The sequence below is a fragment of the Geothrix campi genome, assembly GCF_024609265.1.
GTDB classification, from domain to species: Bacteria; Acidobacteriota; Holophagae; order Holophagales; family Holophagaceae; genus Geothrix; species Geothrix campi.
This window is the reverse complement of the sequence record NZ_JANHMP010000001.1, coordinates 55,359-110,972: the sequence shown is the minus strand read 5'-3', so window position 1 is coordinate 110,972 and position 55,614 is coordinate 55,359. Positions and strand designations below refer to the sequence as shown.

Sequence of the window (55,614 nt, the reverse complement as noted above, 5' to 3'; positions counted from 1 at the left end):
CCGGCCCTACCTCGCGAACATGGAGGCCACGGTCCTGCGTGCCACGGAGCTGACCAAGCAGATGCTGGCCTACTCCGGGCGCGGCCACTTCCAGGTGAGGCCCCACGACCTCAATGCCGTGGTGCGGGATCTCACCCACCTGCTGGAGGTGTCCATCTCGAAGAAGATCCGGCTCCAGCTCGACCTGGAGCCGGATCTTCCGGCCATCCAGGCGGACGCGGCCCAGTTCCAGCAGGTGGTCATGAACCTGGTCACCAATGCCTCCGACGCCATCGGCGACCACGAAGGCGCCATCCACCTCACCACCTCGGTCCAGGATCTCGATGCCCCGACCCTCCGGGACGAATACCGGCTGGATCTCCCCAAGCCCGGCCGCCACGTGATCCTTGAGGTCGAGGATACGGGCTGTGGCATGACGGCTGGCGTGATGGAGCGCATCTTCGATCCCTTTTTCACCACCAAGGCCACGGGCCGCGGCCTGGGGCTCTCCGCCATGCTGGGCATCCTGCGAGGGCACGGGGCCGGGCTGAACATCTCCAGCGAGGTGGGCCGGGGCAGCCGTTTCAGGCTCTGTTTCCCCGCCTCCACCGAGGCCACCCTGCCTGAACCACCCGCGGACCAGGTGCCCAGCCCCGCGCCCCTCCAGGGCCTCGTGCTGCTGGTGGACGATGAGGAACAGATCCGGGACGCCACCGGATTGGCGCTCGATGCACTCGGCTTCCGGGTCGTGACCGCACAGAACGGCCTTGAGGCCCTGGACCGCTTCCAGGAGCACCGGAAGGACCTGTGCCTGGTGATCATGGATCTCACCATGCCGCGCATGGACGGCCGGGAAGCCTTCCGGGCCATGCGGGGACTCGACCCGGCCATCCCGGTAGTACTCAGCAGCGGATTCACGGAGCAGGATTCCCTGCAGACCTTCCCGGACGGTGGGCCGGCGGGCTTTCTCCAGAAGCCCTACCAGATCAAGGACCTGAAGACCGCCATTCAGAGAGCCCTGGAAGGCTGAGCCAGATCCCAAGCTAAACTGGTCGGCTGGAGAACCTCATGCCGTCTTCCAAGCGCGCCAGGCTGGCCATCTTTCTCACCGTGTTCGTCGACCTGCTCGGCTTCGGCATCGTCATCCCGATCCTGCCCCTCTACGCCAAGGAGATCGCAGATCACCCAAGTGCCTGGATGGAGAGCGTCAACCACTTCCTGGGCCTCGGCGGAGCGGGCACCACGCCGGGCGCCTTCTGGGCGGGCGTGGGCTTCCTCAGCTTCAGCCTCATGCAGTTCATCGCTTCCCCCATCCTGGGCCGCACCTCTGACAAGATCGGGCGGAAGCCGGTGCTGTGGATGAGCCTGGTGGGCTCGGCCATCGGCTACCTGATGCTGGCCCTCACCAGCCGCTTCGAGTGGATGCTCGCCGCCCGGATCCTGGACGGCATCACCGGCGGCAACATCTCCGTGGCCCAGGCGGCCATGGCGGACAGCTCGGCCCCGGAGGAGCGCTCCAAGGCCATGGGCATGATCGGCGCCGCCTTCGGCCTGGGCTTCGTGCTGGGACCGGCCATGGCCGGCATCCTCAGCGGCAGCGTCTTCGGCCACCACCTGCTGGCGACCCGCGGCTGGCACCTGCCCTTCTTCGTGGCGGCAGGCCTCTCCCTGGCCGCCTCCCTCCTCGTGGCCCTGTGGGTGCCGGAGACCCTCGACAAGGAGGCGCAGGCCCGGTCCCGCGAAACCCGCGGCCACGCTCTGGTGAAGGCCTTCAAGCGCCCGGGCATGCCCCAGCTCCTGGGGGTGTCCATGCTCGCCATGGCGGGCTTCGCGATGATGGAAGGCACCTTCGCCCTGCTGGTCCACCAGGACTTTGATTTCCATCAGCGGGAGGTGGGCTACCTCTTCGCCGGCATCGGCATCCTCCTGGTGATCTACCAGGGCGGCCTCGTCCGGGTGGTGGCCAAGCGCATTCCCGAGCGGACGGCCCTCCTCACCGGCCTGGTACTCATGGGCCTGGCGCTGCCCATGATGCCGATGATGTCGGAGACCTTGCGCTTCTGGCCCTTCCTGCTCCTCCTCATCCCCCTCGCCTGGGGCAGCGGCATGGGCAACACCGCCGGCTCGGCGCTGGCCAGCCGCCTCACCCCACCGGAGGACCAGGGCAGCCTCTTCGGCGTGCTGAACGCCATGACCGGCCTGGGGCGCATCATCGGCCCGGCCGTGGGCACCTTCACCTTCGCCCGCTGGGGCGGGCAGACATCCTACACCGTGGCCGGGCTTACGCTGGCCTTGGCCCTCGGTCTCGCACTCACTCTTTCCCGCAAGGTGCCCGCATGATCCGCCTCGATGGACAGTCCCTCACCGCCCCCCTGCTGGCGCGCATCGCCGCCGGCGAGGGCGTCGCCCTGGACGCGGGCGCCCTGGCCCTGGTGGCCGAGAACCGGGCCGTGGTGGATCGCATCGTGACCGAGGGCCGCACGGTCTACGGCATCAACACGGGCTTCGGCCAGTTCGCCACCGTGGTCATCCCCCCCGACCAGCTCCAGCAGCTCCAGCTCAACTTGATCCGCAGCCATGCCGCCGGCGTGGGTGAGCCGCTGCCGAAGGACCAGACCCGCGCCCTCATGGCCGCCCGCATCAACTGCCTGTTGAAGGGCCACAGCGGCATCCGGCCCGAGCCCATCCATCTGCTGACGGAATGCCTGAACCGCGATGTGGTCCCGGTGGTGCCCAGCCAAGGCAGCGTGGGCGCCAGCGGCGACCTGGCCCCCCTGGCCCACATGGCGCTCCTGCTGGTAGGGGAAGGATTGGCCTGGGGCGGCGATGGGCCGATCCCTGGTGGTGACGCCCTGGCCAAGGCCGGGCTGAAGCCCGTGACTCTCCAGGCCAAGGAGGGTCTCGCCCTCATCAACGGCACGCAACTCATCACCTCCCTCGGCAACCTGGCGGTCGAGAAGTTCACCCGCCTGGCGGCCTTGGCCGACGAGATCTCAGGCCTCAGCCTGGAGGCCCTGCGTGGCACCCGCGCCGCCTTCGACCCGCGCATCCACACCGCGCGGCCCCATCCCGGCCAGATCGCCGTGGCCGAGCGCATGCGAGGAATCCTGGGCGAAGCCAGTGAGATCTCGGAAAGCCACAAGGATTGCCACCGCGTCCAGGACGCCTACAGCCTGCGCTGCATCCCCCAGGTCCACGGCGTGACCCGCGACGCGCTCCAGTTCGCGGGTGCCATCCTCGAGCGAGAACTCAACAGTGCCACGGATAACCCGATGATCTTCACAGACACTCAGGAGTCCCGTTCCGGTGGCAACTTCCATGGTCAGTACCCCGCTTTCGCCTGTGACGTGCTCGCCATTGCGGCGGCCGACCTGGCCAGCATCTCCGAGCGCCGCCAGGAGCGTCTGGTGAACCCGGCCTACAGCGACCTCCCCGCCTTCCTCACCCAGAATGGCGGGTTCGAGTCCGGGTTCATGATGGCCCACGTCACTTCCGCGGCCCTGGTCAGCGAGATGAAGGGTCTGGCGCATCCCGCCTGCGTGGACACCATCCCCACCAGCGCGGGCAAGGAAGACCACGTCAGCATGGGGCCCATCGCCGCCCGCAAGCTGCTGCGCGCCGTGGACGCCCTGGAGCAGGTACTGGCCATCGAGGCCCGCATGGCGCTCGAAGGACTCCGCATCATCGGACTGGCCCCCGCCACGGGTCTGCAGCCTCTGGTCCAGCGGCTGGCGGAGGCCTGCGCGCCCTGGACCGACCGTGCGATGTACGAAGAGCTCAACGCAACCCTCGGCGCCCTCCGGGCCCATCAGGAAGCCTGCCCATGAATCAGCCCACCCCCTGGCGGCCGGCCTGCGAACAAGCCCTGCGGAGTTTTTCGGACGCGGATGCGATCCGGGTCTGGGGCATCGGCCACGAGGTGGATGGCGTCTATCAGCCCATCTTCAACTACCGGTACGAACATACCTACGCCGCGGTGCTCCTGGCCCGCTGGCTGGCGCCCCTCGTGGGCGCGGACCTGGAGGTGGTCGAAGGCGCCGCCTGGCTGCATGACGTGGCCAAGCGTCTGAAGGATCCGCTGGGCAAGGACACCCACGCCCAGGATGCCTCGGCGCGAGTGACCGAAATTCTCGAAGGCACGGATTTCCCGCCCGAAAAAATCCCGGCCGTACGCCACGCCATCGAACATCACGTGGGCCTCAAGCTCACGAAGCGGCTGGAGCCCATCGAGACCGCCTGTCTCTGGGATTGCGACAAGCTCAGCAAGATCGGCGCAGCCAGCCTCATCCACTTCGGCTGCATCAGCGGCGCCTTCCAGCCCATCACCACGGCCGAGATCCTGCGCCGTGGCGAGGCCTGGCTGGAGCTGGCCCGGGGCATCACCGCCAGCTTCAACACTGCCCCCGCCCGGGAGGAGGGTCAGCGGCGCCTGGCCTTCCTGGAGGTCCACTACGCCCAACTGCGCAGGGAATGGTCCGACCCGATGAAGGCGACGCCCCCATGAGCGATGTCCTCCTGCTCGTCCAGAGCCTGGCCGTGGCCTTCCGGTCGCTGCAGATGTACACCACGGCCCACCCCCGCTCCAAGGATGCCGTGGCCGCGGCCTTCACCACCCTGCAGCAGCAGCTGGTGGAGCGTCCCCGAATCCAGTTCGTGGTCTCAGGAACGCGAGCCTTCTTCAACGGGGAGGCCCAGGACGACCGCAGCCCCCACCTCGCCGCCCTCGTCCGGCAGGTCACCGAGCGGGGCGTGAGCGGGTTCATCATCGAGCGCGGGGCCTCCCTGGACGAGTTCGCGGCCTTCCTGGAGGCCCTGGGAACGCGGCCGCCACGGGTCCAGGAGCTGGGTGGCCTGGAGAGCATGCTGCTGGCGGCGGGCGTGAAGCGCATCCAGATCACTCAGGTCCGCTACCAGGTGGTGCTGGAGGACGACGCATCCGAGGATGCCGGCCAGGAACTGAACCGCGCCCCGTCCGTCCAGGCCCCGCCCACGGAGGACCCGCTCGTGAAGGCGATCCGGGAGGCCCTCCTGTTCTCGCTGCCGCTGGGACTGGGCAGCGCGGCCGAGGCGGAAGGACACGGCCCCGGGGCCCCCGCCGACGACGAGTTGGCCTTCCTCCAGGACTTCCACCCCCTTCCCCTGGGGGGGCTCGGGGCCCTGGGAACCGAGCTGGGTTTCGGACCGGGCCAACCCTCCACCGACCAGGTCGACACGCTCAGCCAGGTGCTTTCGGGGCTCGGTCCGGGGACACTCCTCCGCTTGCTGGCCGGCCTCGGAACGCTCCCCCAGGATCCCGCCGGGCTCACCCTCGGCCTCCACGGGCTGGTGGGCGACCTGCTGCAGCGGGCGGTGGCCGGGTTGCTCGGCCAGGGGGCGGACTGGAGCCAGCTCGCAGGCCCCGTCCAGGCCATCCTGGACCTCCTGCCCGACCGGGACCAGGTCCGGGGTGGACTCGGTGACTTCCTGCGGGGCCAGGGGCACGACCCGAGCAAGATCGGCCTCCTCCTGCGGCGCGTCACCTGGGAGGACCTCAGCCTCGAGGCCCGGCTCGTGAAGATCCTCGAGGAGGGCTGCCTCTTCGATCTCACGCTGGAGGAGCGCCTGGCCTTCCTGAGGGAGCTCCTGGACCTCGGGCGGATCGATGACTTTGTCCGAGTGCAGGAGCTGCTCCTGGATGCCCTCCGCCAGGAGCGCCTGCTCCGCCTGTCATCCGCCCAGACGCTGGCGGGGATCGCCCGATGGGCCCACGCGCCAGAGTTCCCCCCGTACATCGAGGGCCCGCTGGCCGAGGGCCTGAAGGCCAACTTCCCTTGGGAGCCCGATCCCCCGGTCCACCACTGGACCACGGAAGCGCTGGAAACCCTCCTCCGCGCCCACGTCAGCCGTGGCGACCTCAACCGGGTCATCTCCGATGTCCGGGAACTGGAGGGTGCCTGCGCCTTCCTCGACCATCCCCAGCCCTGGCGGCAGGAAGCCTACGACCGGCTCCTGCAGGCCCTCCGCCGGCCCGGCCTCCTCGACGAGGTGGTGGCCCACCTCCAAGGCATGGACCGCGCCCACCTTGCCTCGGAGGCCTTCCCGTTCCTCGAGTTCATCGGCGTCCCCATGGTCCACCACCTCATGGCCTGCCTGGGCCGGGAGGAGGACCGGGTGAAGCGGGGTCGGCTGGTGGAAGCCATCCGCCAGATGGGTCCGGCGGCCCTCCCACCCATCCTGCAGGCGCTGGAATCGCCAACCTGGTACCTGGTGCGGAACGCCCTGAACCTGCTCACCGACATCGGCGATGCCGGCCTCCTCAGCACCATCGCACCTCTGCTACGGCACCCGGAACCGCGGGTCCGCCGGGTGGCCATCCGCTCCCTGTGGCGGCTGTGCGGTCCCGCCTCCGAGCCCTACCTCATCCCCCGGATGAAGGAGACCGATCCGGGCGCACTGGAGGAGGTCCTGTTCGCCCTGGGCCAGCTCAAGTCCGTGGCCGGGCTGCCCGCCATCGCCGAGTTCGCGCAGGACCGCCGTGCCCAGGAGAAGCTGCGGATCAAGGCCATCGAAACCCTCGGCGCCATCGGCTCCCCGGAGGCCCAGGCCCCCCTGACGGAACTGGTGCGGCGCAGGGGATTCTTCACCGGCACGGAATCGTCTCCCATCCGGCTGGCAGCCGCTCGGGCTCTCGCGGACCTGGGGACGCCCGCCGCCATGACACTCCTGAGAACCGTCCTCGAAGCGGAACCGCGGGGCGAGTTCCGCGAGGCTCTGATCGGACTGAAGGGCCTGGCCTGAGGGATCCCCCAGGCGCCGCGGGCGTGACGGACATCACAGGACATGCGAAAATCAGGGCCTTCGCGGAGCGCCCATGTCCCTGGTCCACCTTGATCCTGGAAAGCAGGCGCCTGAGATCGTCAACGCCATCGTCGAGATCCCCACGGGATCCCGCATCAAGTACGAGATCGACCACCACACGGGCCTGGTCCACGTGGACCGGGTGCTGTTCTCCCCCTTCCACTACCCGGCCGAGTACGGCTTCATCCCCGGCACCCTGGCCGACGACGGCGATCCCGCCGACATCCTGGTGCTCATCAACGGCTCCACCTACCCCGGCGTGGTGATCCGCGCCCGGCCCATCGCCCTGCTGCGCATGACCGACGACAAGGGCCACGATGCCAAGATCCTCGCCGTGGCCACGGACGATCCCACTTACGCCCACGTGACTTCACGCAGCGACCTGCCCCCGCATTTCCTTCTCGAGGTGGAGCACTTCTTCCTCACCTACAAGGACCTCGAGCGCAAGAGCGTCGCCAGTGACGGTTGGGGGGGCAAGGACGAGGCCCATGCCTTCGTGCGTGCCTCCATCGACGCCTTCAACAAGCAGAAGAAGAAGTAGCGGCCGATGGCTTCGCCAGAGGCTCATGGCCTCGTGTGCTTCGACCTGGATGGCACCCTGGTGGATCCCCTGTTGGGGGTCCAGAACTGCGTGCGGAAGACCTGCAGAACCTTCGATCTGCCCATGCCGGACGAGGCCACGATCCGCGCCTGGATCGGCTTCGGCATGCGCGAAGCCCTGGCCACCCTCAAAGGCCTGGAGGACCCGGGCCGACTGGAGGAGGCCCTGGATTTCTACTGGGAGCGCTACCGGGAGGACGGGGTCTTCGAACATGAACTGTACCCCGGCGTCTTCCATCTGCTGCACCGCCTCAAGCGCCAAGGCCACCGCATCTACATCGTGTCCGCCAAACCCAGCCTCTTCGCCCGGCGCATCGCCTACCAGTTCGACCTCAACCTCATCTTCGACGACATCTTCGGCAGCACGCTGAAGGGTCGGTGGCAGCCGAAGACCGAGGTGGTGGCCGGCCTGGTGCAGCGGGGGACCATCCGGCCCGGTGGGGTGTTCATCGGCGACCGGGGGGTGGACATGGAAGCCGCCCGCGACCACGGCCTGGAGGCCATCGGCGTGGGCTGGGGCTATGGCAGCCACGCGGAACTGCTCGCTGCGGGGGCGGAGCGGATCTTCGACACCGTGCCGGAGCTGGATGGTTGGCTGCGCATCCGCTTCCCCCAGGCCGAAGTGTTCGACGCCTTCAGCCGTTCGGAGTAGGCCCTCAGCCGTTCGGAGTCGCCCAGCGCGTACCCGCGGGCACCTGGGGCTTGAAGGCGCCGGGCCCTGGCGATGGCGGTGTCTTTGGGTCCAGGAGTTCCAGACGCTGGCGCGCGCCCGTGGGATCGGTCCATTCGAGGCTGCGGAGCAGGCCCTTGCGCCCGGTGGCCTTCAGCGCCGGAACGTCCGGCGCCCGGGGTACGAGCTTCACCGCGTCACCCCCCAGTGGCTCGACCCGGTAGAGGGCCTCGATCCGCGCAGGATCCAACAGGATCCCCAGCAGGGGGAAGTCGCGCACGGCCCGCGCCAGCTCCACGCGCTGCGCCGTGCGGGTGTCCGGATCGTACTGCACGAGGTGGCGGCCATCGGAGGTGACGGTGAGCCCCGAATCGTAGGCCACCTTCAACCTTCCGCCCCGGGCCAGCAGCAGGTTCCCCTCTCGTGCCATCTTGCCGAAGACGGCGCTGTCGCTCTCCTGGCGGAAGCGGCTGGCGAGGACGGGCACTCTGGGAAATGCAGTCCACCAGCCCGGCAGGGCTGCGGAGAGAGGCGTCCCCAGCAGAGCCAGGAGACAGATGGCACTGGGGCGAAGGCGCACTTCAGCTCCGTTTCAATTCAACGCTGAGCTTCGCGGTGCTGCCCTTCTGGGGCGCCGGGCGGTGGATCTGCCCTTCAGCCAGCACCTGCCCCTGATGGCGCAACTGGACGAAGACCTCGACCTCCTGGCCGTCCATCTCCGGGGGCACCTCAAGCCTCAGCACCGAGGGCGCCCCTTGGCGGCCCACGTGGGTCAACTCATCCAGCAGCGAGGAGATGGCGTCCTTGGAGTCCGCGCCTTTGGGTCGGGTGACCGGGCGCTTGCCTTCCACTCGCAATGAGGCCAAGGCGGCCAGTGGATCGGCCTTTGGGGCCGGCCTCGGCACTGGCGAAGGTACAGGGGGTCCGGGAGTCCAGGGCTCAGGTGCTTCCGGGCCGGGTGCCGGGGCATCCGCCGGGGCCTCCTCCGCCTGGAACGCCGAGAAGGCCTCAGCATCGAAGGGGCCCGCGCCATCCTCCATCAGGAACGAGAGGGTCCCATCTTCTGATGGCGGTTCGGGCAGGTGGGGCGCCTCGATGAAGATGCCCGTATCGTCGTCCAGGTCGGGCAAGGGGCCACCGCCAGAAGCCTGGATCGAGCCTTCCATGTCGAGCAGATCGGTGACCGAAGGCAGGTCCGACAACGTGAGGGCACCGCCCTCGGAGGGCGCGCGCACACTGGCCGCCGCCGGACTGGGAACGGGGCTCGGTGCGGCCGGCGACTCTCCGAGCACATGGGTCTTGATGTGTGACAGGGCCAGCTTGGTGATGCCGCGCAGGGTCTCGAAGACGCCGGTGCCGTCCGAGGCCACGGACTGGAAGCTGGGCACGCCCCGGGCATTGAAGACCGTCTCGAGTTCGTCGACCGCGACCACGTTCTTCAAGTCCCGCTTGTTCCATTGGAAGACCACAGGGATGTCCTGCAGGTTCAGCCCCAGTTCCCGCATGTTCTCTTCGAGGTTCAGCCAGCTCTCCCGGCAGGCATCCAGCATCGGCACCTGGCTGTCCACCACGAACACGATGCCGTCCACCCCCTTGAGCACGAGCTTCCGGGTGCTGTTGTAGAACACCTGTCCGGGCACGGTGTAGAGCTGGAGTTTGGTCCTGAAACCGCCCACCATCCCCACGTCCATGGGCAGCAGATCGAAGAACAGGGTGCGGTCGGTCTCAGTGTTGAGGCTCACCATCTCGCCCCGGGCCTTCTGGCTGGTCTTGCCGTAGATGGTGTTGAGGTTGGTGGTCTTTCCGCACAGGCCGGGCCCGTAGTAGACGATTTTCGCCGTCATCTGCCGGGTGGCGTGGTTGAAGAACACCATTCCTAGACCTCTTGGGAAGAAAAAGTTTAGCCCGGAAAACCTCCCGGGCTCAATGCAAATGCGGGTTTTCCTGGGCCTGGGTTCGCGCTCAGGTCAGGGCAGGGCCTTGAGCAGAGCCAGCACCTGTTGATCATGATCCTTTGTGCGGACATCCCGCACGATCTTTCGGATGATGCCCTGGCGGTCGATGAGCACCGTGGTCCGCTTGGCGATCCCGAGGAGGGGCATCTTCACCCCGTAGGCCTCGATGATGCGCTTGTCGGGGTCCGCCAGGATGCTGAAGGGCAGGTGGAACTTCTCGGCGAACGCCTTGTGGCTCTGGGTGGTATCCGCGCTCACCCCGAGGATCACCGCACCCGCGGCCTGGATCGCCGCGAACCCATCCCTCAGGCTGCAGGCCTCGGCGGTGCAGCCCGGTGTATCGTCCTTGGGATAGAAATAGAGCACTACCGCAGACTTCCCCTGGAAATCCGCCAGGCGGACCAAGGTGTCGCGCTGATCGCGGGCTTCGAATGCCGGGGCTTTCATGCCTTCCGAGATCTCCCCGGCCGAGGCCGCGCCGAAGATCGCCAGAATGCCCATCGCCAACCTCCAGTTCCTGTTCATGATCGCCTCCTGAGGGGTGCGAGTGTGGCACCATCGGCTTGGAGCAGGGAACAGGAAACGGAGCGGAATATTTTGGACGTCATGACACGCATCGCTCTCATCTCCGGTGACGGGGCTGGACCGGAGGTCATGGCAGAAGCCGAGCCGCTGCTGGATTGGGCCCGGGCCCGGGGGCGCCGCCTGGAGGCCAAGCACTTACCCTACGGAGCGGAGCACTTCCTCGCCACGGCGGAGACCCTGCCAGAGGCGGCCTTCGAAGACCTGCGCGATGAATTCGACGCCATCCTGTTCGGGGCCGTGGGCGACCCGCGGGTGCCAACCGGCCGCCATGCCGAGGAAATCCTGTTGCGCCTGCGCCGGGGCCTGGAGCTGACCGTGAACTTCCGGCCCTGCCGGCCCCTGCCGGGGACCCGCATGGAGGGCCTTCACCTGGAAGTGTTCCGCGAGAACACCGAGGGGGCCTACTGCCTCCAGGGTTCCACCGAACCCGGCCGCGCCGTGGACCTGGCCGTGCACACCGAAGGGGCTGTACGCCGCCTGCTGGAGGCCGCCTTTGCCCGAGCCCGGGCCCGGGGCTGCACCCTGACCCTCGCCCACAAGGCCAACGTACTGAAGCACGGCCACGGGCTCTGGCTGCGGGTGTTCCAGGATCTCCAGGCCGCGCACCCCGAGGTGCCTGCCCGCAGCCTGCACGCGGACGCCCTTCTCTGCGCCCTGGTGCAGGACCCGACGTCCTTCGACATCATCGCCGCCGACAACTACCTGGGCGACCTCATCAGCGATCTCACGGCAGCCTTCGCGGGTGGCATGGGCACGGCCCCCTCCCTGAGCTGGGCCCCGCACCGGCCCTTCCGCTGCACAGCCCTGGCCGAACCGGTGCATGGCTCCGCGCCGGACATCGCCGGGAAAGGCCTGGCCAACCCCGTGGGCATGCTCCTCAGCACCGCCCTGCTCTTCAGCCACCTGGGCTGGGAAGCCGAAGCCCAGGCGGTGGAAGAAGCCGTGGCCGCCACCCTGCGTGATGGAGCCAGAACCCGCGACCTGGGTGGCAATTTGAGCACCAGGGAGATGGGAACGGCTATCCGTGATCGGTTGCCTCGCTGAACACGGCGAAAAACGGCAACTGCGAAAAACGCGAATCGCCCTTCGGGCGCGCGAAAAACAGGAAGGTTCGAAAGCATTTCTTTTGCGCTGTTTAGCGTTTTTGACGGTTCCAGGCTTCCAGCACTTCAGCAGCTGCGCATGACACCGACGAGGACGCCCTGGATGTCGATGTTCTGAGGGGCGTAGCAGCGGGGCTGGAGTTCCGGGTTGTGGGGAATGAGCCACACACCCTTGGCGTCTCGCCGGAATTCCTTGAGGGTGACTTCTTCCTGGTCGATGAGGGCCACCACTCGATCACCGTTCCGGTATTCGCCCTTGCGCTGCAACACCACCAGATCGCCGTCGAGGATGGCGTCGTCCACCATGGAATCGCCCCGGACGCGGAGCACGAAGAGTTCTTCCTTCTGGCGATGGATGCTGTTCGGCACCTCGATGGGGAGGGCGCGGCTCTCGGGCAGAATGGGCGAACCGGCGGCCACATCCCCGCAGAAGGGGAAGATCCGCACGGCACTCGGCGGTTCATTGCGCTCGGTGCGCGGAGCGGCCTCCTCCATCACTGGACCTGCGGCCACCACCAGGTTGTTTCCCTTGCCATGGCTGCGGACGAGGAAGCCCTTGTCCATAAGATGCTGGACGTGTTTGTGGATGGTGGACACGGCGCTCGAGCCCACACCCTTGGCGATTTCAGCCAGGGTGGGGCTTCGCCCTTCGTCCTGCACGAAGGTGCGGATGAACTTGAGGACCGCCTGCTGGCGCTTGGTGAGATCGCTGGCTTTCATGGTCTTCAAGGTAAGAGCTGATCCCCTGGTCGTCAATCCCTTTTTTTTCGCTTTATTTCAGACCTTCAAAGACACCTCTTCCAACACCTTTCCTGGATGCCCTTGGTGGCCTCTGCCATACTGGCGGATGCTATGGCGAACCTAGTATTTACGCCCTCTTCGTCGCCATTGCCCCGATGCGAAAGGAGTCCTATGACTGCCGCCCTTGCCGCCCCCTCGCCGACCGGAGGAGCGAAAACCAGGATCAATGATTTTTCCATCCAGGTGGCCACGGTCAACGGATCGGGTTCCCAGACGGCGAACACGGTTCTCCTGCGCGCCATTTTCCAGATGGGTGTCTTCGTCAGCGGCAAGAACCTCTTCCCCTCGAACATTGCCGGTCTTCCGACCTGGTTCACCATCCGGGCCAGCGCCCAGGGCTATGTGGCCCGCAAGGTCAGCAACGAGATGCTGATCCTCATGAACCCCGAGACCGCCAAGGAGGACATCGCCAAGGCCGATCCCGGCGCGCTCGTGATCTACGATGAGCCGCTGCAGCTCGACAAGCTGCGCAGCGATCTGGCCTACACGCCCGTGCCCTTCCAGAAGCTCGTGACGGCCTCCTGCCCCGAGCCCAAGCTCCACAAGCTGGTCAAAAACATGATCTACGTGGGCGTGGCCGCCCGCCTGCTCGGCATCGACATGGAGGAGGTCAAGAAGGCCATCGCCAAGCAGCTGAAGGGCAAGGCCAAGGCCGTCGAGCTCAACCAGACGGCTTGCATGGCCGGCTATGACTGGGCCATGGAGAACCTCGAGGACCAGGACCACATCAAGGTCGTGCGCGACAACAAGACCCAGGGCCTCATCATCATCGACGGCAACGAGGCCTGCGCCCTGGGGGCCCTCTTCGCCGGCGTGACCGTGGTGGGCTGGTATCCCATCACCCCGGCCTCCAGCCTGGTCGAAACCTTCATCGAATACGCCGAGGAGTACCGGAAGGATCCCAAGACCGGCAAATCCACGGTGGCCATCGTGCAGATGGAGGACGAGCTGGCTTCCGCCGGAGTCGTGCTATCCGCCGGTTGGGCCGGCGCTCGGTCCATGACCTCCACCGCGGGTCCCGGCATCTCGCTGATGAGCGAGTTCATCGGCCTGGGCTACTACGTCGAGGCGCCCGGCGTCTTCTTCAATGTCGCGCGCACGGGCCCCAGCACCGGCCTCCCCACCCGCACCCAGCAGTCCGACGTGGAGCTCTGCGCCAAGTGCAGCCACGGCGATACCCTGCACGTCAACCTCTACCCCGGGACCATGGAGGAGTGCTTCCAGTTCTCCTACGACGCCTTCGACCTGGCCGAGAAGTTCCAGACGCCCATCTTCGTCGTCACCGACCTGGACCTGGGCATGCAGAACTGGGCTTCCAAGCCCTTCGCCTACCCCGCCAAGCCCTATGACCGCGGCAAGGTGCTCAACCAGCAGCAGCTGGCCGACATGAAGGACTGGGGCCGCTACAAGGATGTGGATGGCGATGGCATCTGCTATCGCAGCCTGCCCGGCACGCCCGGCGGCAAGGGCGCCTACCTGACCCGCGGGTCCGGGCACAACGCCTACGCCCAGTATTCCGAGAAACCCGAGGACTACCTCGAGGTGATGGGCCGCCTGAAGCGGAAGTACGAAACCGCCAAGGCCTTCGTGCCCGGCCCCGTGTTCCGCAACCAGGGCTCCGACAAGGGTGTGCTGGCCTTCGGCTCCAGCGATCCCGCCGTCATCGAGGCCCAGGACGTCCTGCTGGCCCAGGGCCTCAAGACCGACTACCTGCGCCTGCGCGCTCTGCCCTTCACCGCCGAGGTCGATGCCTACGTGAAGGAAAAGAAGGTGGTCTACGTGGTCGAGCAGAACCGCGACGGCCAGATGGCCAACCTCTTCCGCGAGACCTATCCCGAGCACGCCACCAAGTTCAAGAGCGTCCTGCACTACGACGGCCACGCCATCGACGCCAAGTCCATCGTCGATCAGATCACCGCCTTCGAGCAGAAGTAGAGGAGCCGACCATGACCACCGCCACCCCTTCCGCTCCTGTTCCCGCCGCCCCCACCAACAAGCTCGGCTTCACCAAGCAGGACTACGTGGGCTCCAAGTCCACCCTCTGCGCCGGCTGCGGCCACGACGCCATCACGGCCCAGATCATCAACGCCGCCTTCGAGTCCAGCATCGAGGGCCACCGCGTCACCAAGTATTCCGGCATCGGCTGCTCCTCGAAGACGCCCGCCTATTTCATGAACCAGGGCTGGGGCTTCAACAGCGTGCATGGCCGCATGCCCTCCATCGCCACCGGCGCCTCGCTCGCCAACCGCACCCTCATCAACATCGGCGTCTCCGGCGACGGCGATTCCATGTCCATCGGCATGGGCCAGTTCGTGCATGCCGTGCGGCGCAACATCCCGATGATCTACATCATCGAGGACAACGGCGTCTACGGCCTCACCAAGGGCCAGTTCTCCGCCACCGCCGACAAGGGCTCCCATCTGAAGTCCGGCGCCGTGAACGATTTCCCTCCCATCGACCCCTGCACCCTGGCCATCGAGCTGGGCTGTGGCTTTGTGGCCCGCTGCTTCTCCGGCAACCCCAAGCAGCTGAACGCGATTCTGAAGGCGGCCTTCGCCTACCAGGGCACGGTGGTGCTCGATGTCATCAGTCCCTGCGTCACCTTCAACAACCACGACGCCTCCACCCGCTCCTACAAGCATGTGAAGGACCATGATTTCCCCCTCCACGACCTGGGTTTCATCCAGTACTCCGAGGTGGAGGATGTGGAGATCCCCGCGGGCCAGACCGAGATCGTCACGTTCCCCGACGGTTCCAAGGTCGCCATCAAGGCCATCCACGAGGGCTACGAGCCCACGGACCGCTTTGGCGCCATGAAGGCCATCCACGAGTCCATGGCCAAGGGCGAGTTCCTCACCGGCCTGCTCTACATCAATCCCACCCAGCCTCCCCTCCCCGAGATGTTGAACCTGGTGGATGAGCCCCTGGCCACCCTCGGCGAGGACCTGCTCAAGCCGAGCCCGGCGGAGCTGGACAAGATCATGCAGGCATTGATGTAGGTCCGCGGGCCCGCTACACTGATCATTCGTGGGCCTGTAGCTCAGCTGGGAGAGCGCTGCGTTCGCAATGCAGAGGTCGTCAGTTCGATCCTGATCAGGTCCACCAGTCCCGTGTGAACGGCGGTCTCCGGGCCGCCGTTCTCTTTCTTGAGACGACCTCGACAGTTCTGATTACAGAGGCCGTCATCGCGCCTATCGCAGGCTCCCCCTGAGCCTGCTCCCATTCGCTGCGCTCGCGGAGGCGGGCCCCTTGATCCTGATCAGGTCCACCAGACAAAAGCCCTTAGAGAAATCTAGGGGCTTTTGTCTGGACGGGGGAAGGTAGCCCGGAGAAATGAGGGCTAAAGGCCGTCCACGTTGGCGATGTTGAGTGAAGTTGGATCCACGCGATGCGAGGCATCCATCCTCTTCGCCTATACCTGCCGCACCCCGAACTCAATCGCATCACTTGCGCCATAAGCGCCATCGAGAATCTCCGCGGAATCCTCTGGGCCTGGAAGTATTAGCGCGAGATTGAGCCGAATCCGCCTTCCTGGAGCAGTCGACCCACCCAGTACCAGCCGCCCCGTCCTTCGAAATGAAGGAGGAGGTGGTTCATTGTGATCGGATATTCAATTTCGACGGACGGACAGACATCAATTAAATGTTTAAATTATTAGTCTTATAAGTATGGAACAGGTAGTGCACTGACGAAGTGTTCGGAGTGCCCCACCTCTGGTGGGCGACGCATCCACACCTTCTTCCCACACCACACCCAAGAGAGAATCCTAATGACGATGGATCTGAAATTGCCTCTTTGGAAACCGGCCTCCGCGTTTCTGCTGCTGTTCTCCTTAGTCGCCTGTGGGAGTTCCAGCAATGGGGGGTCAACTGCCCCGCCAGGCACACCCGCCGGCACGCCGACGGTCCTCTCCCATACTCCCCTCAGCGGCGCCGTCGACGTCCCCATCAACGGAAACGCCAGCGCCACGTTCAGTGAGGCGATGGATGCCGCCACCTTCACCGGCGGCACCTTCACCCTGACCACCGGGGCAGCCGCGACCCCGGTCCAGGGCACCGTGATCTACGGTAATTCGAAAGCCTACTTCACACCGACCACACCGCTTGCCAGCAACAGTTCGTTCACCGCGACGATCACGACCGGGGTCAAGAGCGCCAAGGGCATGGCCCTCACGGCAAAGCTCACCTGGACCTTTACCACGGGCACGACCGTGGCGGCCGCGCTTCCTGTGAGTCTCGGGACTGCCGGCACCTATGTGATCCTCGCGAAAACCAGAATTTCCACCGTACCGGCCTCCGCCATCACGGGAAACCTGGGCGTGAGTCCTGCCGCGGCCAGCTACATCACAGGATTCTCGTTGATCGCGGATTCCACGAATGTGTTCTCAACCAGCCCGCAGGTCACTGGGAAGGTCTACGCGGCTGACTACGCAGTGCCTACGCCGTCCAACCTGACCACGGCCGTCAGCGACATGGGGACCGCGTTCACCGATGCGGCGGGCCGAGCGCCCGGTGTCACCGAGTTGGGCGCCGGAAACATCGGAGGGATGACCCTCGCCCCTGGTGTCTACAAATGGGGTACCGGCCTCCTGATCCCGACGGATGTCACCCTCAACGGCAGCGCAACGGACGTCTGGATCTTCCAGATCGCCCAGAACCTGACCATGAGCAGCGCCGCGAATATCCTCCTCACTGGCGGCGCACTACCCAAGAACGTCTTCTGGCAGGTCAGCGGCCTCGTGGATCTCGGCACCACCGCCCACTGCGAAGGTGTCGTACTGACCCAGACGGCAGTCACGCTGCGGACAGGCGCCTCGATCAATGGCAGGTTGCTGGCGCAGACTGCGGTCAGCCTCGACGGGAACACCGTGGTTGAACCCGCCCAGTAGGTAGACCAGGAAGGTTTTCAGTGCCACCCGGGGCCGAGCGCTTAGCGCCTGGCCCCGGATTTACATTCATCACAAACCCCGGTTGAACCGAGGTGATCAGCCCCTAGTCACAAGGCTGAACACAGGCTCGTTGTCAGCGACAGCTAGAACACAGCTTCCATGGGGGCGGTCTCTCCGGCCAGCAGCGCCACGGCCTGGGCCGCCACGAGGGGCAGTCCCCGGTGGGCGAAGTGGATCGCGGCCTGCACTTTGTTCTGGTAGAAGGCCGCCTCCTTGCTCCCGGTCAGGTGGGCCCGGACGGCCTTCTGGTCCGCTGGATCCACGCCCCGCTCGCTCATGAGGGCGTGGGCCTTCTGCTTCGCCAAACTCGCCTGCTGGAGGAGGAGGTAGCCTCCGACCACATGGCCGAGCATGTCCAGGATCGGTACGGCATTCAGGAGGGTCAGCAACCCCGCATTCTCGCAGGCGGGGAGCTGGGTCAACACGGCCCCCGTCGCCTTCACGGCCTCCGCGAGCTGACGGGCGGAGGCGCCGAGCGTCGGATCCTCGACCAGGGACTGCGCCGCGTCCGCGGCCAGTTTCAACAGGGCCTTCACGGGCCGCCCATCCTGCATCCGGAACTTCCGGCCCACGAGGTCCAGGGCCTGGATGCCATTGGTGCCTTCGTAGATCGAGGCGATCTTGCAGTCCCGCAGATACTGCTCCGCCGGGTAGTCCATGGTGTAGCCGTAGCCGCCATAGACCTGGAGGGCCCACTCCGTCACCCGGAAACCCCAATCCGAGCACCAGGCCTTGCTGATGGGCGTGAACAGCTCGACGAGACCCTGCCAACGGTCGCGCTCCTCGCCTTCAGAGACATGGGCCATGTCCATGCACCAGGCCGTATAGGTCACCAGCGCCCGCATGGCCTGCACGTAGGCCGACTGGAGCAGGAGCGAACGCCGGACATCCGGGTGCTCGATGATCAGAGACTGCCCTGAGGTCTTTCCCGCTCCCGGGCCGCGGCCCTGGAGGCGCTCCCGCGCGTATGCCAGCGCGGCTTGATGGGCCGCCGATGCATTGCTCAGCCCCTGGACGCCAACCTCCCACCGCGCGGCGTTCATCATCTGGAACATGTGGGCGAGGCCCTGCTCCTCCTGGCCCAGGAGGAAGCCCTGGCTGCCGTTGTTGGTGCCGAAGACCAGGCTGCAGGTCGGCGAGCCGTGGATGCCCAGCTTGTGCTCGATGCCCGCGCAGGTGACATCGTTGGCTTGGCCGAGAGACCCGTCCGGGTTCACCCGGACCTTGGGCACGACGAAGAGGCTGATGCCCTTGGGGCCGGCAGGCGCGCCCGGAGTGCGTGCCAGCACGGCATGGATGATGTTCGGCGTCAGTTCGTGGTCGCCACTGGTGATGAAGATCTTTTCGCCGGTGATGAGGTAGGATCCGTCGTCCTGGCGCACAGCCTTGGTGTTGAGCGCGCCGAGGTCGCTGCCGGCACCGGCCTCGGTGAGGCACATGGTACCGGTCCACTCACCGGAGAACATTCGCTCGCAGAAGGTGCTCTTGAGTTCGTCACTGCCAAAGGTCTGGATCAGGTTGGCCGCGCCGCGGGTGAGCAGGGCCTTGAGCCCCAGCGCCGTGTTGGCTCCCATGAGGAACTCGCTGATGCCGGTCCCCACGGATTCCGGCAGGCCCATGCCGCCGAACTCGGGGCTCATGGTGGCGCTGATCCAGCCGCCCGAGGCCAGATCCTCGAAGGCTTCAGCGAACCCCTCCGGCAGGCGGACCTTGCCGTTCTCCCACTGGGCGCCAACCCGGTCCCCGGTCTCGTTGCAGGCGGCGACGCTGCCCTTGGCGACCTTGAGGGCCTCCTCCAGCACCATGCCGAGCTGCTCGCGGTCGACCTCCTGGTAGTGCTCGGACTTCAGCACCGCGTCGAGATCCAGCCACTCAAGGAGGTTGAATCGGACATCACGGATATCGTCGAGGTACTTCATGGGGCCTCCAGAAGGAGAAAGCGCGGTGGATTCCAAGGGTCGAGGGCTTTCCTTCATTCTTCGCCCGGATGCCCTGCCCGGCCAATACCTGTCCTCAGGTAAGTTGCGCCGGGCTTTCCAGGGCGATGGCTACTTCAGTTCAGGGAATTGTTCCTCCCGGAACTCCAGCGGAGAAGGCGTCGGATCGGCCGCCCGCTTCCGGAGCTCCACCCGCCGGATCTTGCCGGAGATGGTCTTGGGGAGATCGCCGAATTCGAGGATCCGGATGCGCTTGTAGGGCGAGATCCGCTCACGGATGAAGCGGAACAGCGCCAGGGCCGTCTCGCGGTTGGGTTCGTAACCGGCCCGCAGGATGACATAGGCCTTGGGCACCGACAGCTTCAGCGGGTCCGGGCTCGGCACCACCGCGGCCTCCGCCACGGATTCATGCTCGATGAGGAAGGACTCCAATTCGAACGGACTGATCCGGTAGTCGGAGCTCTTGAAGACATCGTCGGCCCGGCCCACGAAGCACAGGTAGCCATCCGCATCGCGGGTGGCCACATCGCCAGTCCGGTAGTAGCCCTCGGCCTCGGCCTTCCGCATCTTCTCGGGATCATCCTTGTAGCCGGCCATGAGACTCGTGGGCCGGGGATTCAGCTTGAGGGCGATCTCGCCCTCCTCCGCCTCCTTCCCTTCCCCATCCAGCAGCGCCACTTCGAAGCCCGGCAGGGGGCGCCCCATGGAGCCGGCCTTGACCGGTTGGCCCGGGGAGTTCCCCACGATGGCCGTGGTCTCGGTCTGGCCATAGCCGTCGCGGATGGTGAGGCCCCAGGCCTTCTCGACCTGGCTGATGACCTCTGGATTCAGGGGTTCACCCGCGCCCACCAGGGCCCGGAGCTTCACCTTGTAGGCGGCGAGGTTTTCCTGGATGAAGAGGCGCCACACGGTCGGTGGGGCGCAGAGAGTGGTCACGCCCTTGTCGACGATGGTCTTGAGGGTGGCCGACGCGCTGAAGCGGGCGGACCGGTAGACGAAGATGCAGGCTCCGGCGTTCCAGGGAGCAAAGAAGCTGCTCCAGGCATGCTTCGCCCAACCGGGGGAGCTGATGTTGTAGTGGATGTCCCCTTCGCGCAGGCCCACCCAGTAGAGCGTGGAGAGGTGGCCCACGGGATAGGACTGGTGGGTGTGGACCACCAGCTTGGGCTTGGCCGTGGTGCCGGAGGTGAAGTACAGCAGCATGGGGTCCGTCGCGCGGGTGACCGCATCCGGCTCAAAGGACGGGGCCCCGACGTAGAGCTCGGAGACGTCATGCCAGCCCGGCACCTTCGCGCCCACGCTGATGCGCGTAAGGCCCCCATCCAACTCGTCGAACTTGCCCGTCTGGGCTGCATCCACGACCAGGTGCCGGATTCCGCCGCGCTCGATGCGGTCCTGGAGATCCGCCTGGGAGAGCAGCAGGGTCGAAGGGACGAGCACCGCCCCCAGCTTGATGCAGGCCAGCATCACCTCCCAGAGGGGGAGGACGTTGTCCAGCATGATCAGCACGCCATCGCCCCGCTTGACGCCCATGGCCCGCAGCGCGTTGGCCACCTGGTTGCTGCGCCGGGAGAGCTCCTGGAAGGAGACCTTCGTCTCAGAGCCGCCCTCCTCGACGATCCACAACGCGGGGCGGTCGTTGCCCGCCGCGTAGGCATCGAAGTAGTCGAGGGCCCAGTTGAACCTATCCAGGACCGGCCAGCGGAAGTCGCGGCAGGCGGTGGAGTAGTCCTCCCGATGCTGGACGAGGAAATCCCTGGCATGGAGAAACGCTTCGCGACCATTCATCTGGTCCTCCTGGGCATTGGGGGGGTGAAGATCAATCTAGAGCGGCCCAGACCGACCGTCCAGAATGAAAAACGACAAGGAGGAGAAGAAAGAATGTCCGGCAGAAACAGCACCCTGAGCGGACATGGTAGGGTGGTCGCGTTGCACCCGATCCGCGAGGCCTCCTGTGTTCAGCATCATCCCTGACGGCGCAGGTTACCGGGAATTCGTCCTGCTGAAGGATGGCCAGGGCGTCCTCCTCCGGGTCGCCACTCCGGATGATGTGGAGCGCGTGGCGGCCTTCATCCAGGGCCTCTCTCGCGAGAGCATGGCCATGCGCTTCATGGGCGGCGTGTCCAGCGTCTCTCGGAAGTTCGTCGAGGATCTCTGCGATGAAAGCCCCCACGAGCGGGCTTGCCTCCTGGCCATCGAAGGCGAGGGGGCGGAGCAGCAGGTGCTCGGCCTGGGCAACTACGTAGGCGATGGCGGAGCCGTCGCCGAGGTGGCTTTCATGATCGGAGATGCCCACCAGGGGCGCGGCATCGGAACGCTGATCCTCGAGCGTCTGGCGGGTCTGGCCGCAGGTGCCGGCTATGTGGGCTTCGAGGCCGAACTTCTCTACGAGAACAAGAAGATGGCCAACGTCTTCCAGGATTCCGGGTTCGAGACCACGCGGGCCATGGAGGGCGGCATCATCCATGTGCGCTTCCCCCTGAGCGCCCCCGAAGCCCAGCGGGAACGTGCGGAAATCCGCGAGCGGGTGGCCACGGCCAATTCCCTGGTCCCGCTTCTGCGCCCGGGAAGCGTGGCCGTGGTGGGCGCCTCCCGGGACCCCGCCTCCATGGGGAGCACCATCTTCCGCAACATCCTCAAGGGTGGCTTCCAGGGCGCGATCTACCCGGTCAATCCGAGGGCCAAGGCCATCGAAGGCGTGCCCGCCTACCCTTCCCTGGCGTCCCTGCCGGAGTCCCCGGATCTGGTGGTTCTGGCGGTTCCCGCGACCAAGGTGCCGGCCCTGGCCAAGCGGGCCCTGGACAAGGGCGCCCGCGGCCTCCTGATTCTCACAGCCGGGTTCGCCGAAACGGGCCCGGAGGGCGCCCGGCGCCAGGAGCGCCTGGTGCGGCTGGCCCGCAGCCGGGGCGCACGGCTGGTGGGGCCCAACTGCCTGGGGCTCCTGAACACCCATGTCGGCGTCCAGCTGAACGCCAGCCTTGCCACGGTGATGCCGCCCCGGGGTCGGGTCGGCTTCTTCAGCCATTCAGCGGCCCTGGGTGTGGTGATCCTGCAATACGCCGCCGAAAGGGGACTGGGCTTTTCCACCTTTGTCTCCGCCGGCAACCGGGCGGATGTCTCGGGGAACGACCTGCTGCAGTACTGGGAGGAGGATCCGGACACGGACCTGGCCCTGCTCTACCTGGAGACCTTCGGGAACCCCCGGCGCTTCGCCCGGCTCGCCCGCCGCATCTCGCATCGCAAGCCGGTCCTCTGCGTGAAGAGCGCCCGGAGCCACGCCGGTCGGCGCGTGGCCCAGGCCCACATCGCCGCGAGCCCCCAGAACGACGCGGAGGTGGAGGCCCTCTTCCACCAGGCCGGGGTGATCCGGGCCGATACCCTGGAGGACCTCTTCGACATCGCGCTGCTGCTCTCCCATCAGCCCCTGCCACGGGGGGACCGCGTGGCCATCGTCAGCAACTCCGGCGGGGTCGCGACGATCTGTGCGGATGCTTGCGAATCCCACGGCATGCGCATCTCCGGCCCCGGCGTGATGGATCTGCACGCCATGGCCACGGCGGAACACTATGAGCGGGCTTGCCAGGAGGCCCTCGAGCATCCCGAAGTGGACGCCCTCATCGCCTCCTTCGCCTGCCTGGGGGACTGCGATCCGGCCCTGGTGGCCCGGGCCATCCGGCGGGCCGCGGTGCGGGCCGAGCAGACCACGGGCATTGCCAAGCCGACCCTGCTTTCCCTCATGGGCGTCAGCGGAGCGGTGCCCGTGGGATCGCCTGCCCTAGGCGAAAGCGGCGGCATGCATCGCACCTTCCCGTCGTACCGCTTCCCGGAATCGGCAGCCCTGGCGCTTTCCAAAGTGGTTGAGTACGCCCGGTTCCGGAGGCAGCCGCCAGGGCGATTCCCGGGCTATGCCGACCTGAATCCCGGCGAGGCCCGGCGGCGGGTGGAACAGCACGTCGAGAAACTGCCCGATTCGGCCCACTCCGTCTTTTCGACGGCCCAGGCCCGGGAGCTCATGGGCTTCTACGGCATTCCCGTCACGAACCTGCCGGAGCCCGCGGATCGCCATGGCCCACGGGTGGCCCTCCACCTTTCAGCGGATCCCGATTTCGGGCCCATCTGGCGCTTTCACCGCCAGGGGGTGGGTTCCATCCTGCGCATCACCCCGCTCACGGACCTGGACATCGCCGACGTCCTCGAGCGGATGCACCTGCCCCCCTCCAACGGCCTCGGTGAGACCCTGGGCCGTCTGACCCAGCTGGTGGAAGACTTGCCCTGGCTCTGCACTCTGGAAGCCCAGGTCGCCATTCATGGTGAAACTGGCGCCCTCACGCCCCTGCCCCTGCAGCCCGACCTGCGCCTGACCTTCACCCAGGTCGGCTTCCGCAAGCCCTGAATCCGAAGGAGGACCGCCATGCTCGTGAAGGAGATGATGCGCAGCCCAGTGACGGTGATCTCCGTCGAGGCCACCATCGGCGAGGCCTTCCAGCTCCTCCAGGATCGGGGTTTCCGCCACCTCCCGGTGGTGGATCAGGGACGCCTGGTGGGTATCCTCACCGACCGGGATCTCCGCTTCGCCACCAGCAGTTTCTGCCACACGCCCCGGACCGCCGAGGACCCCGTCTCCGGCGCCATGAGCAGCCCGCCCCTGACCGCCGACCCGCTGGATCCCGTGGAGGACGCCGCGCGGATCATGCGCGAGCACAAGATCGGCTGCCTACCGGTGGTGGACGGCGGTGAGCTGGTGGGCATCCTGACCGGCATGGACCTCCTGGATGCCCTGATGATCCTCACCGGAGTGACCAAGCCCTCCTCCCGGCTTGAGGTGGCCCTCACGGACCGGCCTGGCGAACTGGCCCGCCTCACGGCCTTCCTCGCCGACCGTCACGTCAACATCCATTCCATCCTCACCTATCCCTCCCCCGAGGCGGTCCGCACGGTGCTGAGAGTCGCCTCCAACCAGATCCGCCCCTTGGCGGATGACCTGCGGACGGCTGGGTTCACGGTTCTCTGGCCCATTGCGAAGCCATGGCAACACTGATCTACCGCCCGGAGTACGCCGGGTACGACTTCGGGCCGGAGCATCCCTTCACGCCGGCGCGGCTGAGCATGCTCCTGGACCTGATCCATTCCCTGGGGCACCCGACCTCGCCCGTCGCTGCGCCAGCGGCGACCCGGGAGGAGATCCTGTCCGTCCACGACGAGGCCTTCGTCGCGATGGTCGAGGCCCTGGATCGCGGTGAGGCCCGACCCGAGGCCGAGCAGTTCGGCCTGGGCACGCCCGACAATCCCATTTTCCCCGGCATGGATCTCGCCGCCCGCTGGCTGGTGGGTGGCGCGCTCCACGGGGCGCGTCTGCTGATAGCGGGAACCGACACTCGCGTGCTCCAGCTGGGCGGAGGACTCCACCATGCCCAGAAGGACCGGGCCGCCGGCTTCTGCATGTACAACGATCTGGCCGTGGCCATCCAGGCCTGCGTGGACCACGGCTGGCGCGTGGCCTACCTGGATATCGACCTCCATCACGGCGACGGCGTCCAGAGCCTGTTCTACGGGAATGACCGGGTGCTGACCATCAGCCTCCACGAGACGGGCCACTATCTCTACCCCGGCACCGGCCACATCCAGGAACTGGGCACCGGCTCGGCGCGGGGCCTGAGCGTGAACATCCCTCTGGAACCTTTCACCGAAGCGGAGAGCTACCTGGAGGCCTTCGAGGCTGTGGTGCCCCGGGCCCTGGCCGAGTTCTCGCCCCACGTCCTGGTGGTCCAGGCCGGCGCGGACGCACACTTCGCCGATCCCCTCGGAGATCTGGCCCTGACCACCCAGACCTTCCAGGCGCTCCACCGCCGGATCCTCGAGCTGGCCGAGGCGCACACCCAGGGCCGGGTGCTCGTCACGCTGGGCGGCGGCTACGAGGCCCAGGTGGTGGCCCGCGTCTGGACGATCCTCTACCTCACCCTGATGGATCTCCCCGTCCCAGAAGACCTCCCGCAGGACTGGCTGGATCGGTGGCAACACCTCCTGGGCCCGGAGGTCGGCCGGACCCTGCACGACCCGATCCCGGCCTATCCCGAACTTCCCGGCCGGGCAGAACGGAACCGCCGCAACCAGGACGTGGTCGCGCGCCTGCTGGATTCCCTGGTCCGTTACTGGCTCTAGGCACCAGGAGCCGGGCGGTTCTTCCGGTATCCTCGAAGCATGATTGGACGCCTGCGCGGAGAACTCATCCAGAAGCTGCCGAACCTGGCACTCGTCGAATGCGGGGGCGTGGGCTACGCGGCAGCCATCAGCCTCTCCACCTACGGACTACTGCCGGAAGCGGGCTCCCAGGTGGTGCTGCACACGGAACTGCTGGTGCGCGAGAACGAGATCGCGCTGCTCGGCTTCTCCTCCACCCAGGAGCGGGAACTCTACCGGCTGCTGGTCAAGGTGGATGGCGTGGGACCCAAGCTGGCCCTGGCTGCCCTGGGCGCCCTGAGTCTTGAGGATCTGGTGCGCGCGATCCGGGGCCGGGATGTGAAGGTTCTCACGCGCATCCCGGGCGTGGGGAAGAAGACCGCCGAGAAGATGTGTTTCGAGCTGTCGGAGAAGTTGGGCGGCCTCTCGGGCCTGGATGGCCTCTCCGGAGTGCCTTCCGGCGATCCCTGGGAGGGGAGCCTGCGCTCGGCCATGACGAATCTTGGCTTCAAGGAGGATGTGGTGCTGCCGGTGGTGGCGGATCTCCGCGCCTCGAAGCCGCCCCTGGCGGAGGCCATCCGCCTTGCTTTGAAGGCACTGCAGCGATGAGCACGCGAATCCTCTCCACGTCACTACTCGTCGGTCCCGCCCTGGCCGAGCTCGGCGCCCGCTTCCCGGAGCTGCGTCTGGCGGCTTTCCGCTCGCCCGAGTGGAACGCCGCCCTGCCCAAGGCCGAGGCCCTGGTGGTGATGCTCTCCGAGCCCATCACCGAGGCCGACCTCGAGGCCGCGCCCAGGCTGAAGGCCATCGGCACCTATTCGGTCGGCGTGAACCACCTGCCGGTGAAGGCCTGCCAGGCGCGCGGCATCGCCGTGGTGAACACCCCCGGTGTGCTGACGGACGCCACCGCCGATATCGCCCTCGCCCTGCTGATGGCCGTGACCCGCCGCGTGGCGGAAGGCGAGGCGCTCGTGCGTTCCGGCGCATGGCAGGGCTGGGCGCCGGATCAGTTGCTGGGACCGGCCCTCGCAGGCAAGACCTGCGGCCTCCTGGGTAGCGGCCCCATCGGCCAGGCCTTCGCCCGCCGCGCCCAGGCCCTTGGCATGACGCCCTTCTTCTGGGACCGCGAAGGTCGGGGCGGCGACGTGGACTTCGGTGCCGGCCGGGCGCCGCGCCTGCCCTTGGTGGATCTGCTTTCCCGCAGTGCGGTCCTGTCCCTCCACTGCCCGCTTACGGAGCAGACTCGCGGCATGCTGAACCGCGCCGCACTGGAGCAGCTGCCCAAAGGCGCCGTGATCATCAACACCGCCCGCGGCGGCATCATGGACGAGGACGCCGCCATCGACCTGCTGGACTCGGGCCATCTGGGCGGCGTGGGCCTGGATGTGTACGAAGGTGAACCGCGCCTCAATCCGCGCTGGTTGAAGGCGCCTCGCGCAGTGCTGTTGCCCCACCTGGGATCCGCTACGGTGGAGACTCGCGAGGCCATGTCGCGCCTGCTTTGTGACGGGCTGGCCGGTGCGCTTGGGTGATACCCTGGACTCCCTCACGAGGCACCCCATGGTACGCCCCTGGATCAAGTTGCTCGACCCCGACCTGACGGCGCTCAAGGCCGCCGCCGGGACTTCCTTTGAAGATCGTCTGAAGCTGGCGCGCGCGTTCAACGGACGCGCCCGCCATGCGGAGGCCCAGGAAATTCTGGACCAGCTGCTGGTCGAGGACCGCTCCCATGCGGAGGCCTGGTTCGAGCGCCTGCTCTGCTTCAGCGATAACACCGAGGAGGAGGAGGGCCTGGAACTGCTGGCCCAGCTCGAATCCCTCCGGGACGAACATCCCGAACATGGCGGCTACCTGCGCAACCTGGGTTACCTGCGCCTTCTCCTGCAGGACATCGACGGTGCGGAGATCGCCCTCCAGCAGGCCCTCACCCTCGATGGGCAGGACCCCAAGGCCCTTGAACTCACCGGCCTCGTGCACCTCCATCGCGGGCACCCCGCCGAAGCCAAGGCCTGGCTGCTGAAATCCCTGAGCCTTCGGCCCAAGGATCCCCGCACCCTGCGCCTGCTCGCCATCGCCATGGATCAGCTGGCCGACTGGGCCGGGGCCGAGGCGCAACTGGTGGCGGCGCTCCAGACGGATGGCTCCTACTACTGGGGTTGGCACGCTTTGGGCGAGATGCTGCTGAAGCGCGGCGAACTCGCCGAGGGCCTGCGTTGCATCCAGCGGGCCCGTAGCCTGCATGTGTGCGACCCCGCCAGCTACTTCATCCTCGCCGAGATCTTCAGCGAGCAGGGACATCTGGAACTGGCCCAGGGCCAACTCCATACGCTGATGCTGCTCGCCCCCCCCGCCCAGGTGCTGGCGGAGGCCCAGGCCCTGCTGGGCGAGCTGAAGCGCGACATGGGCGACCGCGAAGGCGCCGTGTCCTACTTCAGCCTCGCCACGGAGACCGATCCCGACGCTTCGAACCCCTGGGCCGCACTGGGTGACATGGCCCGCGAGGAATCCCGCTGGGACGATGCCCTGCGATGCTACCGCGAAGCCCTGATGCGTGAACCCGACGCCGCGGACCTCCAGGTCCAGCTCGGCTATGCCCTCATCGAAACCCGGCAGGGGCCCGCCGCGGAGCAGGCCTTCCTCCAGGCCCTGGAGAACGATCCCAGCGAATACAGCGCCTACCTCGGCCTGTCCGAGGTGTACCGCTTCGCCAACCGCTGCGTGGATCAGATGGGCATGGTGGATCAGGCCATGGCCCTGGCCCCCGATGATTCCGACGTGTGGAACGCCCGGGGCGTAGCCCTGGAAGTGGCGGGACGTCTCAAGGAGGCCACGGAAGCCTATGAGAAGGCTTTGACCCTCGAACCCAGCCACCGCAAGGCGGCCAACAACCTGGGCTTCGTGCTAGAGAAGCGCATGGACCAGGGCGAACCTGAACTGCAGAGCCGTGCCCTGGAAGCTTGGAAGCAGCGGCTGCTCATCTGCCGGGATGCCGGCCAGAGCATGAAGATGGCCACCGAGCATCTCACCAAGCTCGGCGTGGGGGAGGAAACCCTCCGCGAGTGGCTGCGACCGGAGTTCCTCGCGGCCGAGATGGAAGGCTGACACCTCCCGTCACCCCAGCGTTACCAGATAGTTACAAACCGCGGCCCAACCCCTGTGGAAAAGCCTGTGGATTGATCCTTTCCGGCGGACCTAAATCCTGTCGCGAGATGGACTTCGCGGGCCTTTTAATCGACATTCGCATCAATTAAAATCCAACCATGTCAATCTTTATATTGAATACGATTACGGCATCTGCCGATTAACTTCGGAACCGGGTTTTCCACATTTTACGCTTTCTTTCGCATTGACAGGCCGAGTCCCCTTACCGGCCATGAAGAGGGAGGCGAAAAGGCCTTACGCCATCCATTCCGTCACACCGGGTTCTCAGACGAGAGCCTCGGCCTCCCGGAGCTGGACGCTCACCAGGCGCGAGCAGCCCGCTTCTTCCATGGTGACGCCATAGAGGGTGTCCGCGGCCACCATGGTGGGCTTCTGATGGGTGATGACGATGAACTGGGTATCGGCCTTCATCTTCTGCACCATGGCGGCGAACCGCCCCACGTTGGCCTCGTCGAGGGGGGCGTCCACCTCGTCCAGCACGCAGAAGGGGCTGGGCTTGAAGTGGAAGATGGCGAACAGGAGCGAGATGGCCGTCAGGGCCTTCTCCCCGCCGCTCAGGAGGGTGAGGGCCTTGGCGGTCTTGCCTGGAGGCTGGGCCGTGATCTCGATCCCGCACTCGAGGAGGTTCTTCGGATCCTCCAGGCTCAGCTGGGCCTGACCGCCCCCGAAGGCCTCGCGGAAGACCTCCTGGAACCGGTTGTTCACGAAGTCGAAGGCCTCCCGGAACCGCTCCTCGCTGGTGGCGTTGATCTCCTGGATGGTGGATTCGAGATTCCCGATGGCGGCGGTGACGTCCGCCCGCTGCTCATTCATGAAGGCCATGCGGGTTTCCGCCTCCTCCAACTCCTGGATGGCCAGGGGATTCACCCCGCCCAGATCCATGCGCCGCCCCTGAAGCTCATTGAGGTGGGTCTGATGGACCAGCTCGCCTTCCGACCAGGCCTCGCGCTCAGCGTCGCTGATGCCGGCGAGGAAGGCTGGGATATCGAGCCCCAGGGCCAGTTCAACCTCCTTGGCCAGGGCCTCCTGGCTGCCCTGCACCTGGGCGCCGTGAATGAGCACTTCCTGGTGCTGGGCCCGGGCGTTTTCGAGGGCCTCCTGGAATTCGCGGGCCGCCCGTTCCTGTACCCGCAGGGTCTCCTGCTCCAGCTCCAGCCGCGGCTGGGCCTCCTGGGACTGGGCCTGAACCCCTTCGCGGTCCTTCAGCAACCCCTGGGATTCTGATTCCAGCTCCGCCAGACGCCGGACACAGGTCTCCATCCGGGTGGTCTGCTCCGCTGCCTCCACTTCCAGCCGCTGCCTTTCCGCCTCCAGATCGAAGCGGCCGCGCTGGGCCAGCTGGAGGTGGCGTTCGTGGCCATCCCGCTCCGCCCAGACCGCATCCCGGCTGCGTGCCGCCTCCATGCGCTGGTCCCGACGCTCGTCCAGCCGATGCCGGGCTTCGCGGACCAGAGTCTCTGCCTGCTGGATGGCCTCCTCCAGGGCCGTGTCATTGGCCTCTTCCGGGTGGGCTTCCAGCTCCCGGAGCTGACCCTGGAATCCCTTGATCTCGAGTTCGATCTGCTCCCAGAGGGCGTCCGCCCGCTCGCTGGCAGCCCGGATCTCCGCCAGCTGGGTCTGCAACGAAGCCCGCTGGGCCTTCATGGTGTCCGCCCGGCGTCGCAGGGCGCGGAGATCCTCATCGATCTCCACGGACCGCTCACGGGCCGCCCGGCTCTCATCGCCGCCCTTGCCGCGCCGGGCCTCCAGATCCTCGATCTGGTCCAGCAGGGCCTCCCGGGTGGCCTTGGCCTCCTCCTGCTCCGCCCGCAGCTTCAAGGGCGAGGCCGCGGGCGCGGACACCCCCAGCTGCACTGGACCAAAAGGGAGGCGCACAAAGGCCGGCGAGACGAAGGCCAAGTCCGGGTGGGCCAAGGCCAACCCCGGCAGCACCGCGTCGGAACAGCGGAAAGCACGGTCCAGCAGACCGCCGAGTGGACGTTCCGGACCGGCCCATCGGAGGTGCTCGCGCAGAGCCTCGCAGCCGGCGGGGACGGTCGGAGGGGCTCCCCCCGCCTCCAGGGCCAGCAGCAGATGACCGGGTGCCTCTGCCGCCCGGCCAGCCAGAGCTTCATCGGCGGCCAGGACCTGGAGCCAGCTGCCCAGCAGGCGCTCCAGGTCCGGCCGCAGCGCTTCATCAACCGTGAGCAGATCCACGAGGGTCTGCGGGCGGATCCCCTGTTCCTTCAACCAGGTGAGGCCCTTCTGAAGTTCGGCCTCACCGAAGCTCTTGGCCAGCAGATCGGAGATCTGCCGCAGGCGCCGTTCCGCCGCATCCAGTTCGGCCTCGGCCCGATGGTGATCCTGGGCCAGGGTCCGCTGGGCTTCTTCCAGCTGCTCGGCCCGGCGGCGCTGGTCCAGCGCCGCCTCCTCGGCCTGCTCGAGCTGGGCCAGCAGTCCCTCCAGCGCGCGTTCCACCTGGCCGGCCTCGGCTTCAAGGCTTTCCAGGCGCGGGGCGCGGACGGATTCCTCGTGGTTGAGGGTGTCCAGGCGACCCTCCAACTGGGCGACCTGGGTCTGCAACCCGATGCGCTGCTTCTGACGGGCCAGGGCCTCCTTCTGGGAGTCGGCCTTCCGGTCCCGCAGGGCATGGAGGTCCGCCTCCGCATGGCGGAGGGCACCCTGGGCCAGCGCGACGGCCTCCTCGGTCTTGGCCAGCCCCGCCTCCTGCTGGGTCAGGCGCTCGCCGGCCGCCAGCAGCTGGGCTTCCAGCGCCGTGAAGGAATCGCCGGATTCGGCCAGCCGCGCCGCCAGCATCTGGATGTGCTCCTCCAGCCGGCTGCGCTGATCCCGCGCCTCGATCCTTCGGTCCTCCTGGAAGCTGCGTTCCTGGTCCGCCAGCTGGAGGCGCTGGTCCAGGCCGAGCATGGCGCTCGCGCGCTTGGCCTGGGCCTGCTGCTGCTCGTCCACGGACAGGCGCAGGGCTTCAACCTCGGAGGCCTTCTCGGACACCTGCGCCGTGAGCTCGGCAACCCGCCGTTCGACGCCATCCAGATCGTCGAGGATGCGCCGCTTGGCGGCCTCCAGCTCCACCGCCTTCCCGGCGAGCAACACCCGCTGAGTGGCCTTGATCTCTGTGTCCAGTTCCTTGGCCTTGCGGGCGCGGGCGGCCTGCCGGCGGAGCGAATCCATCTGCTTGTTCAATTCGTAGAGGATGTCGTCCAGGCGCTGGAGGTTGCCCCGGGTCTCCTCCAGCCGCTTCTCCGCATCGGTGCGACGCAGCTTGTACCGGGTGATGCCCGCGGCCTCCTCCAGCAGCAGGCGCCGGTCCTTGGGCTTGCTGCTGAGGATCAGATCGATCTGCCCCTGCTGGATGAAACTGTAGGCGCGGGTGCCCATGCCCGTATCCAGCAGCAGATCCTGCACGTCCTTGAGCCTCGCCTCCCGGCCATTGATGCGGTATTCGCTGCCCGTGTCGCGGTAGAGGCGCCGGGAGATGGTCACCTCCCGGGTGGAACCGGGCAGGGTGGGGTCCGGCATGTCGAGAACCAGCTTCACCTCGGCCAGCCCTGTGGGTCGGCGCTGGGCGGTACCGGCGAAGATCACATCGGCCATCTCGGCGCCGCGCAGCATGGAGGCCCGCTGTTCACCCAGCACCCACGCGAGGCTGTCGGAAATGTTCGATTTGCCGCAGCCGTTCGGCCCCACGACCGCGGTCATGCCTCCTGGGAAACTGAGCTTCTGGGCGTCGGCGAAGGACTTGAAGCCATGGAGTTCGAGGGAGATCAGACGCACGCGATCAGCGCTCCAGGAAAAGGGATGGGAACATCTGCCTCCATCATTCCATACCAGACGTGCTCTCCGTCCCTTGGGAATCCGGCAGAGGCCCGGTAGACTCGATTCCTTCCCCTGTCCTGTCAGGAGCCACCAGTGCATCCCCTCTGTCCTCCTTTGTGCGACCCGGCGACGGATGCCCGACTGGGGGCGGTCCATGCGGGTCGGGCGGCTGATTCCACAGAGTGGCTGTCATGAGGCTGCCGTTTCTCCAGGCTCCGGCGGCCTCCCTGGTATGGCTGGAAGCCCATCGGATCCACGCAGGCACTCACCGACGCGGTCTCTCGGGCCCCGCCACGGACGATCAGCTGGCCCAGGCCCTGGCTGCCCTGCCCCAGGGGCCCACGCGCTGGGTGCTGGACGACCTCTGGACCCCCTCCATCCTGATGAGGGACCTCACGGAACTGCCCAAGGGTGCCGAGGCGCAGGAGGCCTTCTTCCGCTGGCGTTTCACCCAGGCTCTGGCCCTGGAGGAACCCCACTTCGTCCAGGCCCTGGAGATCGAGCCGGGAATCTGGCTGGCTTCCGGCATCCGTGAGGAACTCCGGGAAACCCTGCTCCAGTTGGGTCTCCGGCTCGACCGGAACCTCCATGCGCTCACGCCCCGTTGGCTGTACCTCTACAACCTCCTGGCGCCATCGCTGAACCTTCCGGGCATGCTCCTCTCCCTCAGCCCCGCCGGCCAGGGCCGCTACGCCGGCACCCTGGTGGCCTGGGGCCGGACCCTCTGCCTGCTCCGCCAGTGGTCCGAACCCATGGATCCCCAGGGCTGGAACGAGGAGCGCATCACCCCCAGCGCGGCCTTCCTCCAGCGGGAGTCCCGGACCCCGCAGAGTCTGGCGATCTGGGGCGCCCCGACCTGGCCGGATGCCGGCATTCCGGCCCGCATCCTGGATGATCGGTTCGCCCTCGTGGAGACGCCCTGATGGCCGTTCCCACCCTCCACCTCAACCTGGCCCCGCGCCCCAACCTCTGGCGGCAGCACCACCGGGTCCTCGGCTGGGCGGCCCTTGGCCTCGGTCTGGTCTTCCTCCTCGGCTCCCTGGGCCTCACCTGGCGGGCCTACCACCAGGCTGGCCGGGCCGGACGCGACGCCGTGAGCCTGACCGAGGAGACCCGGCGGGCCGCCCGCTCGGAAGCGCAGATCCAGGCCTCCCTCCAGGGCATGGACGCCACCCGCGAGCAGGCCCGGTGGAAGCTGGCTGAACGCATCCTCCAGGAACGGAGCCTGCCCTGGTCCCGCGTGACCGCCGAACTTGAGCAGTGCATGGCCCCCGGGATGCGCCTGAAAGGGCTCCAGCGGACCCGCGGCAACGCGCAGCAGGTTGTGATGAAGATCAAAGGTGAGGCCCAGACCCGCGTGGCGGAGGCCGCGTTCGTGGACTCCCTCCGTACGGCCCCGGTGTTCACCGAAGTCATCCTGGAGCGCGAAGCAGAGCGCCAGGGTGGTGGCTGGGATTTCGAACTGAGCCTGCCCGCCGCCGCGGTACCTCCCCCTTTCGTCTTTCATCCGGTGAAGACCGGCTCCGCCACCGCTGAACCTCCTGTGGCCAAACCCGTTCCCGCCGCCCCCCGACCCGCGCCCGCTGTTCATGTCCCAGCTCCCGGGGCCGCCCGCCTCGCACCACCGCCGACCGCTCCCGCAGCGCCCTTGGTGCCAGGGGGCAAGGGGGCAGGCCAGGCTCAGCCAATTCCCGCCGAGGATGAGGAAGCGCGGCCACCCAGAGGTTCCCGCTATACCAAGAGGCCCCCCCGATGAGCAGCCCCCTCCGCGCAAGCCGCCTTCGACTGGCGCTGGGCGCCCTGGGCCTGGTCCTGGGCCTCGGCGTGGCGTTCTTCCTGCTCCCCGACGCCTCCCAGCAGCTGGCCCAGAAACTGAAGGCCAAGCGTGAGGCCGAGCTCAACCGGAACCAGCAGGTGCAGCAGCTGCAGGAACTCCAGCAGTTGGCCGACCGCATCCGCCGGGGCCGGGATACGCTCGAAAGCCTGGAGGCCCGGTTGCCCAGAGGATCCGCCGGGGAACTCCAGTGGAGCCTCAGCAAGACGCTGCACGAGCTCGCCAAAAAGCACGGGCTCCGACTCCTGACGGTGAAGTACGGCCTCCCCAGTCGGGAGGGCACGCGCGGTTCCGACCTGGAAGCCGTGGATGTGGAATTCGTGGCGGTCGGGGTCTACGCCAACCACAAGGCCTTCATGCTCGAGCTCGAAGGCTCTGGGCTGCCCTTCGCCGTGCGGGATGGCCGCCTGGAGGAGAGCCCTGAAGGCGCGCGGCTCGATATCGTGCTTCGGGCCTTCCGCAAGGCCGGTGGGCCGGAACGTGAGGAGGAGGCATGAGCACGCCAGCCCGCGCCTTCGACTTCCAGTCGATGCTCCAGGAACTCCGTGGCAACCGCCGGACCCAGGCGGCACTCGTGGCCTTCGCCCTGGTCCTGGCCTATGCGCTCTACACCATCCTGGCCCCGGACACCCCCCGGACGAAGCGGCCCGCCTCCGCAGGGACCGGCTCCACTCTGGATCCACGCCAGCTGCTGGGATTGCGCAAGCTGCCCGATCTGGCGGCCCTGGACCGTGCCGGCGAGCTCCCCCCTGGGGCCAAGGTGCAGCGTGACCTCTTCCTCTTCGAGGCGCCACCGCCTCCCCCCAAGCCCGTCAAGCCGCCGCCGCCCCCACCACCCCCCACTCCAGAGGAGGTGGAACGCCAGCGCCTGGCCCAGGAGAAGGCCGCCGAGTTCGCGGGGAGGCCCCAGGATCTCCGCTACCTGGGCTTCTTCAAGGGGAACCCTTCGGGCCTGGTGGGTGCCTTCATGAAGGGTGAGGAGCCCGTGACCCTGATCCAGGGAACCGTCCTCAGGGAACGCTGGAAGCTCGTCTCCATCCTCGAGACTCGCGCCGAATTCCAGAACACCAAGTACCCCGACCTGCGGTTGGTCCTGGAGGCCCGCGAAGCCTCCGGCGGCGCGCCCGTCAATCAATTCTGATCCGAAGGATGCCTCCGATGCCGCTTTCCTCCTTCGCCCCCTTCCGGAAGATCCTCGCCGTGGCCGCGGTCCTGCTCCTCGCCGTCGGCTGCAGCCTCCACAAGGCCAACCAGGCCTATGACGAAGGCCGCTACGACGACGCCGTGGCCTCCTACCGCGAGGTGCTGCGTCGGGACCCCTCGAACACCAAGGCCCGCATCGGCATCAAGCGGGCCTCCCAGCGCGCCGCGGAAGGTCACCTCGCCCTCGCCCGGCAGGCGGAACAGCGCGGCATGAGCGATACGGTGTTAACTGAGGTCCGGAAGGCCCTGGTGCTGGATCCCGACAACCAGATCGCCCAGGATTGGCTGCTCCGGCTGGAACAGAAGGTCGCCCAGGACAGGGCGGAAGCGGACGCCGCCGACGACATCGAGGCGATGAAGGCCAAGGCCGATACCGTGAACGCCGTGCAGTTGAACCCGCGGTCCCTCGAGGGCATGGACCTGAACTTCAGCCGGCGCACCAGCCTGCGCGAGATCTTCGCCACCCTCAGCCGCGCCTCCGGCGTGAACATCATCGCCCATTCGTCCTTCCAGGATCAGACCATCTCCATCGACTTGCGGGGCCTGCCCTTCCAGCGGGTGCTGGACACGCTCATGCTGCAGAACGACCTGTTCTACAAGGTGATCGACAAGAACACCATCATGGTGTTCAAGGCCACGCCACAGAACCGCGATCTGTACGAGAACCAGCTCCTCAAGACCTACTACCTGTCCAACGCCGACCCCACGGAACTGCGCTCCACCCTCACCACCCTCAACCCCCAGCTGCGGGTGTTCACGGACAAGCGCATCAACGCCATCATCGTGAAGGCCAAGCCCCTGGAGCTGGCCGTCGTCGACCAGGTGATCCGCAGCCTCGACAAGGCCAAGGCCGAGGTGATGGTCTACATGGAGCTGATGGAAGTCACGGAGAACAGCCTGGAACAGGTGGGCCTGCTGCCGGTGATCAACGCCTCCGACACCTCGGGCACCTTCCGGATGGGGGCCACCACGGTGAACAACACGTCAGGCCTGAACACGAATTCGGGCTTCACCAAGATCCATACCGCCGACATCCGCGTGCTGTTCCCCAACCTCGCCCTGGACTTCCTCAAGGGCAACGGCGACGCCCGCCTGGTGGCCAGCCCCAATGTCCGCGTGCTCTCCGGCGAAACCGGCGAGGTGAACATCGGCGAAAAGATCTCCACCACCCAGAGCCAGTTGTCCCTGCCCACCACGGGCACGACCGGCACCGCCTCCGCCTCCTCGCTCCTGGGCGGCGTGGGCCAGACCTCGTTCTCCTACGAGGACGTGGGTGTGAAGATCAAGGTGGAACCCCGCGTCCACCACAACGGTGAGATCACCCTCAAGATCAACAGCCTCGTCACGACCTTGAAATCCGGCTCCACGCCGGGTCGCCCGGACCTCGGGAAGCGGGAGATCATCACCTCCGCTCGCCTGCGCGATGGCGAGACGGCCATCTTCGGCGGCCTCTTGAAGGACGAGGAGCAGAAGAGCCTGCAGGGCATCTGGGGCCTGGCCGACATTCCCCTCATCGGGCGGCTGACCGGGAACACCCGCAACAGCAAGGCCAAGACGGACGTCATCCTCACCATCCGCGCGGTCCTGGTGCGGAAGCCAGTGCTCACGGAACTGGACCTTGCCGCCTTCAACCCCGACGATGCGGCTTCCCAGTCTGGCCAGTTCGTACCCAAGGCATCGAAGACCCCCACGCCCGGATCCGTCCCCACCAATGGCCCCGCGGCCCCTGGGCAGAAACCCGGCCCGGCCCAGTCCGCACCCGCGACCCCGCCTGCCACCGCTCCAGCGACTCCCGCGCCCATCGGTCCCGTACCCTCGGACGCCATTCAGGAGAAGAAATCTGAAGGGCCCGCCGGTGATCAGCCTCCCGCCACGGCATCAGACCTGGTGATCTTCATGACCCCGGTGGCCTCGGAGGTCAAGGTCGGCGAACGGGTCCAGATCGGTCTTACCGTCAGCGGGGGCCGAGGTCTCAGCTCGGGCACCGTGGAGCTCCGTCTGCCCGCCGGCCTCAAGCTGGGCACCGTGGCGCCCGGTGATTTCATCACCACCGAAGGCGGCAGCCTGGAACAGTTCCCGGGCAAGGAAGGCGTGCTTAAGCTCGTCTTCAAGCGCAACAGCGCCGAAGTGGATAGTGGCCTCCTGGCCACCCTCGACCTGGTGGGCCTCACCCCCGGCAACGCCCCCGTACTCATCCAGAGCGGGCAGTTCCTGGCGGGTACCAACCCCATCTCCGGGCGCTGGTCCAACGCCCTCGTGACGGTGCAGTGAGCCGCCAGGGCGGCTTCACCCTGCTGGAGCTCGTGGTCACGGCCACGGTTCTGATGATCCTCGCCTCCGTCACGGTGCCCCTGGCCCGCAATGGCCTCAAACGCCAGCAGGAGCTGGAGCTGCGCCGCGACCTCCGGGAGATGCGGCTGGCCATCGACGACTACAAGAAACAGGCGGACCAGCAGAAGATCAAGGCCCCGCCCGCGGAGGCGAACGGCTATCCCGAAAGCCTGGAAGTGCTGGTGGAGGGCGTCCCCGCCGCCGGCTCCATCAGCAAGAAGGTGCGGTTCCTCCGCCGCATCCCCGTGGATCCCTTCACGGGCAAGGCGGAATGGGGCCTCCGGAACTCCAGCGATGATGCCAACAGCACCAGCTGGGGCGGCGGTCATGTCTACGACGTCTACAGCCTTTCCCAGGGCACCGGCATGAACGGCATCCCCTACCGGGAGTGGTAACCCACGGCCCGCGCCGAGAAACGGTGTTGCCTCGAAGCGTGGTCCACGCTAGGCTTGGAGTTCGGCACATCCGGAACCTTCGGGGACTGGCCTGCTCTTTCAAGCGGATATGGCGGAATTGGTAGACGCGCTAGTTTCAGGTACTAGTGTTCACAAGACGTGGGGGTTCGAGTCCCTCTATCCGCACCACCATTCGACGCACGTCCCGAAGGGGCGTGTGGAGAATAGGGCCGAACGCGACCGAAGGGCGCGTTGCGGTCCGCAGGCGGCGCGAATGCGACGCCAAGGACGGTGGCCAGCGGCCGCCGCCAAGATGAAGCCCAATCCTCCTGGGCCTAAGCTTTGACAAAGGCATCTGGCCTCCTCCAGATTCGACCCACCTTCGGTACGGGACTGAGGGTTCGGGTGACGGGCGATCCCCCGAAAAGGAGCCACCATGGCCCTGAACGTTGAACAGAAGAAGATCATCATCGACGACTACAAGCAGCACGAGTCGGACACGGGTTCGCCCGAGGTGCAGGTCGCGATCCTGACCAAGCGCATCAATGACCTGACAGAGCACTTCAAGACCCACACCAAGGACTACCACAGCCGCCGCGGTCTCATGATCATGGTGGGCCAGCGCCGCCGCCTGCTCGACTACCTCAAGAAGAAGAGCAAGGAGCGCTACGCCACGCTGATCGAGCGCCTCGGCCTCCGTCGGTAAGGAAGGCTTCTTCTCCCAAAACGCCCGCGCAAGCGGGCGTTTTGCTATGTTCAGAAGATGGATCTGAAGCCCCTGCCCCGGCCCGAACACCCGGACCCCTACACGGTCACCGACCGGCGGTTCGTCTACGATTCACCCTGGATCCGCATCCGCGAGGACCACTTCCGCCATCGCAAGGGCGCCGAAGGCCGCTATGCCGTCTGCGGGTTCCACCGCACCGCCTGTGGCGTCCTGGCCCTGGATGACCAGGACCACGTGGTGCTCGTGGGCCAGTGGCGCTATCCCCTGGAGGCCTATTCCTGGGAGATCCCCGAGGGGGGCGGCGATGTCTCGGAGAGCCCCTTCGAGGCCATGCGTCGGGAACTGGCAGAGGAGGCCGGCCTGGCCGCGCAGGTCTGGGAACCCCTCGCCTTCTTCCACACCAGCAACTCTTCCACCGAGGAGGAAGCCTTCCTCTTCCTGGCCACGGAACTCAGCCCCATGGCCGGCCACCACGCCGAGGACGACGAAGAGCTGATGCTCCATCGCGAGTCCTTCCAGGACTGCCTCCGCCGCGTGCTGGCTGGCGAAATCACGGACAGCCTCACAGTGGTGGCGCTTCTGGCCCTCCAGGGCCGGCGGACCGGTGTGGCCGCGACCCTGGATCCGGCGCTGGCGGAGCGGTTCTTCCAGCGGCCCCAGGACCATCCCTCCGCGGGCCGAGCGCGCTGGCGAGAGCTGGACGCGCCATGATCCTCACGCTGCATCCCGAGACCCCCCAGGCGCGCCACCTCGAGCGCATCGCGGAACTGCTGCGGCGGGATGGCGTCATCGCCTACCCCACGGACACGCTCTTCGGGCTGGGCTGCCTGGTCTCCCACAAAAAGGCCGTGGACCGCATCCACCAGATCAAGGGCCGCGACCCCAAGAAGCCCATGTCGATCATGTGCTCGGACATGGAGATGCTCTGCCGCTATACCCGCCACCTGGACACGCCCACCTTCCGCATTCTGAAACAGCTGCTGCCCGGGCCCTACACCGTGCTTCTGCCCGCCAGCCGGGAGGTGCCGCGCTACCTCCAGAACAAGCAGGTGGTGGGCCTCCGCATTCCGGACCAACCCTTCTGCCACGCGCTGGTGGCCCTGCTCGGCGAGCCGATCATCACCACCAGCGTCGCCCTGCCGGAGCAGCCCGTCCTGAATACCGCCTGGGAGATCGAAGAGGAGCTGGGTCACGCCCTGGATCTGGTGGTGGACTGCGGCCAGCCTCTGGGCGCACCCAGCACCATCCTGGATCTCAGTGCCGAAGAACCCGCCCTCCTGCGCGAAGGCGCGGGACCCTGGCCGATCTGATCACTTCGCCTTTTCAGCCGCCTTCTTCCGCAGGGCCAGATACTCCTCCTCGCTGAGGAGGCCGTCGCGCTTGAGTCCCTCGATGCGGCGCAGAGCCCCTTCCAGGTCGAAGGCCGGAACCGGTGCCGGGAGCGGCCCGGCTGCAACCTGTGCAGGTGGGGCCGCCGCCTGCACAGGTTGGAGGACAGCCTGTGGCGCCGCGGAGGCCGCCAGCAGTCTTCCCAACTCCTCGCACCACCGCTCGAATCGGCCTGGGAGGTAGTCAGCTCCCGGGGTTCCGAGGGTGTCGTGGAAAGCCCCGAGCAATTCGCCCGTATCCCCATCCACGAGCTTGAGGTCGAAGGACAGGGTGACTTTGCCGGCCGCCATGTAGTCATCGGCCTGACCCACCGCATCCACCACCCGCGCAATGACGTGGAGATCTCCACTGGTGGCGGAAACAGGAAGGCGCCCCTTCAACCCGCGGCGAATCCCCCGGTCCAAGCCCGCGGGCAGGGATTTCTCCATCCGCTGGAGGAGAGTCTGGTCCTTCATGGCCCGCTTGCCCAGCAGCCACGCGGGCGCTTCCCAGGGCTTGAGCTGGATCGCCCGGTTCTGCAGGTTCAGGCCCGGCTTCAACCACTGGAAACCCAGGACCTTTGATGGTTGGAAGGTGGCGGCCGACCCGAACCAGGCCGGATCCAGCCGCCCCTCATCCAGGCCTCCGGCCTGCGCCAACAGGAGGGCGGGGATCAGCAACAGCAGGGCGGCGGACGATCTCATCAGCACTCCGGCAGGTTCACGGTGAAGTCTAGCGGCATCTCCAGCACGTTCACAGCGAGGCCACCCCGGGCGGTCTCCTTGTACTTGGTCTTCATGTCGGCACCGGTGTCGCGCATGGTCTTGATGACCTTGTCCAGGCTCACGAAGTGATGGCCATCGCCGTACAAGGCCATGCGAGCGGCGTTGATGGCCTTCACGCTGGCCATGGCATTGCGCTCAATGCAGGGCACCTGCACCAGACCGCCGATGGGGTCGCAGGTGAGGCCCAGGTTGTGCTCCATGCCGATCTCCGCCGCATTCTCCACTTGATCCGGCGTGCCGCCCATCACCTCGGCCAGGGCCCCGGCCGCCATGGAGCAGGCCACGCCTACCTCGCCCTGACAGCCCACTTCGGCGCCGCTGATGGAGGCGTTTTCCTTGTAGAGGGCGCCAATGGCTCCGGCCGTCAGGAGGAACCGCACCACGCCCTCGTCCGTCGCTCCGGGCACGAAGCGGCGATAGTAGTGCAGCACGGCGGGGATGATGCCCGCGGCACCGTTGGTGGGCGCCGTCACCACTCGGCCCCCCGCGGCGTTCTCCTCGTTCACCGCCAGGGCATAGAGACTCACGAAATCCAGGGCCGTGAGGGGGTCCTTCAGGGCCGTTTCCGGTGTCTCCGTCAGGCGGCGGTACAGCGAGGGCGCGCGACGCATCACTTTGAGACCCCCGGGAAGCAGGCCTTCGGTTGCACAACCCCGCCGCACGCAGGCCTGCATCACGGACCAGATCTCCAGGAGACCCGCTCGGATCTCGGCCTCGGAACGCCAGGCCTGTTCGTTCTCCAGCATGAGCTGGCTCACGCTGAGCCCCGCCTCATGGCAGCGCGCCAGCAGTTCGTTGCCGGTATGGAAGGAATGGAGGAGTTCAGGACCAGGTGTGGCCAATCGCGGAGCGCCCTCCTCGACCACGAAACCCCCGCCCACGGAGTAATAGACCCGACCCTGCAGGGGACCCCCGGCCGCGTCCAGGGCTGTGAAGCGCAGGCCGTTGGGATGAAAGGGAAGGCTCTTCCGCAGCAGGAGCAGGTGCTCCGGTTCGTGGAAGGCGACCTGATGCCGGCCTAGGATCGACAGGCGTCCGGTATTGCGGACTTCCGCCAGCAGCCCCGCCACCGCCTCCACGTCCACGCCTTCCGGGGTCTCGCCCAGCAGGCCCAGGATCACCGCCTTGTCGCTGCCGTGGCCCTTGCCGGTGGCACCGAGACTGCCAAACAGCTCAGCCCTCACGACCGAGACGGCCTCCAGCAGGCCCGCGGCCTCCAAGCCAAGCGCGAAGCTGCGCGCCGCCCGCATGGGCCCCACCGTGTGCGAGGAACTTGGCCCAATGCCGATACGGAAGAGGTCGAAAACGGATAACACCATGCCTCATTGTCCCGCGGATCGTAATCAATCCACCCGGTAATGGCAACCGCGGCTTTCGGGGTTCTGGAGGGCGGCGTTCAGGATCAGGCGGGCGCAGAGGATGCCGCTGCGGAGTTCCAGCAGTTCCCGGCTGAGGGGCGCCTCGTGGTAGAACCGCTCGATGCGGTGGGCCAGGTAGTGCAGATCGGACTTGGCCCGCTCCAGGCGGGCGCTGCTGCGGACAATGCCAGCGTAGTTCCAGAGGGTGCTGCGGATGAGGCGCCAGTCCTGGTCGATGAGCAGGGGGTCCGTTTCCTCCTGGTCTTCCGGCATGCGCCAGGCGGCCAGATCGCCGGGATCCGGATCCACCGTATCCCGCAGCTCCCGCACCGCGGCGTCGGCACCATGGAAGCCCCAGACCAGGCCCTCCAGCAGGCTGGTGGAGGCCAAGCGATTGGCGCCGTGGAGGCCCGTGCAGGCCACCTCTCCCGCCGCGAAGAGACCCGGGAGGCTGGTGCGGCCGTCAAGATCCACCAACACGCCACCACAGAAGTAGTGGGCGGCTGGCACCACGGGGATGGGCTGGCGGTGCGGATCAATGCCCTCGGCGCGGCAGGCGGCCATGATCGTGGGGAAATGCTCGTCGAGATCCAGCTTCGCGGCCACGGGGGTCAGATCCAGGAAGCCGCAGGGGTCTCCGCTGACCGCCATTTCCTGGAAGATGGCCCGGCTCACCACATCGCGTGGAGCGAGCTCCATCTGCTCAGGGGCGTACTTCGCCATGAAGCGCTCGCCCTTGCGGTTCACCAGCTGGGCGCCCTCGCCCCGCAACGCCTCGGTCAACAGCGTCCGGGGCTTGCCGGGGACGTAGAGGGTCGTGGGATGGAACTGGAGGTACTCGCAATTCACGATGCGCGCGCTGGCCCGGTAGGCCGCGGCCAGCCCATCGCCGGTGGCGCCCGGGGGATTCGTGGTGTGCAGGTAGAGGTAGCCGAGCCCCCCGGTGGCCAGCAGCGTCCGACGGGCCAACAGCCCCTCCACCTGCCCCGTGGCGGGATCGAAGAGGAAGGCGCCGTGGACGCGGATGGGCTCGTAGACCCGCACCGGGCTGACGCAGTGGTGGGGGCTGGTGATGAGATCCACCAGGCAGAGCCCTTCCCGCAGACGGATGTTCGGGTGCTTGCGGACGGCTTCGCTGAGGGCCGTCTGGATGGCCAGCCCCGTGGCGTCCTTGGCGTGGTAGATGCGCCGGGCGCTGTGCGCCGCCTCGGCCGTGGGATCGGGCGTCCCGTTGTTCCCCAAGTCGAAGGGCACGCCCAGTCGCTCCCAGAGGAAGCTCCGGCAGAGTTTCGGCCCCTCCTCGGCCAGCTGCCGCACGGCTTCAGGACGGCAGAGGCCCGCGCCCGCGGCTTCGATGTCCGCGGCCAGCAGGTCGGGGGAATCGCCCTCCTCCGGCGGAGGCTGGCCGATGATGCCGCCCTGGGCCCAGGCCGTGTTGCTGCCGCCCAACTCGTCCTTGGCCACCAGCACCACGGAAACGCCCTGATCCGCCGCGCGCAGGGCCGCCGAGCAGCCCGCGATTCCGGCTCCCAGCACCAGCAGATCGGCCGTGTCCTTCATGCCAGCTCCCAGGTGGGGCGGTCCAGGGCCCACAAGGGCCCAATCACCGCATCATCGTCCGCGTCGTCCGTCCCGCGTCTTCCATGGTCCAGCCGCCGGGTCGTCAGGTCCAGCGCCACTTCGGCCCGCACCTCGCCCCAGGGTGTGGCGACGCGGCCGGCGCACGCTTCCAGGCGGCCCACGCCTTCCTCCCACAGGGCCAGCATGCCCCGCAGGTTGTGCTGCTGGAGGTGATGGTAGCCGCCCGTCAGCAGGATGAGGCCCTGGAGCTGCCCTTTCAGTTCTCCCTCGGCCGCATCCCACAGGGGTTCGAGGGCGTCGTGGCACTCGTGGTAGAGACCGTGGTTGAAGAGGGAGACGCCGCAAGCCAGCGGATAGCGCGCGCCCAGGGGCAGCGGGGTGAGCGCCGCCAGCTGCCAGCCGCAACGCAGGCTCACGAGAGGCCCCCAGGCCCCCCAGGCCGCGGCGGGACGCCAACCCGTGGCCCCCGCTTCCGCGGTGTCCGGCCAGGCGGCAAGGTGCGCCGTCCAGGCTGCGGCAGGATCATGGTGGCCCAGGGCGCTCAGCATGCGGGCCGCATGCTTCAGCAGTTCCGCTTCGGGGATCCCTTCCGGATGAGCCTTCCGTAGCGCGGGCGCCCCGAGGATCGTGGGCCAGACCAGGACCTGGCGGGCCTCCGGGTCGCCCAGGGCCGCCTCCATGCGGGCCTGGAAGAAGCGCTGGATCTCCAGGGGGAGCTGCGGCTGGCGCTGCCAGAAGGGGGTCTGGTTGCAGTCGTCACTCATGGTTCCACCCGCAGCCGCAGGACCAGGCCGCCCTGATCGTTCTCATCCGCCCCGGCCCACTGGCAGCCAGGGATGCGCCCCTTCAGCACCTTCCGTGGATCGCCCTGGCCATGGAGCAGCAGCCAGCGCGCCACCTGACCCCGGTATTTCTTCGAGAAGTGGCTGATCGCCTTGCCGCGGGCATCCAGGATCTCTACCGTGTGTCGGGGCCGGGTCCAACCCTTCAGCAGATCGGCGGAATCGCCGGGCAGCAGCTCCCAGACAGGGCCATCGGGGAGGGCCTCCAGCTGCGCAGGCAGCGCCTTCCGCCAGTGGGTCTTCAAGCCCGGAATGGCACCCAGCTTGAGTTTGTAGGGCGGCATCATCTCGTCGCCCCGCACCAGGCCTCTGAGATTGGACAGGATGAATACCTGCTTCCAGGTCTCCGGCGGCAAGCTGGCCGCATCCAGCGCCTGGAAGGCCACACCCGCATAGCGCGCCAGGGCCGGCAGCAGCGGCACGGGGCGCGCCAGGGCCAAGGCTTCACTGCGAGCCTTGGCCAGGGCCAGATCCTTCACATCGAAGGCCTTCCTCAAGGCTTCCGGTGATCCAGTCTTGGCCAAGGCCACCAGGCGCTCCCGCACCCAGCGCTGCGTTGGAGTCTCCGCCAGGCGACTCCGCAGGCCTCCGCCAGCCTTCTCCTCGGAGGGGGCGAGCAGGACGATCGGCAACCCCGTCATCGACCCTCCACCCAGGCCTCGAGGGTGGTGAGGTGGATTCCCCCCAGCAGCTCGCGCAAGCGACTTCCGTAGCCCCGGAGAGCGATGCTGTGGGTGTAGCGGTGGCCCAGGGAGATGCCCGCCAGCCGGGGTTGTTCCGCATCCAGTTCCCACGGGTGCAGCACCAGGGGCGTGCCCGCATCTTCGAGTGCCAGATCCTCCAGGGCCCGACGGACCAGGCCGTACGGCAGCACCCTCGGGCCCCAGCCCCAGAGCGGCATGCGGACCGGCCCGGACCAGAGCACGGGAGGCGGGAGCTCCCACAGGCCTTCGTTCAGCCGGTAGGGGCGCCGTGGCGCCGCGGGATCCCCGATGACCGCCAGGGGCACCCTGCTGGAGTCGTAGCGGAATCCGAGTTCCGGGAGATCCCGCCACCAATCCGCCGCCGCGCCACGCAGGCTCCACTCCGGCGCCCGGTAGCCCACCACGGGGCAGCCGCTGAGGTCTTCAAGCAGGGCCTTGCCGTCACGCACCGCGCTGCGCCAGGCGGCTCGGTTCAGGTCGAAGGCCCGGCGATGCGTGAGTCCGTGCAGGCCGATGGCATGGCCCTGCCCCGCGATCTGCCTCAGCAGCGAGGGATGGCGGCGAGCCTGATCACCCAGACAGAACCAGGTGGCCGTGGCGCTGAGCTCTGCGCAGAACGCCAGCGACCGCTCCGTGGCCAGCGGCAACCGGCACTCGAAGCGATCCAGGGCCTCGGGCTGATCGTAGGGCGGGCAGCAGAGCTGGAACCAGTCCTCCCAGTCCAGGGAGAGGGGCAGGCGGAGGCTGCTCAGGTGAAGTTCCGCTCGGAAAGGCTGATGAACTCCAGGGAGAAATCATCGAGTTCGGTCTGGAACTGCTTCAGCTGGCCCTGGAAGAAGTTGTAGGCCATGAGCGCGGGGATGGCCGCCACCAGACCGATGGCCGTGGCCACCAGGGCCTCGGAGATGCCAGGTGCCACCGTGGCGAGGTTGGCATTGCCCGTGGCGCCGATGCCCCGGAAGGCGTCGATGATGCCCCAGACTGTGCCGAACAGGCCGATGAAGGGGCTCACGGCCGCCACCGTGGCCAGGCCGCCGAGCGATCGCTCCAGGCGGCCCATCTCCACCACGCTGGCCCGCTGGAGGCTGCGCTCCACAGCCTCCATGCTGCGGAGCTGGGGGCGCCCGTCAGGGCCCACCTGGCGCAGCTGATAGGTGACTTCGCCATAGCCCGCCACGAAGAGGCCCACCAGGGGGCTCATGGCAAACCGCTCCACCTGCTGCTTCAGGTCGCGCCAGTCCGTGGCCCGCTTGAAAGCGCCGCGGAAGCGTTCGGACACCTCGCGGCTGCGCCGGTAGAGCAGCGCCTTCCGGATGATCACGACCCAACTCAGCAGCGAGAACGTGAAGAGGATCGTCAGCACCGATTTGGCGACGGGGCCCGCATGGAGCATCACCTCCAGCAGGTTGACCTCATTGCCCGTGGGTGCCGCCAGAATCGCCATGCTGCCTCCGTCCAGGAAATGATAGCAAGCGGGGATGCGGCTACACTGGGTCCTTTGCGCGAGGACGCCATGCAAGTGCTGGTCATCGGGTCAGGTTACGTGGGACTGGTGGCTGCCGCCTGCTTCGCGGAAGCTGGCCACCATATCCTCGGGGTGGATGTGGACGCCGCCAAGGTGGCCACCCTCGCCCGGGGTGAATCCCCCATCTTCGAACCGGGCCTCGACGCGCTTCTCGCCAGGCATCTGGCCTCCGGTGCCCTGCGGTTCACCACCGACCTCAAGGCGGGCATCGCGGAGGCGGATGCCGCCTTCATCTGCGTGGGCACCCCCCAGAGCGAAGACGGAAGCGCGGACATGAAATACGTACTGGCCGTGACGGGCCAGATCGGCCGGGCCATGGCCCTGCGGTCCAAGGAGGCCAAGCCCCTCATCGTGGTAGACAAGAGCACGGTCCCGGTGGGCACGGCCGCCCGCGTCCATGCGGAGATCGCCGCTCAGACCGACCGCCCCTTCGAAGTCGTGAGCAACCCGGAGTTTCTGCGCGAAGGCTCGGCCATCGAGGACTTCCTGGAGCCTGACCGGGTGGTGGTGGGCTGTCGCACGGACCACGCCGAAGCCGTGATGAAGGGCCTCTACCAACCCTTCCTGGACCGCAGCGGCGGCAAGTGGTTCCGCATGGATCCCCCCAGCGCCGAGCTCACCAAGTACGCAGCCAATGCCATGCTGGCCCTGCGCATCAGCTTCATCAACGAGATCGCCAACCTGGCTGAAGCCGTGGGCGCGGATGTCGACCACGTGAAGACGGCCATCGGCGCCGACCATCGCATCGGCCCCGCCTTCCTGAACCCCGGCCCCGGTTTCGGCGGTTCCTGCTTCCCCAAGGATCTCCAGGCCCTGCTGAAGGTGGGTCGGGAGTATGGGCAGCCGATGATGACCCTGACCGCCACCGTGGAAGCCAATCGCCATCAGAAGCAGGTGCTCCTGCGCAAGCTGAAGGCCCATTTCGGCGTGAAAGCCGGCGTACCGGCCCCGTTGAAAGATCGGCGCTTTGCGCTTTGGGGCCTGGCGTTCAAGGCCAACACGGATGACATCCGGGAGAGCATGGCCCTGGAGCTCATCGAAGGGTTGGTGAACCTGGGGGCCGAAGTCGTGGTCCATGACTTCGCCGCCATGGATGCCGTGAAGGCCAGGATCGGCGACAAGGTCCGCTACGCCGCCACCCCGTTGGAGGCCTGCGAGGGTGCGGATGCCCTGCTCATCGCCACGGAGTGGGCCGAGTACAAGGCGGCCGACCTCGAGGCCGTCGCCAAGGCCCTCAAGTCACGGCGCATGTTCGATGGCCGCAATCTGTTCCGACCAGAGGCCATGGAGGCCAAGGGTTGGATCTACCATTCCCTGGGACGCCGCACCGTGGAGGCCAAATGACCCACACCCGCATCCGGCTTGAGGACATCGCCCACGCCCGCAGTGGCGACAAGGGGGACGGTTCCAACGTGGGCGTCATCGCCTATACGGAGGCCGGCTATCGTTTGTTGCAACAGGAACTTACGCCGGAACGTATCAAGCATCACTTTTCAACCATATGCAAAGGTGGTGTTGAACGCTTTGAAGTTCCTAACCTCAAGGCCATCAACTTCATCCTCCACGATTCGCTGGGCGGGGGCGGCAGCGAAAGTGTGAAAACTGATGCCCAGGGCAAGACTCACGGGCAGGCCCTGCTTAGAATGGAACTCGACCTTCCGGCCGGCCTGGCGCTGGCGGATCTCAAACCCTGAAGGGCATTCGCACCCCGCCAAGGAGCACGAACATGGGCAATCTCGGAATGATGGAAATCCTGCTGATCGGCATCGCGCTGCTGATCTTCTTCGGACCCTCCCGCCTGCCGGAACTGGGCAAGAGTCTGGGCAAGGGCATCCAGGAGTTCAAGAAGGCCAGCCGCGAACTGACGGATTCCGTGAAGGAAGATGTCAGCGCCCCCCCGGCCGACAAGGACAAGAAGTAGGCCCCAAGGCCCTCCACCGGCCGGCCTCTTCACAGGGGCCGGCCTCTCTCTCCCCTCGAGGACCATGGCGCTTCCGGCCACGCCGCCCGACAAGATGAGCTTCTGGGAACACCTGCAGGAGCTGCGGGTGCGCATTGTCCGCTCGCTCGCCATCGTGGCCGTGGGCTTCGCGGTCACCTATGCCTTCCGATTCAAGCTGTGGGCCTGGGCCCAGAAACCCTTCCTCGAGGCCATGTCCCGCCAGACCGGCAAGCCCGTCGCCGCCCTCGATCCCTTCGCCTTCACAGACCTCACCGAGCCCTTCTTCAGCATGATGCGGCTCTCGCTGTGGTGCGCGGCGGTGTTCTGCGCGCCCTTCCTCTTCTACCAGCTGTGGGCCTTCATCCGGCCCGGCCTCCTGCCGAAGGAACGGCGCCTGGTCATCCCGTTCGTCTTCGTGACCTCGGGGTGTTTCCTCGCTGGCGCCGCCTTCGCCTACAAGCAGGCCTTCCGGTTCCTGGGCGACATCCTCTTCCAGGAAGCTGCCTCCGCAGGACTGCGGGCCAACCTGCACGCCTCGGACTACCTGGACCTGTTCATCTCCACCACGCTCATCACCGGCGTGATGTTCGAGTTGCCGGTCCTGTTCTTCTTCCTGGCCAAATTCCGCATCGTGACCGCCCGGCTCATGCTGAAGTACTGGCGCCACGCCACCATGGCCATCCTGATCTTCAGCGCCTTCTTCACGCCCGGCGACGTGGTGGTGACCACCATCTTCTTCAGCGTCGTGCTGCTCGGCCTCTACTTCGTGTCCGTCGTGGTCGCCTGGCTGGCGGAACCGCGCACGCCGAGGTAGTCCGCCAGGTCCTCCAGGCAGAGGTCCACGGCCCGATTGGGCTCTCGCGGGCCGGACAGGGATTGACGGGCCTTGCCATCAGCCAGGAGCAGGCGCAGGGCGAGTTGCAGGCGGCCTGGGAAATCGGTGCCCTGCTCGACCACGGCGGCGCGCCCTTCCGAGGCCAGGGCAAGGGCGTTCATGCGCTGATGCCCGTTGGCGCTGGTGGGCAGGGGCACCAGGATCGCCCCCCGGCCTACGGCCTTCAGCTCGGCGCAAGTGCTGGCCCCGGATCGGCTCAGCACGAGGCTGGCGGATTCCATGGCCTCGTCCACCCGGGCGATGAAAGGAACCAGGGCGTGGCGCGCATGGCGGGGACGGTCCTTCAGGCGCTCGAACTCCACGGGCCCGGCCTGGTGCAGGATCTCCCAATCCGGAGCCCCCGCCAGCAGCGCCGGCGCCCCCTCCAGCAGCGCCTCGTTGAGGGCCCGCGCGCCGCCGCTCCCTCCCAGCACCAGCAGCCTGAGCGGCGGTTCCAGTGTCTCCACGGCCCTGAAATCCCGGAGAAAGGCCTCCCGCACCGGCGTGCCCACCACCCGGCAATCAGCCCCGGGCAGCAGCGGGCGCACCGCCTCCAGACCGCACCAGACGCGCCTGGCCCTGGGAGCGAGCAGCTTCACCAGAGCGCCCGGAGCCGCATTGCTTTCATGCAGGAAAAAAGGGATGCCCAGAGCCCGTGCCGCCAGCAGTGCCGGCGCGGCTCCGTAGCCGCCGGTGCCGATCACGGCCCAGGGCCGTCCACGGCGCCAGAGGGCCTTCAATCGGGCCGTGGCGCGCCACAGCTTCCAGGCGGATTTCGCCGCCCGCAGTGGTGATCGCCCGAGGAAGCCCTCCACATCCAGGAGCAGGTGGGGCCAGACGCTGCCGGGGAGTTCCCGGGCCTCGATCCCGCGGCGGGCCCCCACGAATGCCACGGGATGCTCGGGCCACCGGCGGCGGGCGCCTTCGGCCAGGGCCATGGCCGGGAAGAAATGCCCCCCCGTTCCTCCTCCGGTGAGGACGAGGGCTCCATCGAAAGTCGGGGTGGCGTCGCGCATGATCCGACCACCATACCGGAAGGCTGCCCCAGCCTACCCGAGGGCAGATATAACTTACCTGGAGACAGGCCCGTGATTCCCGGCACAAAGATCGTCAAAGGCCGGTAAGGTGGAAGGTCACGCCGCGCTAGAATCCATTTTTCGGCCGGTCCCCACCGGCCTGTCCATGACGCATCAGGGAGCGCCCATGAAGATCCTCGTCGCCCTCAAACAGGTCCCCGATACTGAGACCAAGATCAAAGTCGCCGCGGACGGCAAGTCGCTCGACCCCGCGGACGTCAAATGGATCACCAGCCCCTATGACGAGTACGCCCTGGAAGAGGCGGTCCGCATCAAGGAAGGGAAGGGAGCCGAAGTGGTGGCCCTCTCCGTTGGTGGCGACACGGCCAAGGAAGTGCTGAAGAATGCGCTGGCCCTGGGTGCCGATAGCGCCGTCCTGCTGAAGGGCGATGGCCAGGGCGATGCCTTCGCTGTGGCGCAGATGATCGCCGCCTACGCCAAGGACAAGGGCTTCGACCTGATCCTCTGCGGCAATAAGGGCCTGGGGGGAGATAACGCCGCCATGGGCCCCATGCTGGCGGAGCTGCTAGGCGTGGCCCAGGCCAACGTCGTCGTGAAGCTGGAACTCGGTGAGGGCACGTTCAAGGCTGAACGCGAGATCGAAGTCGGCTCCGAAGTCGTCGAAGGCGCGCTGCCCGCGGTCATCACCGCGCAGAAGGGCCTCAATGAGCCCCGCTATGCCAGTCTCAAGGGGATCATGGCCGCCAAGAAGAAGACCATCGAAGAGGTGGATGCCGTGGCCGTGACCGCCGGCGCCCAGGTGAGCGCCCTGGTCCTGCCGCCCGAGCGCCCCGCCGGACGCCTGCTGCAGGGCGACGCCTCCGCTCAGGCCCAGGCCCTGCTCCAGGCCCTCAAGGATGAAGCCAAGGTCTTCTAGCCGGCCCTCTTCCGCTGACTGATCCGATTCGAAAGGACGACATCCATGATTCTCGTGTTCTGTGAACTGAAGGACGGCCAGATCCGCAAGCCCAGCGCCGAAGTCCTCAGCGAGGGCCGCCGCCTGGCCGACGCCTCGGGCAAGAAGGTCGGGGCCCTCTTCGCGGGCGCCTCCTGCGCCGGTGCCGCCGAGGCCGCCAAGTTCGGCGCCGACTTGATCCTCACCGCCGAGGCCGCCACCTTGGCCTCCTATTCCAGCGACGCCTTCGCGACGCTCCTCGCCGATGCGGTGAAGAGCAAGGGCGCCACGGTGCTGCTGGCCGCGGCCACCGCCGTCGGCAAGGACGTGCTCCCCCGCGCCGCGGCGCGCCTGGGCGCCGGCTATGCCTCCGACGTCACCGGCCTCGCCATGGTGGATGGCAAGCTGCAGGCCGTGCGCCCCGTCTACGCCGGGAAGGCCTTCGCCACCACCACCTTCTCCAGCGCCGTGCAGGCCGCCACCACCCGCCCCAATGTGTTCCCCGCTGCCGAGAAGGCCGGCGCCGGCACCATGGAGGCCCTCGCCGCCCCCGCCGGAGACTTCAAGTCCGTCGTGAAGGAAATCCTCGCCAAAGCCGGCGGAAAGGTGGATCTCAGCGAAGCCAACGTCATCGTGAGCGGCGGCCGTGGCATGAAGGACGGTGCCAATTTCAAGATCCTTGAGGAACTGGCGGACGCCATCGGCGGCGTCGTCGGCGCCTCCCGGGCGGCCGTGGACGCGGGCTGGGGCCTGCCCCACAGCATGCAGGTGGGCCAGACCGGCAAGGTCGTGAGTCCCACCCTCTACATCGCCTGCGGCATCAGCGGCGCCATCCAGCACATCGCCGGCATGAGCGGCTCGAAGTACATCGTCGCCATCAACAAGGATCCCGAAGCCCCCATCTTCAAGCTGGCGAACTACGGGATCGTCGGTGATCTGTTCGAAGTGGTTCCAGAACTGACGAAGGCTGCCAAGGCCATGGGCATCGGTTCCAACTAGGCCCGATCCCTTGCCCCGTCCGCGCCCGGCATTCGCCGGGCGCTCTCGTTCAGGCCGCGCCTCCGGCTTGCCTTCACGAACGGGGCTACCCTCCACCTATCGGGCGGCGCCCCACGCAGCCCTCCTGCTCCCCGGTTTCGCTGGATCGCAGAGGTGGAGCCTCCGTCGGCGACCTGTTCGAGGTCGTCCCCGAGCTCACCAAGGCCGCCAAGGCCATGGGTATTGGTTCCAACTAGCAGCCGTTCCCTGCTGCAAAAAGGCCCGGCAACTGCCGGGCCTTTTTGCAGCCAAGAAAAACCTCAGACCCCAAACTGCCTCAAATGGTGGTCGAAGTGCTTGTAGATCAAGCATCCCCACTGGTCGCCGCTGAGTCGTCCGAAGAACGGGTGGACCCTGCCGTCGGTCTTGGCGATGCCGCGCTGAACAACGCGGTCGATGAGCGTGGCCAGCCGGGTGCGCTCGACCTCGAAGTCCTGGGGGCTGGACACCACGTAGATGGGATCGGTGGGGGAGTTGCGGCGGAAGGGCTTGTCCCCGAAGACCTGCCCCCGGATGAAGGGCGTGATCAGCTTTCCGAGGAGGAACTGCTTCACCTGACGGTCGCCCAGGGGATCACCCAGGGCGAGGGAGCAGTGCTTCATCATCTGGGCGGGATCCATCCTCCCCCACCGGCGCTGGGCACCCGGCTCCAGTTCCGCGAACCTTAGGGCCAGGGCATCCCGATCGGCCGGGTTGAACAGGGAATTCATCGGTGGTTTCCTCCAGCGGAATGGCGTTCACGGCGCCAGCCTGTCGCCCGGCTGGGCCGGGCGACAGGCTGGCGATAAGAAAAGCTACACGGGTTCGAAGCCCTCGTCCCGGAGGAAGTCCCGGGCGTCCTCGGGATCGCCGAAACGGGCGACGACCATGTCGCCCTCATTCACGTCCCCATCCAGCGCATCCAGGCTGTTCCGCTCGCGGATCACGCAGGAGCCGCCGATCTCATCCAGGCCGAACTGCACCAGCTCCCGGATGACACCATGCTCGTCCCGCCACAATTCGACGTGCAGATCGGTCGCCATGGCCACCTCCCGTGTTCCCCATCCGGCGGAAGGTTAGGTCTTTTCGAAGAAAAGCACCACCATGCCGAAGCCCACCCGGTCCCCATGCTTCAATTCCCGGGGTTCGCCTGGCTGGATACGCTCCCCCCGCACGAAGGTGCCATTGGCCACACCGGGCTCTTCCAGCAGGAAGTACCGGCCGTGCTCGCAGAGGATGCGGGCATGACGCCTGGATACGCTCAGGTTGTGGTCCTCGTCGGTCAAGTCGATGTCAGGATGCACGCCCGTGGTGGGGTCGAAGCGACCGATGAGCGAGCCATGGGCCAGGATAGGATGGGGCTTGCCGCTGAGCACGGATACCAGGTTCGCCACCGGCGTTCCCGCGACCTTCGCGGGCCTGCTGGCATCCAGCTCCTCCACCCGCTCACCCAGCTCGCGGTGCCGCTGGGCCAAGCGCTGCATCATCTTCACGGACACTTCGGGGTTCTGACGAATCATGCGCAGGAAGGTGCCGCGGTTGATGGCGATGAGGTCCGAATCCTCCAGGGCCAGGGCCGTGTGCTGCCGAGGCAGGGCCTCCAGCAGGCTACCCTCCCCGAAGAAGTCCCCCTTGGACAGTTCCTCTGCCCATTCCCCCTTGGGCTCCTCTGAGACATAGAGCCGGACCCGCCCCGCGAGGATGATGTACATCTGCTGAGCCATCTCCCCCTTGCGGAAGATGATCTCGCCTTCGCGGAAGCGCAGCTTGCTTTGGTCGATGAAGCTGGGTTCAGCCATGCGGATCCCGGAGAGTGCCCTAGGTTAACCGATGCCAGGCGATGGGTGAACCGCTTGGGAGAAGGTCTGGGTCATCAGGGCCTCCAGGAGCCGCGCCTCGGAAAGGGAGAACCCGCTCCTGTGTGGAGAATCCAGGTCAAGCACGGCCTGCAGGCGACCTCCAACCGTGATGGGAATCACGAGCTCGGACCGGGTGGCGTCATCGCAGGCGATGTGGCCGGGGAAGGCTTGGACGTCGGGTACCAGCTGGGTGGTTCCGGTGCGGGCACAGGCTCCGCAAACCCCCCGGTCAAAGGAGATGCGGAGGCAGCCCATGCCGCCTTGATAGGGCCCGACCGCGAGCATGCGTTCGCCGATGCGCCGGTAGAAGCCGCACCAGTTGGCCTGGGGCAGTGTCTCCCAGAGCAGACACGCCAGGGTGGCCTGGATGGCCACTTCATCTGTTTCACCTTCAAGCGCGGCGAGGATCTGCGGAAGAGCGGACTGGAGGCGCGCCACCCGCTCGGTCTCAGGCAGCAGGGTGCCCCGTGCCACCGGCTCCAGCAGGATTCCCTCGCTCATCATTTCCTCCGCTACCCTGATGCCGTGACCTTGTGGCGGTTTTGTTGGACACTCTGATCCATGTCCATTCTGCGCTATCTGGCCGCCCCTCTGTCCCCGCTGTACGGGATGGTGGTGCGGGCCCGCAACCGCAGCTTCGACGCTCACCCTGAACGGATCGCTCGCGTCCCCGTCCCGGTGGTGTCTATCGGCAACCTGAGCGCCGGAGGCACGGGCAAGACCCCCCT

Annotated in this window: 51 protein-coding genes, 2 tRNA genes and 1 pseudogene (2 of these 54 running past the window's edge); 35 read left to right on the top strand and 19 right to left on the bottom strand. The window is 67.1% G+C overall.

Translation table 11 applies throughout. The features are described 5' to 3' along the window. From NOV65_RS00525 to NOV65_RS00495, 7 genes are all read left to right on the top strand, one after another. Positions 1 to 1,009, top strand: partial view of a PAS domain S-box protein gene (locus NOV65_RS00525; protein WP_257303275.1) — the final stretch only. It extends 2,159 nt beyond the left edge of the window; only the last 1,009 of its 3,168 coding nucleotides appear in the window; its start codon lies beyond the left edge, outside the window; its stop codon occupies positions 1,007 to 1,009. A gap of 38 nt (positions 1,010 to 1,047) precedes the next feature. Further along, positions 1,048 to 2,319 (top strand): MFS transporter, encoded by a 1,272-nt coding sequence (locus NOV65_RS00520; protein WP_257303274.1) that lies wholly within the window; start codon positions 1,048 to 1,050, stop codon positions 2,317 to 2,319. After that, positions 2,316 to 3,806 carry a histidine ammonia-lyase gene (gene hutH, locus NOV65_RS00515; RefSeq protein WP_257303272.1) on the top strand — a complete coding sequence of 497 codons (1,491 nt, stop codon included), beginning with the start codon at positions 2,316 to 2,318 and terminating at the stop codon, positions 3,804 to 3,806. The genes NOV65_RS00520 and hutH overlap by 4 nt, the downstream gene beginning before the upstream one ends. After that, positions 3,803 to 4,483, top strand: coding sequence for an HD domain-containing protein (locus NOV65_RS00510; RefSeq protein ID WP_257303269.1), 681 nt, complete (start codon positions 3,803 to 3,805; stop codon positions 4,481 to 4,483). Before hutH ends, NOV65_RS00510 begins: the two co-directional genes overlap by 4 nt. Then, on the top strand, positions 4,480 to 6,756 hold the full coding sequence (locus NOV65_RS00505) for a HEAT repeat domain-containing protein (protein WP_257303267.1): 2,277 nt from the start codon (positions 4,480 to 4,482) through the stop codon (positions 6,754 to 6,756). Before NOV65_RS00510 ends, NOV65_RS00505 begins: the two co-directional genes overlap by 4 nt. 73 nt (positions 6,757 to 6,829) lie before the next feature. Continuing rightward, a complete protein-coding gene (locus NOV65_RS00500; RefSeq protein WP_257303265.1) occupies positions 6,830 to 7,357 on the top strand; it encodes an inorganic diphosphatase in 528 nt (175 codons plus the stop codon). Positions 7,358 to 7,363: 6 nt separating this feature from the next. After that, positions 7,364 to 8,068, top strand: coding sequence for an HAD hydrolase-like protein (locus NOV65_RS00495; protein WP_257303263.1), 705 nt, complete (start codon positions 7,364 to 7,366; stop codon positions 8,066 to 8,068). A 4-nt stretch (positions 8,069 to 8,072) separates the two neighbouring features. Here the strand turns inward: NOV65_RS00495 and NOV65_RS00490 are convergent, their stop codons facing one another. The 3 genes and pseudogenes from NOV65_RS00490 to NOV65_RS00480 form a co-directional block, all read right to left on the bottom strand. Beyond that, complete coding sequence (locus NOV65_RS00490) at positions 8,073 to 8,666, bottom strand: LolA family protein (RefSeq protein WP_257303261.1); 594 nt, start codon at positions 8,664 to 8,666, stop codon at positions 8,073 to 8,075. A gap of 718 nt (positions 8,667 to 9,384) precedes the next feature. After that, positions 9,385 to 9,960 (bottom strand): annotated as a pseudogene (locus NOV65_RS15570) (GTP-binding protein); the annotation flags it as partial. A gap of 93 nt (positions 9,961 to 10,053) precedes the next feature. Continuing rightward, a complete protein-coding gene (locus tag NOV65_RS00480; RefSeq protein WP_257303258.1) occupies positions 10,054 to 10,566 on the bottom strand; it encodes a peroxiredoxin in 513 nt (170 codons plus the stop codon). 81 nt (positions 10,567 to 10,647) lie between these two features. On the opposite strand from NOV65_RS00480, the gene NOV65_RS00475 reads away from it, so the two are divergent. Next, entirely contained in the window at positions 10,648 to 11,670 is a 1,023-nt protein-coding gene (locus NOV65_RS00475; RefSeq protein WP_257303257.1) for an isocitrate/isopropylmalate family dehydrogenase, read from the top strand. 125 nt (positions 11,671 to 11,795) lie between these two features. Here the strand turns inward: NOV65_RS00475 and lexA are convergent, their stop codons facing one another. Next, entirely contained in the window at positions 11,796 to 12,449 is a 654-nt protein-coding gene (lexA, locus tag NOV65_RS00470; protein ID WP_257303254.1) for a transcriptional repressor LexA, read from the bottom strand. 192 nt (positions 12,450 to 12,641) lie between these two features. Between lexA and NOV65_RS00465 the strand changes: the two genes are divergently transcribed. From NOV65_RS00465 to NOV65_RS00450, 4 genes are all read left to right on the top strand, one after another. Continuing rightward, positions 12,642 to 14,465, top strand: coding sequence for a 2-oxoacid:acceptor oxidoreductase subunit alpha (locus NOV65_RS00465; RefSeq protein ID WP_257303252.1), 1,824 nt, complete (start codon positions 12,642 to 12,644; stop codon positions 14,463 to 14,465). A gap of 11 nt (positions 14,466 to 14,476) precedes the next feature. Beyond that, positions 14,477 to 15,529 carry a 2-oxoacid:ferredoxin oxidoreductase subunit beta gene (locus NOV65_RS00460; protein ID WP_257303251.1) on the top strand — a complete coding sequence of 351 codons (1,053 nt, stop codon included), beginning with the start codon at positions 14,477 to 14,479 and terminating at the stop codon, positions 15,527 to 15,529. A gap of 30 nt (positions 15,530 to 15,559) precedes the next feature. Further along, positions 15,560 to 15,635: transfer RNA gene (locus tag NOV65_RS00455), tRNA-Ala, on the top strand. A 664-nt stretch (positions 15,636 to 16,299) separates the two neighbouring features. Beyond that, a complete protein-coding gene (locus tag NOV65_RS00450; RefSeq protein WP_257303250.1) occupies positions 16,300 to 17,418 on the top strand; it encodes an ice-binding family protein in 1,119 nt (372 codons plus the stop codon). Positions 17,419 to 17,561: 143 nt separating this feature from the next. On the opposite strand, the gene NOV65_RS00445 is transcribed toward NOV65_RS00450, so the two are convergent. Next, positions 17,562 to 19,397 (bottom strand): acyl-CoA dehydrogenase, encoded by a 1,836-nt coding sequence (locus NOV65_RS00445; protein ID WP_257303249.1) that lies wholly within the window; start codon positions 19,395 to 19,397, stop codon positions 17,562 to 17,564. Positions 19,398 to 19,526: 129 nt separating this feature from the next. Then, positions 19,527 to 21,203, bottom strand: coding sequence for an AMP-binding protein (locus NOV65_RS00440; protein ID WP_257303248.1), 1,677 nt, complete (start codon positions 21,201 to 21,203; stop codon positions 19,527 to 19,529). Between the two features lie 166 nt (positions 21,204 to 21,369). Here NOV65_RS00440 and NOV65_RS00435 point away from each other — a divergent pair, with 166 nt between their 5' ends. Genes NOV65_RS00435 through NOV65_RS00410 form a run of 6 tightly spaced genes read left to right on the top strand, consistent with a single transcriptional unit; the run spans position 21,370 to position 28,694 of the window. Further along, complete coding sequence (locus tag NOV65_RS00435; protein ID WP_257303247.1) at positions 21,370 to 23,808, top strand: bifunctional acetate--CoA ligase family protein/GNAT family N-acetyltransferase; 2,439 nt, start codon at positions 21,370 to 21,372, stop codon at positions 23,806 to 23,808. 18 nt (positions 23,809 to 23,826) lie between these two features. Continuing rightward, the gene (locus NOV65_RS00430; protein WP_257303246.1) at positions 23,827 to 24,453 is read left to right on the top strand and encodes a CBS and ACT domain-containing protein; all 627 of its coding nucleotides are present in this window, start codon (positions 23,827 to 23,829) and stop codon (positions 24,451 to 24,453) included. Further along, entirely contained in the window at positions 24,441 to 25,574 is a 1,134-nt protein-coding gene (locus NOV65_RS00425; RefSeq protein ID WP_257303245.1) for an acetoin utilization protein AcuC, read from the top strand. Before NOV65_RS00430 ends, NOV65_RS00425 begins: the two co-directional genes overlap by 13 nt. Before the next feature lie 39 nt (positions 25,575 to 25,613). Then, positions 25,614 to 26,201 (top strand): Holliday junction branch migration protein RuvA, encoded by a 588-nt coding sequence (ruvA, locus tag NOV65_RS00420; RefSeq protein ID WP_257303244.1) that lies wholly within the window; start codon positions 25,614 to 25,616, stop codon positions 26,199 to 26,201. Further along, complete coding sequence (locus tag NOV65_RS00415; RefSeq protein ID WP_257303242.1) at positions 26,198 to 27,124, top strand: 2-hydroxyacid dehydrogenase; 927 nt, start codon at positions 26,198 to 26,200, stop codon at positions 27,122 to 27,124. Before ruvA ends, NOV65_RS00415 begins: the two co-directional genes overlap by 4 nt. A gap of 28 nt (positions 27,125 to 27,152) precedes the next feature. After that, the gene (locus NOV65_RS00410) at positions 27,153 to 28,694 is read left to right on the top strand and encodes a tetratricopeptide repeat protein (protein ID WP_257303239.1); all 1,542 of its coding nucleotides are present in this window, start codon (positions 27,153 to 27,155) and stop codon (positions 28,692 to 28,694) included. Positions 28,695 to 29,018: 324 nt separating this feature from the next. Here NOV65_RS00410 and NOV65_RS00405 read toward each other — a convergent pair whose 3' ends face one another. Further along, positions 29,019 to 32,528, bottom strand: coding sequence for an AAA family ATPase (locus NOV65_RS00405; protein WP_257303237.1), 3,510 nt, complete (start codon positions 32,526 to 32,528; stop codon positions 29,019 to 29,021). A gap of 233 nt (positions 32,529 to 32,761) precedes the next feature. Between NOV65_RS00405 and NOV65_RS00400 the strand changes: the two genes are divergently transcribed. The 10 genes from NOV65_RS00400 (at position 32,762) to NOV65_RS00355 (ending at position 40,370) form a co-directional block, all read left to right on the top strand. Next, positions 32,762 to 33,493 (top strand): hypothetical protein, encoded by a 732-nt coding sequence (locus tag NOV65_RS00400; protein ID WP_257303234.1) that lies wholly within the window; start codon positions 32,762 to 32,764, stop codon positions 33,491 to 33,493. Continuing rightward, complete coding sequence (locus NOV65_RS00395) at positions 33,493 to 34,326, top strand: hypothetical protein (protein ID WP_257303233.1); 834 nt, start codon at positions 33,493 to 33,495, stop codon at positions 34,324 to 34,326. The genes NOV65_RS00400 and NOV65_RS00395 overlap by 1 nt, the downstream gene beginning before the upstream one ends. Continuing rightward, entirely contained in the window at positions 34,323 to 34,901 is a 579-nt protein-coding gene (locus NOV65_RS00390) for a hypothetical protein (protein ID WP_257303231.1), read from the top strand. Before NOV65_RS00395 ends, NOV65_RS00390 begins: the two co-directional genes overlap by 4 nt. Further along, on the top strand, positions 34,898 to 35,545 hold the full coding sequence (locus tag NOV65_RS00385) for a hypothetical protein (protein ID WP_257303229.1): 648 nt from the start codon (positions 34,898 to 34,900) through the stop codon (positions 35,543 to 35,545). Before NOV65_RS00390 ends, NOV65_RS00385 begins: the two co-directional genes overlap by 4 nt. 17 nt (positions 35,546 to 35,562) lie before the next feature. Continuing rightward, on the top strand, positions 35,563 to 37,878 hold the full coding sequence (locus NOV65_RS00380; protein ID WP_257303228.1) for a secretin N-terminal domain-containing protein: 2,316 nt from the start codon (positions 35,563 to 35,565) through the stop codon (positions 37,876 to 37,878). Then, positions 37,875 to 38,333 (top strand): type II secretion system protein, encoded by a 459-nt coding sequence (locus NOV65_RS00375; RefSeq protein WP_257303226.1) that lies wholly within the window; start codon positions 37,875 to 37,877, stop codon positions 38,331 to 38,333. Before NOV65_RS00380 ends, NOV65_RS00375 begins: the two co-directional genes overlap by 4 nt. 103 nt (positions 38,334 to 38,436) lie before the next feature. After that, positions 38,437 to 38,522, top strand: a tRNA-Leu gene (locus NOV65_RS00370). A 247-nt stretch (positions 38,523 to 38,769) separates the two neighbouring features. Beyond that, entirely contained in the window at positions 38,770 to 39,039 is a 270-nt protein-coding gene (rpsO, locus tag NOV65_RS00365; RefSeq protein WP_243293268.1) for a 30S ribosomal protein S15, read from the top strand. A 57-nt stretch (positions 39,040 to 39,096) separates the two neighbouring features. Then, positions 39,097 to 39,771, top strand: a complete 675-nt coding sequence (locus NOV65_RS00360; RefSeq protein WP_257303222.1) for an NUDIX domain-containing protein — start codon at positions 39,097 to 39,099, stop codon at positions 39,769 to 39,771. Continuing rightward, positions 39,768 to 40,370, top strand: coding sequence for an L-threonylcarbamoyladenylate synthase (locus tag NOV65_RS00355; protein WP_257303220.1), 603 nt, complete (start codon positions 39,768 to 39,770; stop codon positions 40,368 to 40,370). The genes NOV65_RS00360 and NOV65_RS00355 overlap by 4 nt, the downstream gene beginning before the upstream one ends. On the opposite strand, the gene NOV65_RS00350 is transcribed toward NOV65_RS00355, so the two are convergent. The 7 genes from NOV65_RS00350 to NOV65_RS00320 form a co-directional block, all read right to left on the bottom strand. Further along, entirely contained in the window at positions 40,371 to 41,132 is a 762-nt protein-coding gene (locus NOV65_RS00350; RefSeq protein ID WP_257303218.1) for a hypothetical protein, read from the bottom strand. It lies immediately after the preceding gene. Beyond that, entirely contained in the window at positions 41,132 to 42,532 is a 1,401-nt protein-coding gene (locus NOV65_RS00345) for an L-serine ammonia-lyase (RefSeq protein ID WP_257303216.1), read from the bottom strand. Before NOV65_RS00345 ends, NOV65_RS00350 begins: the two co-directional genes overlap by 1 nt. 24 nt (positions 42,533 to 42,556) lie before the next feature. Further along, entirely contained in the window at positions 42,557 to 44,131 is a 1,575-nt protein-coding gene (nadB, locus tag NOV65_RS00340) for an L-aspartate oxidase (protein WP_257303214.1), read from the bottom strand. Then, on the bottom strand, positions 44,128 to 44,916 hold the full coding sequence (locus NOV65_RS00335) for a DUF309 domain-containing protein (protein WP_257303212.1): 789 nt from the start codon (positions 44,914 to 44,916) through the stop codon (positions 44,128 to 44,130). Before NOV65_RS00335 ends, nadB begins: the two co-directional genes overlap by 4 nt. Continuing rightward, positions 44,913 to 45,635 (bottom strand): YaaA family protein, encoded by a 723-nt coding sequence (gene yaaA / locus NOV65_RS00330; RefSeq protein ID WP_257303210.1) that lies wholly within the window; start codon positions 45,633 to 45,635, stop codon positions 44,913 to 44,915. Before yaaA ends, NOV65_RS00335 begins: the two co-directional genes overlap by 4 nt. Further along, positions 45,632 to 46,345: a DUF3473 domain-containing protein gene (locus NOV65_RS00325; RefSeq protein ID WP_257303208.1), complete on the bottom strand. Its 714-nt coding sequence runs from the start codon at positions 46,343 to 46,345 to the stop codon at positions 45,632 to 45,634. The genes yaaA and NOV65_RS00325 overlap by 4 nt, the downstream gene beginning before the upstream one ends. Positions 46,346 to 46,446: 101 nt before the next feature. Continuing rightward, the gene (locus NOV65_RS00320) at positions 46,447 to 47,142 is read right to left on the bottom strand and encodes a MotA/TolQ/ExbB proton channel family protein (RefSeq protein ID WP_243285902.1); all 696 of its coding nucleotides are present in this window, start codon (positions 47,140 to 47,142) and stop codon (positions 46,447 to 46,449) included. 69 nt (positions 47,143 to 47,211) lie between these two features. Here NOV65_RS00320 and NOV65_RS00315 point away from each other — a divergent pair, with 69 nt between their 5' ends. The 4 genes from NOV65_RS00315 to tatC all read left to right on the top strand — a co-directional run bounded on the left by NOV65_RS00315 (position 47,212) and on the right by tatC (position 49,979). After that, complete coding sequence (locus NOV65_RS00315) at positions 47,212 to 48,567, top strand: UDP-glucose dehydrogenase family protein (RefSeq protein WP_257303206.1); 1,356 nt, start codon at positions 47,212 to 47,214, stop codon at positions 48,565 to 48,567. Next, positions 48,564 to 48,917 (top strand): AtuA-related protein, encoded by a 354-nt coding sequence (locus NOV65_RS00310; RefSeq protein WP_257303204.1) that lies wholly within the window; start codon positions 48,564 to 48,566, stop codon positions 48,915 to 48,917. Before NOV65_RS00315 ends, NOV65_RS00310 begins: the two co-directional genes overlap by 4 nt. Positions 48,918 to 48,949: 32 nt before the next feature. Next, positions 48,950 to 49,144, top strand: coding sequence for a twin-arginine translocase TatA/TatE family subunit (gene tatA / locus NOV65_RS00305; protein ID WP_257303202.1), 195 nt, complete (start codon positions 48,950 to 48,952; stop codon positions 49,142 to 49,144). Positions 49,145 to 49,208: 64 nt separating this feature from the next. Next, entirely contained in the window at positions 49,209 to 49,979 is a 771-nt protein-coding gene (gene tatC, locus NOV65_RS00300) for a twin-arginine translocase subunit TatC (protein WP_257303201.1), read from the top strand. On the opposite strand, the gene NOV65_RS00295 is transcribed toward tatC, so the two are convergent. Beyond that, entirely contained in the window at positions 49,925 to 51,055 is a 1,131-nt protein-coding gene (locus NOV65_RS00295) for a UDP-N-acetylglucosamine--N-acetylmuramyl-(pentapeptide) pyrophosphoryl-undecaprenol N-acetylglucosamine transferase (RefSeq protein ID WP_257303199.1), read from the bottom strand. The genes tatC and NOV65_RS00295 overlap by 55 nt on opposite strands. A 187-nt stretch (positions 51,056 to 51,242) precedes the next feature. Between NOV65_RS00295 and NOV65_RS00290 the strand changes: the two genes are divergently transcribed. Further along, positions 51,243 to 51,992 (top strand): electron transfer flavoprotein subunit beta/FixA family protein, encoded by a 750-nt coding sequence (locus tag NOV65_RS00290; protein ID WP_257303197.1) that lies wholly within the window; start codon positions 51,243 to 51,245, stop codon positions 51,990 to 51,992. Between the two features lie 45 nt (positions 51,993 to 52,037). Further along, positions 52,038 to 53,009 (top strand): electron transfer flavoprotein subunit alpha/FixB family protein, encoded by a 972-nt coding sequence (locus NOV65_RS00285; RefSeq protein ID WP_257303196.1) that lies wholly within the window; start codon positions 52,038 to 52,040, stop codon positions 53,007 to 53,009. A 299-nt stretch (positions 53,010 to 53,308) separates the two neighbouring features. On the opposite strand, the gene NOV65_RS00280 is transcribed toward NOV65_RS00285, so the two are convergent. The 4 genes from NOV65_RS00280 to NOV65_RS00265 form a co-directional block, all read right to left on the bottom strand. Then, complete coding sequence (locus NOV65_RS00280; protein WP_257303195.1) at positions 53,309 to 53,758, bottom strand: DUF1569 domain-containing protein; 450 nt, start codon at positions 53,756 to 53,758, stop codon at positions 53,309 to 53,311. Positions 53,759 to 53,842: 84 nt separating this feature from the next. Continuing rightward, positions 53,843 to 54,070: a hypothetical protein gene (locus NOV65_RS00275; RefSeq protein WP_257303194.1), complete on the bottom strand. Its 228-nt coding sequence runs from the start codon at positions 54,068 to 54,070 to the stop codon at positions 53,843 to 53,845. 33 nt (positions 54,071 to 54,103) lie between these two features. Beyond that, positions 54,104 to 54,826: a cyclic nucleotide-binding domain-containing protein gene (locus NOV65_RS00270; RefSeq protein ID WP_257303193.1), complete on the bottom strand. Its 723-nt coding sequence runs from the start codon at positions 54,824 to 54,826 to the stop codon at positions 54,104 to 54,106. A gap of 24 nt (positions 54,827 to 54,850) precedes the next feature. Next, positions 54,851 to 55,387, bottom strand: coding sequence for a GAF domain-containing protein (locus tag NOV65_RS00265; protein WP_257303192.1), 537 nt, complete (start codon positions 55,385 to 55,387; stop codon positions 54,851 to 54,853). Positions 55,388 to 55,447: 60 nt separating this feature from the next. Between NOV65_RS00265 and lpxK the strand changes: the two genes are divergently transcribed. After that, on the top strand, positions 55,448 to 55,614 hold the 5' end (the start) of the coding sequence (gene lpxK, locus NOV65_RS00260; RefSeq protein WP_257303191.1) for a tetraacyldisaccharide 4'-kinase. Its footprint extends 862 nt past the window's final position; 167 of the gene's 1,029 nt are visible here — the first part of the coding sequence; its start codon is at positions 55,448 to 55,450; its stop codon lies beyond the right edge, outside the window.

Excerpts from the sequence above, each read along its gene's own strand:
- NOV65_RS00520 (WP_257303274.1), top strand. The coding sequence starts at position 1,048 with ATGCCGTCTTCCAAGCGCGCCAGGCTGGCCATCTTTCTCACCGTGTTC.
- hutH (WP_257303272.1), top strand. The coding sequence starts at position 2,316 with ATGATCCGCCTCGATGGACAGTCCCTCACCGCCCCCCTGCTGGCGCGC.
- NOV65_RS00510 (WP_257303269.1), top strand. The coding sequence starts at position 3,803 with ATGAATCAGCCCACCCCCTGGCGGCCGGCCTGCGAACAAGCCCTGCGG.
- NOV65_RS00505 (WP_257303267.1), top strand. The coding sequence starts at position 4,480 with ATGAGCGATGTCCTCCTGCTCGTCCAGAGCCTGGCCGTGGCCTTCCGG.
- NOV65_RS00500 (WP_257303265.1), top strand. The coding sequence starts at position 6,830 with ATGTCCCTGGTCCACCTTGATCCTGGAAAGCAGGCGCCTGAGATCGTC.
- NOV65_RS00495 (WP_257303263.1), top strand. The coding sequence starts at position 7,364 with ATGGCTTCGCCAGAGGCTCATGGCCTCGTGTGCTTCGACCTGGATGGC.
- NOV65_RS00480 (WP_257303258.1), bottom strand. The coding sequence starts at position 10,566 with ATGAACAGGAACTGGAGGTTGGCGATGGGCATTCTGGCGATCTTCGGC.
- NOV65_RS00475 (WP_257303257.1), top strand. The coding sequence starts at position 10,648 with ATGACACGCATCGCTCTCATCTCCGGTGACGGGGCTGGACCGGAGGTC.
- lexA (WP_257303254.1), bottom strand. The coding sequence starts at position 12,449 with ATGAAAGCCAGCGATCTCACCAAGCGCCAGCAGGCGGTCCTCAAGTTC.
- NOV65_RS00465 (WP_257303252.1), top strand. The coding sequence starts at position 12,642 with ATGACTGCCGCCCTTGCCGCCCCCTCGCCGACCGGAGGAGCGAAAACC.
- NOV65_RS00460 (WP_257303251.1), top strand. The coding sequence starts at position 14,477 with ATGACCACCGCCACCCCTTCCGCTCCTGTTCCCGCCGCCCCCACCAAC.
- NOV65_RS00450 (WP_257303250.1), top strand. The coding sequence starts at position 16,300 with ATGACGATGGATCTGAAATTGCCTCTTTGGAAACCGGCCTCCGCGTTT.
- NOV65_RS00445 (WP_257303249.1), bottom strand. The coding sequence starts at position 19,397 with ATGAAGTACCTCGACGATATCCGTGATGTCCGATTCAACCTCCTTGAG.
- NOV65_RS00440 (WP_257303248.1), bottom strand. The coding sequence starts at position 21,203 with ATGAATGGTCGCGAAGCGTTTCTCCATGCCAGGGATTTCCTCGTCCAG.
- NOV65_RS00430 (WP_257303246.1), top strand. The coding sequence starts at position 23,827 with ATGCTCGTGAAGGAGATGATGCGCAGCCCAGTGACGGTGATCTCCGTC.
- NOV65_RS00425 (WP_257303245.1), top strand. The coding sequence starts at position 24,441 with ATGGCAACACTGATCTACCGCCCGGAGTACGCCGGGTACGACTTCGGG.
- ruvA (WP_257303244.1), top strand. The coding sequence starts at position 25,614 with ATGATTGGACGCCTGCGCGGAGAACTCATCCAGAAGCTGCCGAACCTG.
- NOV65_RS00415 (WP_257303242.1), top strand. The coding sequence starts at position 26,198 with ATGAGCACGCGAATCCTCTCCACGTCACTACTCGTCGGTCCCGCCCTG.
- NOV65_RS00410 (WP_257303239.1), top strand. The coding sequence starts at position 27,153 with ATGGTACGCCCCTGGATCAAGTTGCTCGACCCCGACCTGACGGCGCTC.
- NOV65_RS00400 (WP_257303234.1), top strand. The coding sequence starts at position 32,762 with ATGAGGCTGCCGTTTCTCCAGGCTCCGGCGGCCTCCCTGGTATGGCTG.
- NOV65_RS00395 (WP_257303233.1), top strand. The coding sequence starts at position 33,493 with ATGGCCGTTCCCACCCTCCACCTCAACCTGGCCCCGCGCCCCAACCTC.
- NOV65_RS00390 (WP_257303231.1), top strand. The coding sequence starts at position 34,323 with ATGAGCAGCCCCCTCCGCGCAAGCCGCCTTCGACTGGCGCTGGGCGCC.
- NOV65_RS00385 (WP_257303229.1), top strand. The coding sequence starts at position 34,898 with ATGAGCACGCCAGCCCGCGCCTTCGACTTCCAGTCGATGCTCCAGGAA.
- NOV65_RS00380 (WP_257303228.1), top strand. The coding sequence starts at position 35,563 with ATGCCGCTTTCCTCCTTCGCCCCCTTCCGGAAGATCCTCGCCGTGGCC.
- rpsO (WP_243293268.1), top strand. The coding sequence starts at position 38,770 with ATGGCCCTGAACGTTGAACAGAAGAAGATCATCATCGACGACTACAAG.
- NOV65_RS00360 (WP_257303222.1), top strand. The coding sequence starts at position 39,097 with ATGGATCTGAAGCCCCTGCCCCGGCCCGAACACCCGGACCCCTACACG.
- NOV65_RS00355 (WP_257303220.1), top strand. The coding sequence starts at position 39,768 with ATGATCCTCACGCTGCATCCCGAGACCCCCCAGGCGCGCCACCTCGAG.
- NOV65_RS00350 (WP_257303218.1), bottom strand. The coding sequence starts at position 41,132 with ATGAGATCGTCCGCCGCCCTGCTGTTGCTGATCCCCGCCCTCCTGTTG.
- NOV65_RS00345 (WP_257303216.1), bottom strand. The coding sequence starts at position 42,532 with ATGGTGTTATCCGTTTTCGACCTCTTCCGTATCGGCATTGGGCCAAGT.
- nadB (WP_257303214.1), bottom strand. The coding sequence starts at position 44,131 with ATGAAGGACACGGCCGATCTGCTGGTGCTGGGAGCCGGAATCGCGGGC.
- NOV65_RS00335 (WP_257303212.1), bottom strand. The coding sequence starts at position 44,916 with ATGAGTGACGACTGCAACCAGACCCCCTTCTGGCAGCGCCAGCCGCAG.
- yaaA (WP_257303210.1), bottom strand. The coding sequence starts at position 45,635 with ATGACGGGGTTGCCGATCGTCCTGCTCGCCCCCTCCGAGGAGAAGGCT.
- NOV65_RS00320 (WP_243285902.1), bottom strand. The coding sequence starts at position 47,142 with ATGGCGATTCTGGCGGCACCCACGGGCAATGAGGTCAACCTGCTGGAG.
- NOV65_RS00315 (WP_257303206.1), top strand. The coding sequence starts at position 47,212 with ATGCAAGTGCTGGTCATCGGGTCAGGTTACGTGGGACTGGTGGCTGCC.
- NOV65_RS00310 (WP_257303204.1), top strand. The coding sequence starts at position 48,564 with ATGACCCACACCCGCATCCGGCTTGAGGACATCGCCCACGCCCGCAGT.
- tatA (WP_257303202.1), top strand. The coding sequence starts at position 48,950 with ATGGGCAATCTCGGAATGATGGAAATCCTGCTGATCGGCATCGCGCTG.
- tatC (WP_257303201.1), top strand. The coding sequence starts at position 49,209 with ATGGCGCTTCCGGCCACGCCGCCCGACAAGATGAGCTTCTGGGAACAC.
- NOV65_RS00295 (WP_257303199.1), bottom strand. The coding sequence starts at position 51,055 with ATGCGCGACGCCACCCCGACTTTCGATGGAGCCCTCGTCCTCACCGGA.
- NOV65_RS00290 (WP_257303197.1), top strand. The coding sequence starts at position 51,243 with ATGAAGATCCTCGTCGCCCTCAAACAGGTCCCCGATACTGAGACCAAG.
- NOV65_RS00285 (WP_257303196.1), top strand. The coding sequence starts at position 52,038 with ATGATTCTCGTGTTCTGTGAACTGAAGGACGGCCAGATCCGCAAGCCC.
- NOV65_RS00280 (WP_257303195.1), bottom strand. The coding sequence starts at position 53,758 with ATGAATTCCCTGTTCAACCCGGCCGATCGGGATGCCCTGGCCCTAAGG.
- NOV65_RS00275 (WP_257303194.1), bottom strand. The coding sequence starts at position 54,070 with ATGGCGACCGATCTGCACGTCGAATTGTGGCGGGACGAGCATGGTGTC.
- NOV65_RS00270 (WP_257303193.1), bottom strand. The coding sequence starts at position 54,826 with ATGGCTGAACCCAGCTTCATCGACCAAAGCAAGCTGCGCTTCCGCGAA.
- NOV65_RS00265 (WP_257303192.1), bottom strand. The coding sequence starts at position 55,387 with ATGAGCGAGGGAATCCTGCTGGAGCCGGTGGCACGGGGCACCCTGCTG.